The sequence below is a fragment of the Pseudomonas syringae pv. cilantro genome (assembly GCF_001293775.1).
In the GTDB taxonomy this organism is placed as follows: domain Bacteria; phylum Pseudomonadota; class Gammaproteobacteria; order Pseudomonadales; family Pseudomonadaceae; genus Aquipseudomonas; species Aquipseudomonas syringae_P.
Window position 1 is genome coordinate 7471 of sequence record NZ_LGLN01000014.1, and the last position, 44533, is coordinate 52003.

Consider the following 44533-nt stretch of genomic DNA (forward strand, 5'->3'; position numbering starts at 1 on the left):
GTTCCTTCGCCCTGACACTGACGTCGCAATCGGCGGCGTCAGTGCCATCGTGGTTGAAAAGCACATCAAAAGCGGTTTGGTTGCATTGAGTGTCGCGTGGGTATGCAGGGCGTGACGCTCTGCGTCACACGGTGGTTCTGCGATGTCAGTGATGTTTGTTTACGGCTCAGGGCACCTTTTCGCCCCTCGGCGACGTTCTTTTTTTGGGGCACAAGAACACAAAACCCCCCCCTCCCATTNTCCCCCGGATCAGCGCCAGAGCTCAGCCGTCACTTACGTCGCAATCTGCGTTGTCAGTGCCATCGTGGTTGAAAAACGCTCTATGGCAGTGGTTGAAAGCCAGGCATGACATCGTGCCGCAGCGGCCATTTGATGTAGCATGTCATGCGCTGCATCCAAACGCGTAGGTCCGAGCACCAGAAGCCAAAAATTCAGCAAAGACCTCTTATCGCACCGTCCCTCTCAGCGCTTTTACCTCTTCGCGCACGTCAACAGGCGTCGCCACATCGGCGGGAATGGGCGCACCCGCTACCAGCACCACGCGTGACCACAGGCGACGGAGCAGGTTTTTGCTCGGGTCGCGACTGAAGAAGCTGCCCCACAGCCCCTGTAAAGCCATCGGGATCACTGGCACCGGGGTTTCCTGGATGATGCGGCTCATGCCGCTCTTGAAACCGCTGATTTCGCCGTCGGTGGTCAGTTTGCCTTCCGGGAAGATACACACCAGTTCGCCTTCTGCGAGGTGCTGGGCGATGCGCTTGAACGATTGCTCATAGATGTCCATGTCTTCGTTACGCCCGGCAATCGGGATGGTCCCGGCAGTGCGGAAGATGAAGTTGAGCACCGGCAACTGGTAGATCTTGTAATACATGACAAACCGGATCGGTCGCCGCACTGCCCCGGCAATGAGCAGCGCATCGACAAAAGAAACGTGATTACAGACCAGCAGCGCTGCGCCTTCATCAGGGATCTGACTCAGATTGCGGTGCTCGACCCGGTACATGGAATGGCCGAGCAGCCAGATCATGAAGCGCATGGTGAATTCGGGGACGATTTTGAAGATATAGATGTTCACCGCGCTATTCATCAGCGAGACCACGAGGAATAACTGTGGAATCGACAGTTTGGCAACGCTCAGCAGCAAGATCGAAACAATCGCCGAGACCACCATGAACAGCGCATTGAGAATGTTGTTGGCGGCAATCACGCGTGAGCGCTCTTTGACGGGCGTGCGTGACTGGATCAGCGCGTACAGCGGCACAATATAAAAGCCGCCGAACACGCCGATGCCCAGAATATCGAACAGCACCCGCCAGCCCTGCCCCGAGGAAAGCACGGCCAGCCAGTCGTTGGCCTGCACGTTCTGCGGGAAACCGCCCGAATGCCACCACAGCAACAGACCAAAAATCGTCAGCCCCATCGAGCCGAACGGCACCAGCCCGATCTCGACCTTGTGCCCGGACAATCGCTCGCAGAGCAGCGAGCCCAGGGCGATGCCGATGGAGAAAACAGTGAGGATCAGCGTGACGACGGTTTCGTCCCCATACATCCACTCCTTGGCGTAAGCCGGGATCTGCGTCAGGTAAATCGCGCCGACAAACCAGAACCATGAATTGCCGACAATCGAGCGCGAAACCGCAGGGGTCTGCCCCAGGCCCATACGCAAGGTCGCCCAGGACTGAGTGAAGATGTTCCAGTTGAGCTTCATTTCCGGCGCAGCAGCGGCGGCGCGCGGAATGCCGAAGCTGGCCAGGAAACCCAGGCAGGCCACCAGCACGATCGCGGCCGAGACTATCCCGGCATAGTGCGACGAAGACATCATCACCCCGGCGCTGATGGTGCCGGCCAGAATCGCCAGAAAGGTGCCCATCTCGACCAGCGCGTTACCCCCGACCAACTCGGTTTCGCGCAGGTGCTGCGGCAGAATCGAATACTTGACCGGCCCGAACAACGCCGAATGCGTGCCCATCGCGAACAGCGCCGCCAGCATCAATGCCAGGTGATTGAACAGAAAGCCCGTCGCACCGACCGCCATAATGACGATCTCGCAAAACTTGATGATCCGGATCAGCGTGTCCTTGGGGTATTTCTCACCGAACTGCCCGGCCAGCGCCGAGAACAGAAAGAACGGCAGGATGAACAGCAAGGCACACAGATTGACGTAGACCGAGCGATCGCCATCGATGCTCAGTTTGTAAAGAATGGCGAGGATCAATGACTGCTTGAAGATGTTGTCATTGAACGCGCCAAGGGACTGGGTGACGAAAAACGGCAGGAAACGGCGTTTCCCGAGCAGGCTGAATTGTGACTGTTGGCTCATCGTCAGTGGTCCTGAGAGGCTGGGGAGAACTGACGCAGCGGCCAATCCGAAGCATATTGAAGACGTAAGTCCGACGAATGTCGATAGGACATTTCCGTTTAGACGGTAGCTGCCACGATTCTTGGTCTCGCCTGCTGCGCGACAAGGCTGCGACACCCCGCCACGCTCGACCTTGGTCGACAAAGACGAACCGTGTGCATCGTGCGAGACTGCGCGCTATTGATACGGTGTGGAATCTGATATGTCGCTGTCCAGCGGGCTGATCGCGGCCGTTGCTCTGTCCTATATGGCCATCATGTTTGCCATCGCCTTTTATGGCGACCGCTACAGCGCGTCGCTGCGCCCGACCATGCGCGCCTGGGTTTACAGTCTGTCGCTGGCGGTCTATTGCACGAGCTGGACATTTTTCGGCGCAGTGGGTCAGGCCGCCGAGCAGCTCTGGTCGTTCCTGCCGATTTATCTGGGCCCGATCGTGCTGATGGTACTGGCGCCCTGGGTGCTGCAGAAGATGGTGCTGATCAGCAAACAGGAAAACATCACCTCCATTGCCGACTTCATCGCGGCGCGCTATGGCAAGTCTCAATCCCTCGCGGTGATGGTGGCGCTGATCTGTCTGATCGGCATGCTGCCGTACATCGCGCTGCAACTGAAAGGCATTGTGCTGGGCGTGAACATCCTGATTGGTGCGGTGGCGGACTCGACCGGTACTCGCGCTCAGGACACCGCGCTGGTGGTCTCGCTGATCCTCGCGCTGTTCACCATCGTTTTCGGCGCACGTAATCTGGACGTCACCGAACACCATCGCGGCATGGTGCTGGCCATCGCCTTCGAGGCGCTGGTCAAGCTGTTCGCGTTCATGGCAGTCGGTGTGTTCGTCACCTTCGGCCTGTATGACGGCTTCGATGACCTGTTCAATCAGGCAAAACTCGCTCCGCGGCTGGAGGAATACTGGCAAGACACGGTCAACTGGCCGTCGATGTTCGTGCAGACCGGCGTGGCAATGATGGCGATCGTCTGCCTGCCTCGGCAGTTTCACGTCACAGTGGTGGAAAACATCGAGCCGCAGGACCTGAACCTCGCCAAATGGGTGTTTCCGGCCTATCTGGCGCTGGCGGCTTTGTTTGTGGTGCCGATTGCGCTGGCCGGGCAAATGCTGCTACCGGATTCCATCATGCCCGACTCGTTCGTGATCAGCCTGCCGCTGGCCCATGCCCACCCGTCGCTGGCCTTGCTGGCGTTTATCGGCGGCGCGTCGGCGGCGACAGGCATGGTGATCGTTGCCTGCGTGGCGCTGTCGACCATGATTTCCAACGACATGCTGCTGCCCTGGCTGCTGCGTCGCAAGAATACCGAGCGGCCGTTCGAAGCGTTTCGTCACTGGATGCTGACGGTCCGGCGCGTCAGTATCGTGATGATCCTGCTGCTGGCCTATGTCAGCTACCGGATGCTGGGCTCGACGGCCAGCCTGGCCACCATCGGCCAGATCGCTTTCGCCGCAATCACCCAGCTGGCACCGGCGATGTTCGGCGCCCTGTACTGGAAACAGGCCAATCGCCGGGGCGTATTTGCGGGCCTGGCAGCCGGTATCTTCATCTGGTTCTACACTCTCGTGCTGCCGGTCGCTGCGCACGGCATGGGCTGGTCACTGGGTACTTTCCCGCTGCTGGAATGGCTGCACAGCAACCCGCTCGATCTGCCTATATCACCCATGACCCAAGGCGTGGTGTTGTCGATGGCCGGCAATTGCACGCTGTTCGCCTGGGTGTCGATGCTGTCGCGTACACGGGTGACAGAGCACTGGCAGGCCGGGCGCTTCATCGGTCAGATCACTCAGGAGCGTGATTACACACGTCCACTGTTGGCGGTACAGATCGAAGACCTGCTGAGTCTTTCAGCGCGCTTCGTCGGCGAAGACCGTGCCCGGCAGAGCTTCGTGCGCTTCGCCGAACGACAGGGCAAGAGCTTCAACCCCAGCCAGAACGCCGACAGCGAATGGATCGCCCACACCGAACGACTGCTGGCAGGCGTTCTGGGCACGTCGTCGACGCGGGCGGTGGTCAAGGCCGCCATCGAAGGCCGTGACATGCAACTTGAAGACGTGGTGCGTATCGCCGATGAAGCGTCCGAGGTCCTGCAATTCAACCGCGCACTGCTGCAAGGCGCCATCGAAAACATCACCCAGGGCATCAGCGTGGTCGATCAGTCATTGCGGCTGGTGGCCTGGAATCGGCGCTACCTTGAGCTATTCAATTATCCCGAAGGCTTGATCGGCGTCGGTCGGCCGATTGCCGACATCATTCGTTACAACGCCGAGCGCGGGCTGTGCGGGCCGGGCGAAGCGGAAGTTCACGTTGCACGACGCCTGCACTGGATGCGCCAGGGCCGCGCTCACACGTCGGAACGGCTGTTTCCCAACGGCCAGGTGATCGAACTGATCGGCAACCCGATGCCGGGCGGCGGGTTTGTCATGAGTTTCACCGACATTACCGAGTTTCGTGCGGCAGAGCAGGCCCTCAAGGGCGTCAATGAAAGCCTGGAACAACGCGTAACCACACGCACCCACGAGCTGTCGCAACTCAATCAGGCGCTGACCGAAGCCAAGGGTATTGCCGAAACCGCCAACGAGTCGAAAACCCGCTTTCTTGCCGCTGTCAGTCACGACCTGATGCAGCCGCTGAACGCTGCCCGGCTGTTTTCCGCAGCCCTCTCTCATCAGCAAGACAGCCTTTCCGATGAGGCTCAGCAACTGGTCCGGCACCTGGACAGCTCGTTGCGATCGGCGGAAGACCTGATCAGCGACCTGCTGGACATTTCCCGTCTCGAAAACGGCAAGATTACCCCGGACTGCCAGCCGTTTCCGCTCAACGCGCTGTTTGACACCCTCGGCGCCGAGTTCAAGGCACTGGCTCAGGAGCAAGGTCTGAGCTTTCGCGTCAGAGGCAGCTCGTTGCGTGTCGACAGTGATATCAAACTGCTGCGCCGCGTGCTGCAAAATTTTCTGACCAATGCTTTCCGTTACGCCAAAGGCCCGATTTTGCTGGGCGTCAGGCGTTGTGGCGACAGCCTGAGCCTTGAGGTCTGGGACCGGGGGCCGGGTATTCCGGAAGACAAACGCCAAGTGATATTCGAGGAATTCAAACGCCTCGACAGCCACAAGACCCACGCAGCGAAGGGCCTGGGTCTGGGACTGGCGATTGCCGATGGCTTGTGCCGGATTCTCGAGCATCCGTTGCAGGTGCGTTCATGGACCGGCAAAGGCAGCGTGTTCAGCGTACGGGTGCCGCTGGCAACCGCTCAGGCGCCGATGCCTGCCATACAGGCTGACATCGCCCGCCCGGCGCTGAATGGCACGCAGGTGCTGTGCATCGACAATGAGGACAGCATCCTGATCGGCATGACCAGCCTGTTGTCCCGCTGGGGTTGTCAGGTCTGGACCGCGCGCAACCGTCAGGAATGCGAAACACTGCTGAACAACGGCTTGCGTCCGCAGATTGCCCTGGTGGACTACCACCTGGATGAGGGTGAAACCGGTACTGAACTGATGGCCTGGCTACGCACTCGTCTGGGCCAGCCCGTACCGGGCGTACTGATCAGCGCCGATGGCCGTCCCGAGCTGATTGCCCAGGTGCATGCCGCAGGCCTCGACTACCTGCCCAAGCCGGTCAAACCTGCAGCACTGCGAGCCCTGTTGAGTCGGCATGTCAGTCTGGAGTAACGGAAATGAACGAGAAAGGGACAACGGTTGTTCGCCGTAGTGGCAAACAACCGGATACAACAGGGAATCAGCCGAACAGCCAGTAACCCAGCAATGTCAGCACGATAACGGCCAGCACCGGCCGCAGCACACGGTAAGCCTTGGGATTGGCACGTTTGAACTGCTTGACCTTGCCACTGAAGGTGTCGCTGAAACGCTTGCTGAATGCATAAGCCTGATTGATCCCGCCGACTCGCTCGTCGTCCAGGTTCTGCGGTGCCGTCGCGCGCCCCAGAAACGCACTGACGCTGCGGTTCACCCGTGTCATGAAACGATTGCTCAACGGCCGCTCGACATCACAGAACAGAATCACCCGGGTCTGGGTGGTTTCATTCTTGACCCAATGCACGTAGGTCTCGTCGAACATGACGTCCTGCCCGTCGCGCCAGGCGTACTCCTTGCCGTCGACGAAGATGCGGCAGGCATCGGAATTGGGTGTCGACAGGCCCAGGTGATAACGCAATGAACCGGCAAACGGGTCGCGGTGTGGATTGAGGTGACTGTCACCCGGCAACAGGGCAAACATCGCACCTTTGACGTTGGGAATGCTGTTGACCAGTTCAACGGTCTTCGGGCACAGCGCTTCGGCGGAAGGCAGGGCCTTGTCGTACCATTTCAGGTAAAAACGCTTCCAGCCCTTCTTGAAGAACGAACCGAAACCGGCGTCGTTGTTCTTCTCCGCCGCGCGAATGTAGCCCTCGTCGAACAGGTGCATGGCTTCATCGCGAATGGTTTCCCAGTTGTCCTTGAGGATATCCAGTTCGGGAAACTTGCTGCGGTCCAGATACGGTTCGGACGGCACGCGGGAAAACAGGTACATCAATACGTTGTAGGGTGCGAACAATGCCGAATGGTTGACGAACTGCCGTAACAGGGGCAGTCGAGCCCGACCGCGCAAGTGAACGTACAGCGTGCTGCCGAGGAACAGCATCAGGATCGATGCCTTGGCAACAAATGAAAGGGTCATGAAGCTCTCCTTGAAGCGGGCGTATAACGCCGAACGTCACGCGGGCAGTGGCAATGCATGATCTGAATGACGGGCCACAGTCGCTGGCAATAAGGATAATCGCCGTGCGCCGGAGCAAGCTGGTCATCATAAACCCTTGCGCTGCCCGCATGAAGTACACACATGCGAAGATGTGTTACTGCGCCAGTTCCTGCTCGGTGAACAGATCGCTGAACAGCATGCTCGACAGGTAGCGCTCGCCGGAGTCCGGCAGGATCACGACGATGGTCTTGCCCTGCATCTCGGGCTTCTCAGCCAGACGGACGGCCGCCGCCATTGCCGCGCCGCAGGAGATCCCGCAGAGTATGCCCTCCTCCTGCATCAGACGCCGGGCCATGGCTTTGGCCTCGTCATCGGTGACGCGCTCGACACGGTCGACCATCGACAGATCAAGGTTTTTCGGAATGAAGCCTGCGCCGATCCCTTGAATCTTGTGCGGGTTCGGCGTGATCTCCTGACCAGCCAGCGCCTGAGTGATGATCGGCGAACCGTCGGGCTCGACCGCAACTGACAGAATCGGCTTGCCAGCGGTGTTCTTGATATAACGGGAGATACCGGTGATAGTGCCGCCGGTGCCGACACCAGCGACCAGCACATCGATCGTGCCGTCGGTGTCGGACCATATTTCCGGACCGGTGGTTTTCTCATGAATGGCCGGGTTGGCCGGGTTCTCGAACTGCGCAGGCATGAAATATTTTTCCGGGTCGCCGGCCAGCAGCTCTTCGGCTTTGGCAATCGCACCTTTCATCCCTTTGCCAGGCTCGGTGAGCACCAATTCCGCTCCCAGCGCCTTGAGTACCTTGCGACGTTCTATGCTCATGGAAGCAGGCATGGTCAGCACCAGTTTATAGCCACGGGCGGCGGCCACAAATGCCAGGCCGATCCCGGTGTTGCCGGAGGTAGGTTCGACAATGGTCATGCCCGGCTTGAGCCTGCCGCTGCTTTCGGCATCCCAGATCATGCTGGCGCCGATACGGCACTTGACGGAATAGCCCGGATTACGCCCTTCGATCTTGGCCAGAATGGTGACACCACGCGGCGCGAGACGGTTGATCTGCACCAATGGCGTGTTGCCGATGGAATGGGCGTTATCAGCGTAAATACGGCTCATGATGGTGTCCTTGCACATCGGTTAAAAAACAAAGCCTATGCCGCCAGCCCATGGGCGTCCAGTCTGAGCGAACGGATCAGCGCGCGCGCAGTCAATCCTTCCATTGAAACAGGAGACTCATGTCATGAAACGTCGCTACAGCTGGCCGCTATGGACGCTGGCCGCTCTGGTCGTACTGCTGATCGCCCTCAATATTGCCCTGCCTTATCTGGTACGCGACTACCTTAACGACAAGCTCGCCGACATGGGCGACTACCGAGGTCAGATCACTGACGTCGACCTGGCGCTGTGGCGCGGGGCCTATCGGATCAAGGGGCTGAAGATCGTCAAGACCGACGGCAAAGTCCCGGTGCCCTTTGTCGACGCACCGATGATCGAACTGGCAGTCAGCTGGAAATCGCTGTGGAACGACCACGCCGTGGTGGCAGAGGCACTGTTCACCGATCCGCAGATCAACTTCGTTGACGGCGGCAATAACAAGCAAGCGTCACAGACCGGTCAGGGCACCGACTGGCGTACGCAAATGAACAAGCTGTTGCCGATCACCCTCAACGAATTGCGGATCAGCAACGGAAAAATCACCTTCAATAACTTCAGCTCGACGCCCAAAGTGACCATCGATGCGGACCAGGTCAATGCCAGCTTCTATAACCTGACCAACGTGGTGGACGTCGAGGGCAACCGCGACGCCGAGTTCAAAGGCAAGGCGCGCCTGCTGGGCCACGCCAGCCTGGAAAGCACGGCCAAATTCGATCCGTTCAGCAACTTTGAAGATTTCGACTTCCGCCTGCGTGCCACCGGTATCCAGCTCAAGAAGCTCAATGACTTCTCGTCAGCCTATGGCAAGTTCGACTTCAACGCCGGTAATGGCGATATCGTGATCGAGGCGCAGGCCAACAAGGGTCAGCTCAGCGGCTACATCAAACCGTTGCTGCGTAATGTCGATGTCTTCAACTGGCAACAGGACGTCGAAAGCAAGGACAAAGGCCTGTTCCGCTCGGTCTGGGAAGCGCTGGTGGGCACCAGCGAAACCGTGCTGAAAAACCAGCGCGAAAACCAGTTCGCTACCCGTGTCGACCTCAGCGGCAATGTCCACCAACAGGACATCAGCGGCTTCCAGGCCTTTTGGCAGATTCTGCGTAATGCGTTCGTTCAGGCGTTCAATGCGCGGTATGAGAGCAGCAAGGGGTGAACAGGCTGAGCACCAAAGCTCAGGCAAATGAAATGGCTAAGGCCCTGTACTGACGTTACCCGTGCGGGTTCAAACCTTGCGGCCCTGCTCATCGACGATGACTTGCCCGTCTTCTTTTACGAAACTGCCGCGCTGCTTGTGCGGCAGCAGGTCAAGAACCGCCTCTGACGGACGACACAAGCGTGTGCCCAAAGGCGTTACAACGATGGGGCGGTTGATCAGGATGGGATGAGCCATCATCGCATCGATAAGCTGCTCATCGGCGAGTGACTCATCGCCCAATCCCAGCGCCTCGTAGGGAGTGCCCTTGATACGAAGCAGCGCTCGCGCACCGGTCCCCATCTCGGCAAGCAGCCTGACAAGCGTGGCGCGATCAGGCGGCGTCTTCAGGTACTCGATGACTGTCGGCTCGTCTCCGCTGTTGCGGATCAGTTCCAGCGTGTTGCGAGAGGTGCCACATTGCGGGTTGTGGTAGATCGTGATCTGACTCATCTGCTGTACCCTTAGGGTCTCCAGAATTATTTTTTGTCGGCCTTGTAAACGCCACGACTTTCGGCGACCTGCAACTCATGCTGCAACGCGTCCCAGCCCAGACACGCCAGCGCCAGGGTACGCGGTGTGGCTTCGCGGGCGTTGCTGTAGCGAGTGATGCTGCGCGGGCTGACACCCAGGGCCTGCGCGGCCTGGACCAGCGGCAGCCCGGTACGGGCACGCCAGCCGATGAAAATACGCGTATTTTCATCGGTGGCAGCCTGGGCTTGAGCATCGAGATATAGCGTATCGGCGCCGATCTGGATATCCAGCTCCGGCCACTCGACAGTCCAGCCATCGTCACCCACGTGCGCCTGAGCGAACGCTTCGTCCGCCTTTAAAGGTTGTAGCCCTGGAAAAGCCTGCACATCGGCGCTCATATCGAGGACATAGCGCTGATCATTGATGAACATCAGCGCCAGCCGGTGACCAGCCAAGGCTTGAACGTCCTTGAGGCGGGGGCGTTTCATGGATGCCATCGTTTCCATTCCTGCATCTGTTCGTCACGGCGAATGCGTATCCCTTCAAGAGCTTCCTTCAACACAACAGCCGGGGCGTGTCCACGCATGGGCTCCACGAGCTCAAGACAAATCAGAACATCCAGACCGCCACCGGTCAGGTGCACATGCGGCGGCAGGTGGTCTTTCTCCCTCAGCTGAATCCTGTATTTATCCCTGAATCTGTATTTAGTCGACATGACGCAGAGGGTATCGCCAAATTAGCCATACTGAAAGCAACGTTACAATTTTGACCCGGTCACGGCGTGACGCCCCATTCAAGAACTGAATGAGGCGTCTGCGTTCACAGCTGTCCGGCAGCCGCGCTATAGTCCGGGCATTGCTTGTCACATCAAAGCGTGCGTGCCCATGGGCTGCGCATGCCCACGCGAAAAGGATTGATCCATGAAGTTCGAAGGCACCCCGGCATACGTCGCCACTGACGATCTGAAGCTGGCAGTCAACGCGGCGATCACGCTGGAGCGTCCACTACTGGTCAAGGGTGAGCCCGGCACCGGCAAGACCATGCTGGCCGAACAGCTGGCTGAATCGTTCGGCGCGCGGCTGATCACTTGGCATATCAAGTCCACCACCAAGGCGCATCAGGGTCTCTACGAATACGATGCGGTCAGTCGCCTGCGCGACTCGCAGCTGGGCGTCGACAAGGTTCACGACGTGCGCAACTACCTGAAAAAGGGCAAGCTCTGGGAAGCGTTCGAGTCCGAAGAGCGCGTGATTCTGCTGATCGACGAGATCGACAAGGCCGATATCGAGTTCCCCAACGACCTGTTGCAGGAACTCGACAAGATGGAGTTCTACGTTTACGAGACCGATGAGACGATCAAGGCCAAACAGCGGCCGATCATCATCATTACTTCCAATAACGAAAAAGAGCTGCCGGACGCTTTCCTGCGCCGCTGCTTCTTTCACTACATTGCCTTCCCGGACCGCGCGACCCTGCAGCGCATCGTCGACGTGCACTATCCGAACATCAAGAAAGACCTGGTGAGCGAGGCGCTGGACGTGTTCTTCGACGTGCGCAAAGTGCCCGGCCTGAAGAAGAAGCCCTCCACTTCCGAATTGGTGGACTGGCTGAAACTGCTGATGGCCGACAACATCGGCGAAGCGGTGTTGCGTGAGCGTGATCCGACCAAGGCCATCCCGCCGCTGGCCGGTGCGCTGGTCAAGAATGAGCAGGACGTGCATCTGCTGGAACGGCTGGCCTTCATGAGCCGTCGCGGCAATCGTTGATCGCCTTTATCCACCCTGCTACGTAAAAGGGCGACGGCCATGCTGCTCAACCTGTTCAACGAAATGCGTGCGGCCAAGGTGCCAGTGTCCTTGCGTGAACTGCTGGACCTTATCAACGCCCTGAAACAGCGGGTTATCTTTGCCGACATCGATGAGTTCTACTTTCTGGCGCGGACCATTCTGGTCAAGGACGAGCGCCATTTCGACAAGTTCGACCGGGCTTTCGGTGCGTATTTCAACGGCCTGGAAAAGCTCGACGATCACTTGCAGGCGCTGATTCCGGAAGACTGGTTGCGCAAGGAGTTCGAGCGCTCGCTGAGCGACGAGGAACGCGCGCAAATCCAGTCGCTGGGCGGCCTGGACAAGCTTATCGAAGCGTTCAAGAAGCGTCTGGAGGAACAGAAAGAACGCCATGCCGGTGGCAACAAATGGATCGGCACCGGTGGCACCAGCCCGTTCGGCTCGGGCGGCTATAACCCGGAAGGTATTCGGGTCAGCGATGCGGGCGAACGCAAGGGCAAAGCGGTCAAGGTCTGGGATCAGCGCGAGTACAAGAACCTGGACGATCAGGTTGAACTGGGCACACGCAACATCAAGGTGGCCCTGCGTCGCCTGCGCAAGTTCGCCCGCCAGGGCGCAGCCGACGAACTGGATATCGACGGCACCATCGACCACACCGCACGCGACGCCGGCTTACTGAACATTCAGATGCGCCCGGAGCGACGCAATACCATCAAACTGTTGCTGTTGTTCGACATCGGCGGTTCGATGGACGCGCACGTCAAGGTGTGCGAAGAGTTGTTCTCGGCATGCAAGACCGAGTTCAAGCATATGGAGTATTTCTACTTTCATAACTTCATCTATGAGTCGGTGTGGAAGAACAACCTGCGCCGCGGCTCAGAACGAATATCCACGCAGGACCTGCTGCACAAATACGGCGCTGACTACAAAGTCATTTTCATTGGCGACGCGTCAATGGCGCCTTACGAGATTACCCAACCCGGCGGCAGCGTCGAGCACTGGAATGAAGAAGCAGGTTACCTGTGGATGCAGCGCTTCATGACCAAGTTCAAGAAAATCATCTGGATCAATCCTTACCCCAAGGACGCCTGGGACTACACCACGTCCACGCATATCGTGCGCGACCTGATCGAAAACCAGATGTACCCGCTGACCTTGCGCGGGCTGGAAGAAGGCATGCGTTACCTGGCGAAATAAAAAGTGCTTTGACTGTTGTACAAGCCTGTCAGCAACAGGCTTGTAGATTCCGACCATCCGTACTGCATGTTCAGCGTCCTGAGCTACGCTCAAATCCCGGACACCCATCAGACGGACATGTGCTGATCGAGTAGACCTTTTGCAGTGACTCCATCGTTTTGCCTGAGCAGCCGTCGCACCCTGGCAGGCAACTTATGAATGAAACGCTCGGCATCATGCAGCCCTACTTTTTCCCCTACATCGGCTATTTCCAGCTGATTGCCGCCGTCCAGCGCGGCTTAGTCTTTGATATCGTCAAATACAAGCGCAAGAGCTGGATGAATCGCAATCGGATACTGGACGGCAAAGGCGGCTGGCAATACATCAATGTTCCGGTGTGTGCCAGCGAGGGAACCCTGATCAAGGACGCGACCCTTATCGATCCTGCCGCCGCCCACCAGAAAATCAGGCAGCAGCTCGAACACTACCGCAGCAACGCGCCCTACTTTCGGGAAACCCTGGCCCTGGTTGACCTGACCTTCGGCACACCCGTCACACACCTGTCTGAACTCAACACTCGGGCCCTGAAAGGGGTCTGCGACTATCTGGGCATGAGTTTCAACTGGGAGAACTGCTCGGCACTGAAGCTGGAGTTGCCGCCGATAGAGCACGCCGGCCAATGGGCGCTGGAGATCAGTACGCGAATGGAAGCGCGTCAGTACATCAACGCGGCCGGTGGACGCGAAATATTCGTCCCCGACGAATGGCAGGAGCGCGGTGTGGAACTGAGGTTTCTGGAGCCCGCTTCATTCAGCTATTCGACCGCACCCTACCCGTTCATCGATAACCTTTCGATACTCGATGTATTGATGTGGAACGCTCCGGAAACGGTACTTGCCTATCTGGACAACGAAACACGGGCAGTCATATGAGCTGCCCGTGCCGAAAATGATACCTGCCAGCAGTCAGTGCCGGTCCCGTGACAGTTGCGGCTTGCGCCGTCCACCATTGATCACCCAGCCGAGCAGCAACATGAAACTCTCGATCACCAGCGCCAGCAACAGCGCAGTGATAATGCCCCAGGCGATGACTTCAGGGGCCAGCAGCACTTGCCAGGTGTAGCCGTTGAAGGTTTCGCGGCGAATGTCCGGATCGGCGGACGTGGCCACGAAAAGGGCTTTGGAATACCACGGCCCCTGCAGCCCGAGCCATTGGCGCTCGAGAATGTGCGTACGGTTCATCAAGGTGTCGATGTTGTCTGCATCGGTTTGAAAAACAGGGTCTTCACTGTCGCGATAATGCTGAATCAGCGCCTGTATATCGCCTTTGAAGAACTGCTGCGCAGTTGCGGTATGCCCCTTGACGGCCTGTTGCGCCTCGATCAGGTGCGCCTCGACCCGCTTGCTGTAATCACTGATAAAGCCGGGAATCTGTACCCCGAACAGCAGGCCCAGCGTGAACAGGACCAGTCGCAGATAACTTCGCAGCATCGATATCCCTCTTTTCCATTTATCCGGTGTGTCCGGGTAGACACCACTACTGTGGCGTTGTCTCGACCGTTCCCTGCAACACGCACTCACCCTTGCGCCAGAGGCTCCACTGGCCCGGCTCGTAGCGGTTCCAGTTTTCGTTCTCGGTCAACGGCTCGGTCGCGATGACCGTCACCACATCGTGCGGCGTGGTCTCGGCCTGGAAATCGACGATCACATCGACATCCTTGAGCCTGGCCGGGCCAAAGGGTGCGCGACGGGTGATGTGAGCCAGCTTGGTACTGCAAAAGCAGAACAGCCAGTCGCCGTCACTCAGCAGGCAATTGAACACGCCCTTGTTACGGTATTCGGTACAGGCCTGGATCAGCGAAGGCAGCAATTCTTCGATCTCGACCGGCTCCGGGAAGGCTTCGCGGACACGATTGAGCAAATCACAGAAAGCCGCCTCGCTGTCAGTGTCGCCCACCGGACGGTAGAACGTGACGCCCGGGCTGAAGTCAGCCAACTGGCCGTTGTGCGCAAAGCACCAGTTACGGCCCCAGAGTTCACGCACGAAAGGATGGGTGTTAGACAGGCAGACCTTGCCCACATTAGCCTGACGAATATGGCCAATCACAACTTCGCTTTTGATGGGATAACGCTGCACCAGTTGCGCGACTTCCGACTCGCTGCTGGCAGCCGGGTCCTGAAACAGGCGCAGGCCACGACCTTCGTAAAACGCAATGCCCCAGCCATCGCGATGCGGGCCGGTACGCCCGCCGCGCTGCATCAGCCCGGTGAAGCTGAAAACGATATCGGTCGGGACATTGGCACTCATGCCCAGTAGTTCACACATGCTCGGGTTCTCGCTTCAAGACGTTTGCGGCGGGTCATGCGCCACGTACAACGGCGCTGCCAGCGAAGCGGAATCTACAATCGCGGCTCTACCCGCGTGCCTCTGGCCGGGGGAATGGGTGCAGCGGACCTGCGGGCATAAGTGTCATCCTCGGCAAACGGCTCGTCAGCAGGGTCTGTCTCGACAGGCTGAGCAACCGGCTGCGGCTCACGTGCCTTGCGGCTGCGTTCGATCGGCCAGCGGATCAGCACGAACAGCAGGTACGCACAGAAGGCGAACATGCCGTACATGACCAGATCCGACACTGCAGCCCAGACATTGCTGCCGACCTTGAACATCAGGTCCAGCGCAGTAATGGCAATGGCCGGGGCCATCGCGTCCTTGGCCGGATCGACCATGGTCGGCGTAAACAGCAGCACCGCAACCGCCACCAGCAAGGGTTCCTTGAGGTAACGCCACATCCAGCGGGTTGCCAGGAACCAAACCAGCAGGCAACCCAGCGCGGCGAAGGCGTAGACGCTCCAGGCGATCAGATAGTCGTTTTCGGTCATGACGTCCGTGGTAAGGCAGGTAAAGAGGCGCTTATGATAACGGCTTTTGCCTGACGCGGCTTGCCTCGCTTCAGTAATCGGTTCAGCGTGTACCGATATTTCCCTGATTGACGCCTTTATAGAGAGCCCAGCATGTCCTTTTCGAATGCAACCTCCAGCGCCCCGATGGCTCGCAAGGCCGACGGTGCCGATCCCTACGCCTGGCTGCAGAATCGCGACACCGACGAGGTGCTCGACTACCTCAAGGCCGAAAACGCCTGGCAAGAGCAGCAGCTGGTGGATCAGACCGAACTGCGCGAACGCCTGTTTCAGGAGATCAAGGGTCGCATTCTGGAAACCGACCTGTCACTGCCCTCCCCTTGGGGTCCGTACCTGTATTACACCCGCACCACCGAAGGCGACGAGTACGCCCGGCACTATCGCTGCCCGCGTCCGGCCGACGATTCCAACACCGTGGACGAAAGCCGCGAAGAACTGCTGCTGGACCCCAACGCAATGGCCAACGGCGGCTTCTTCTCGTTGGGCGCGTTCAGCATCAGCCCGGACCACCAGCGTCTGGCCTACAGCCTGGACACCAGTGGCGATGAGGTTTATCAGCTTTTCGTCAAGGAACTGAGCAGCGGCCAGATCGTCAGCCTGCCATTTGAAGACTGCGACGGCAGCATGACCTGGGCCAACGACAGCCAGACGCTGTTTTTCGGTGAGCTGGACGACACTCACCGTCCGGGCAAGCTGCATCGCTATAAACTGGGCAACGCCTCTGCAGACCTTGTGTTCGACGAGCCGGACGGCCGTTTCTTTCTGCATTGCTTCCGTACCAGCTCCGAGCGCCAACTGGTCATCCTGCTCAACAGCAAGACCACCAGCGAAGCCTGGGTGCTGGATGCTGATCATCCCGAGCAGGACTTCACCTGCCTGGCGCCGCGCGTTGAAGGGCATGAATACTATCCTGATCATGGTCTGCTCGATGGCGTCTGGAGCTGGTTCATCCGCAGCAATCAGAGCGGCATCAACTTCGCGCTGTATCACGCGGCAGAAAAAGCCGACGGCGTGCCGCTGCGTGACGACTGGCAGACACTGGTTGCACACGACGAGCAGGTGATGCTCGAAGGTGTCAGCCTGAACGCCAAAGGCATCAGCCTGAGCTTGCGCGAAGGCGGCCTGCCTGTGATCGAAGTACGCCCACAAGATCTGCCGACTTATCGCGTGCAATTGCCGGACGCGGCCTACAGCCTGTATGTGCAGGACACGCTTGAATTCGACAGTGACAGGATTCGTCTGCGCTACCAGTCTCTGAACCGCCCGGCGCAGGTGCGCCAACTGACGCTGGCGACCGGCGAGCAAGTGGTGCTCAAGGAAACTCCGGTGCTGGGCACCTTCGACGCCGATGCCTATGTCAGCCAGCGCCTGTGGGCCACCGCCAGTGATGGCACGCAGGTGCCGATCAGCCTGGTGGTCAAACGCGAACTGGCCGGCAAGGCGACCCCGTTGTACCTGTACGGCTACGGCGCCTACGGCGAAAGCCTCGACCCATGGTTTTCCCATGCACGTCTGAGCCTGCTGGACCGTGGTGTGGCATTCGCCATCGCCCACGTGCGTGGCGGCGGCGAACTGGGCGAGGCCTGGTATCGCGACGGCAAGCAGGAACACAAGCAGAACACCTTCGGCGATTTCATTGCCTGTGCCGAACACCTGATCGCTGAAGGGCTGACTCGTGCCGACCAACTGGTGATCAGCGGCGGCAGCGCCGGTGGCTTGCTGATCGGTGCAGTGCTCAATCAGCGTCCCGAACTGTTCAAGGCGGCGATCGCCGAAGTGCCGTTCGTCGATGTGTTGAACACCATGCTCGACCCGGACCTGCCATTGACCGTCACCGAATATGACGAATGGGGCAACCCACAGGAACCGGACGTTCACCAGCGCATCAAGGCCTATGCGCCGTACGAGAATGTCAGCGCTCAGGCCTATCCGGCGATGCTGGTCATCGCTGGCTACAACGACAGCCGCGTGCAGTACTGGGAAGCTGCCAAATGGGTCGCCCGCCTGCGCGACCGCAAGACCGACGACAACCTGTTGCTGCTCAAGACCGAACTGGGCGCGGGTCATGGCGGCATGAGCGGTCGTTATCAGGGCCTGCGGGACGTGGCACTGGAGTACGCGTTTATCTTCAAGGTATTGCAGATTCCCGAATGAACTTGGTGTAAATCACCTGTCTTACTAGGATCGGGGGCAGCGGAGTTGCCCCTTCGTCAGGATTACAAGAGCAAACATGTCAGAACCACTGTCCAACCTGAACAACGCCATTCGCGACATGCTGCTGGATTGCGGCCTGTTCGACACGCTGCTGCCGGGTGATTTTTTCACCGTGGCCGGGTATTTCAGCATTACCGATATCGAAAAAGGCGAAACGATTTTTGCCGAAGGCGATGCCGGGACGTTCATGTGCATCATCCATCAAGGTACCGTGTCTGTGCAGAAGCTTGCGGGCGACGGTCAACAGGTGGAAATCGCAGTCTTGCGTCGCGGCCGGGCATTTGGCGAAATGGCCGTGCTGGATGGCGAACGCCGCTCGGCCAGTTGCATCGCCTCGACCAGTTGCCAGTTATTGAACCTGGGGCGCGACTCGCTGGACAAGATGCTCGACGATGCTCCGAAGATCGCTGCCAAGATCATTCGGGCTCTGGCCATTTCGTTGTCAAAGCGCTTGCGCATGGTCGACGGCCAATTACTCTCCCAGCAGGTGTGAGTTTGCCCATCAGGCGCTAAACTTGCCGACATTCCGCTTTCAATGCGCACACGCACAGGTGACACCATGAGCACGGCCAACCCTCCTTCCCATACTGCCAAGCTGGACCGCATTCTGGCCGACGCCCAGCGCGACCGCGAAATGGGTTACCGCGACAAGGCGCTGCGCATGTACCCGCACGTCTGCGGTCGTTGCGCGCGCGAGTTCGCCGGCAAGCGCCTCAGCGAACTGACCGTGCATCACCGCGACCACAATCACGACAACAACCCGCAGGATGGCTCCAACTGGGAGCTGCTGTGCCTGTACTGCCACGATAACGAGCATTCGCGTTACACCGACCAGCAATACTTCGCTGACGGCTCGCTGAACACCCCGAAAATCGCCAAGGCCACCCACAACCCGTTCGCCGCACTGGCGGGATTGATGAAGAAAGACGAATGACGCAAGGCTGAATACGCCTTGTGATGAAGAATGACTGAGGCAAGGCTGAACGCACTCTGGATGAAGAAGAGTGACTGAAGGGAGCCTGAGGCTGAACGCGCTTCGAAGTGGGAGCTGACTTGTCAGCGAAAGCAATGGCTCAGACGCCGATAGTGTGCGACTGCCCCGGCCCAGCCTCTCCCACGCAAAACACCCAGCCTGACCCGACAAGCCGCTGCGCCCTCCCTTAACGGGATCTCCCCGCCCAAGCAGCCCGCTTGCGGGCCTGCAATGAACAGCCTGACCGGATACCTCGCCATGCCCACCCGAACATCAAGACGAACCTTTGTGAAAGGGCTTGCCGCCAGCGGCGTTCTCGGCGGGCTGGGGCTTTGGCGCAGTCCGGCCTGGGCGATCCCGAATCCGGGTCAGCCTGACGCACTGGCCGGTACGGAATTCGACCTGACCATCGGCGAAACCCAGGTCAATATCACCGGCAGCGCCCGAACCGCGAAGACCATCAATGGCGGCGTCCCCGGCCCGCTGTTGCGCTGGCGCGAGGGCGATACCGTCACCCTGCGGGTAAAAAACCGTCTCGACGAAACCACGTCCATCCACTGGCACGGCATCATCCTGCCGGCCAACATGGACGGCGTTCCAGGGCTGAGCTTTGACGGCATCGCGCCCGACGGCTTTTACGTTTACCGCTTCAAGGTCAAACAGAACGGCACGTACTGGTATCACAGCCACTCGGGCTTTCAGGAGCAAAGCGGCGTCTACGGGCCGCTGGTGATCGACGCCAGAGAGCCGGAGCCGTTCAGCTACGAGCGCGAACACGTGGTCATGCTCAGCGACTGGACCGACGAAGACCCTGCGCAAGTGATGAAAAAGCTCAAAAAGCAGTCGGACTACTACAACAATAACCAGCGCACCGTCGGCGACTTCATCAACGACGTCAGCGAGAAAGGCTGGAGCGCGACCACCACCGAACGCACGATGTGGGCCCGAATGGGCATGGACCCGACCGACCTCGCAGACGTCAGCGGCGCGACCTACACCTACCTGATGAACGGCCAGGCGCCGAACATGAACTGGACCGGGCTGTTCAAGCCCGGCGAACGCATCCGCCTGCGCCTCATCAATGGCTCGTCGATGACCTATTTCGATGTGCGCATCCCCGGCCTGAAAATGACCGTGGTCGCCAGTGACGGCTTGCACGTCAAGCCCGTCGTCGTCGATGAGCTGCGCATCGCAGTTGCAGAGACCTACGACGTCATCGTTGAACCGGCCGACGGCGCGTACACGCTGTTCGCCCAGGCAATGGACCGTACCGGCTACGCCCGTGGCACGCTGACCAGCAAACCCGGCTTGCAGGCCGTCGTCCCGCCTCTCGATCCGCGCCCGCTGTTGAGTATGGAGGACATGGGCATGGCGGGAATGGATCATGGCAGCATGAACCACAGCGCCAAACCGGCCATGGACGATATGGCAGGTATGGACCACAGCAAGATGGGCCATGACTCGATGCCCGGCATGGACCACGGCACGATGCCGACTATAGAAGCACCGGCCATGCAGTCGCATCCGGACAGCGAAAAGAACAACCCGCTGGTCGACATGCAGGCCATGAGCACGTCAGCAAAACTCAATGATCCGGGCATCGGCCTTCGGAACAACGGTCGTAAAGTCCTGACCTACGCCGACTTGCGCAGCACCTTCGAGGACCCGGACGGCCGTGAGCCGAGCCGGACCATCGAACTGCACCTGACCGGGCACATGGAAAAATTCGCCTGGTCGTTCGATGGCGTTAAGTTTTCCGACGCCAAACCACTGATGCTCAAGTACGGCGAACGGGTGCGGATCGTGCTGGTCAACGACACGATGATGACTCACCCCATTCACCTGCACGGCATGTGGAGCGATCTCGAAGATGAGCATGGCCAGTTCATGGTGCGCAAACACACCATCGACATGCCGCCGGGATCACGCCGCAGCTACCGCGTGACGGCAGATGCGCTCGGCCGTTGGGCGTATCACTGTCATATGCTGTATCACATGGAAATGGGCATGTTTCGCGAAGTGCGGGTGGAAGAATGAGGACTGTAGCGTTGAATGGATCAAGCAATTCGTTGCGCCTGCCAAGCCTGCTGTTGACCGCAGGCCTGGTCATGGCGCCTTGGGCAGTTGCGCAAGCTGCCGGCATGGAAGGCATGGACCACGGCAGCCACTCGATGCCGATGGACGCGACTGACAGTAACGACGCCCCGACGCAGAGCCGAACGCCGATCCCGCCTGTCACCGATGCAGACCGGGCGGCGCTGTACACCCGCCATACCGGGCATCAGGTTCACGACAGCGCCATCAACAGCTACTTCCTGGCCGACAAGCTGGAATGGCAAGACGCCAACGATGGTAGCGCGTTGTCCTGGGACCTTTCCGGCTGGATTGGCGGCGATATCGACCGCCTGTTGCTGCGCTCCGAAGGCGAGCGGACCAACGGCAAGACTGAAGAGGCAGAAATCCAGGCGTTGTGGGGTCACGCTATCAGCTCGTCGTGGGATGTGGTCGCTGGCGCACGCCAGGATTTCAAACCTGGCGCGCCGCAAACCTGGGCGGCCTTCGGCCTGCAGGGGCAGGCGATTTCGGATCTGGATATCGAAGCAACCGCATTCATCGGCGAAGCCGGGCAAACCTCCGCGCGCCTGGAAGCCGATTACGATATGTTGCTGACCAACAATCTGGTTTTACAGCCCACCGCTGAACTGAATTTCTACGGTAGGAACGATCCGCAACGCGGCAACGGCTCGGGCCTGTCGACCAGCGAGTTCGGCCTGCGGCTGCGCTATGAAGTCACCCCGCAATTTGCTCCCTATGTGGGCGTGACCTGGGACCGGTCCTACGGCAAAACCGCCGACTACGCACGCGAAGAAGGCGACGATGTGGCCGAAGCCCGGCTGGTGGTTGGCGTACGGATGTGGTTCTAGCCAATGGAAATGGCATTGGCGTGACGCTCCCGTATAATCCCCGGTTTTCTCCAGAGCACCCTCCCCGTGGCCAATAAACGGTATGCCTGTATCGGTCTTTACAACCCCAAGTCCCCGGAAAACGTCGGCTCCGTCATGCGCGCGGCCGGCTGTTACGGCGTGGCGTCGGTGTTCTATACCGGTAAACGCTATGAACGCGCCCGGGACTTCATCACCGACACCAAGAAAATCCATCAGGACATTCCGCTGATCGGCATCGAAGACCTTAAGAGCATTCTGCCGCTGGGCTGTATCCCGGTTGCCGTCGAACTGGTGGAAGGTGCCCGCGCCCTGCCCGAGTACACCCACCCCGACCGGGCCTTGTATATCTTCGGCCCGGAAGACGGTTCGCTGGATCAGGAGATTCGTGACTGGTGTGAAGACGTGGTCTACATCCCCACCGAAGGCTGCATGAATCTGGCTGCCACCGTTAACGTCGTGCTTTACGACCGGATGGCAAAAGGGATCAATACCCGGTCAGGCCCGCAGTTCGGTCGCGAAAAAATCGATCCGTTGAACGACCGCTGACAGAAAAGCATTGAACCTGTGTTGGCGGCGGGGAGTCAGTTTCTCTGAACCGAAACGACTACCTTCGACCTGCTACCTCATGGAGAGCCATCATGCGCGACACACCCATCATCGAACGCATCGACACACCTGAACTGCTCAAGCAAGATCCTCGTCAGAACGTTCAAGGCTGGGAGCGTATCGGCTCGCTGGCGGGCGGCGTACTGCTGATGGGCAAAGGCGTCCGTCGTGGCGGCTTTCTGGGGCTGATCCAGCTGGCCATTGGCGGCGCAGCGCTGGCTCGCGGCATCAGCGGCCATTGCTCAGCGAAAAGCCTGATGGAAAAAGGCCGTAGCGACCTGCAAAGCGCCCGTTCGAGCATCGAACGTGCCGGCGCCGGGTTGAGCAACCTCAAGGACGATGCCGAACACGCCGTCAAGGATGCTGCCGCCAAAGGCGTAGAAGCACTGACCGAGCCAAAACCGGTCGTCTAAGCGTTCAACCTGCGCGAAATATCAGGTAATCCTCCCAGTCGTCTTCGGCCACATTCTTCTCGCTGAGCATGCGGCCGGACTGGGAGATACGTTCGTGATGCACCGCCGTGCGATCACCACACACCAGATGATGCCAGAGCGGTAAGTCCTTGCCCTCGCTGACCAGCCGATAGCCGCAGGTCGGTGGCAGCCATTTGAATTCCTCCGCCTGCCCCGGCGTCAACTGAATACAGTCCGGTACCGACGCCCGACGGTTCGGATAATCGGAACACTGACAGGTCTTCAGATCCAGCAGTTTGCAGGCAATCCGCGTGTAATAGACGCTATTGTCTTCTTCGTCCTCAAGCTTTTGCAGGCAACACAAACCACAGCCATCGCACAACGACTCCCACTCTTCGGTGCTGAGCTGGTCGAGGGTCTTGCGAATCCAGAAGGGTTCAACGTTAGCGGCCATGGTTCGGACAACGGTATCGATAATGAAAAGGCCGCCAGTCTAGAGGCACAAAGAGTGTGGGCCAAGTACTTGCGACTGTCGGTAGCCGGGACTTGTCAGCCAGAAGGCAAAACAGTAGCGTTAACGCGTTTTCCAATGCGTTCAGTCGATGCCTGCCGACCACGGCCCATCCAGCCACGCTCGTTTTCCACCTTCGCTATAGGGATTCTCATGAGCACAAACCCTCGCATCGCCGATCATCCTATCGACCCGCAATTCACCGAACGCTGGTCGCCACGCGCCTTCAGCGGCGAGAGCATTGATCAGGAAACGCTGCTGAGTTTCTTCGAAGCCGCACGCTGGGCACCATCGGCCTACAACTCGCAACCCTGGCGGTTTCTGTATGCGCGTCGCGACACTCCGAACTGGGAACGCTATCTGGGCCTGCTGAACGAGTTCAACCGTAGTTGGGCGCAACAGGCGGCGGCGCTGGTGATCGTCATATCCAAGACCACCTTCACCGCGCCCGGCGCAACTGAAGAAGGCCCGGCCCTGTGGCACACGTTTGACACCGGTTCGGCGTGGGGTTATCTGGCGTTGCAAGCCAGCCTGAGCGGCTGGCACACCCACGGCATGGCCGGTTTCGATCAGGACCTGACGCGCAAGGAGCTGAATATCCCCGAGGGCTATGCACTGCATGCCGCTGTGGCCATCGGCAAGCTGGGCGACAAGTCGACGCTGCCAGACTACCTGCAAGGTCGCGAAGTCCCTAGCCCGCGCAAACCGCTGGCAGAGCTGGTGGCAGAGGGGAATTTTTCGCTGTAACTGATTTTTTCTGCGATGGAAAACGGCGAGCCGACGCTTGATGCGTCGCCTCGTTCACAACCGGCTCAATAGCCCCGCGAGAAATCCACTTCCCCACGTAATGCTTCGCCGGTCTGAAACGCTTTCAGGTTATGCACGAACAACTCGGTCATGGCGACCGGCGACGTTGGTGCCGAACTGTGACCGGTCAGCAGCAGACCGTATGCGGTCCAGAACGGGTGACGCTGCGGCAACGGCTCCTGGCGACAGACGTCAATCACAGCGCCCGCCAGATGCCCCACTCGCAAGGCTTCGACCAGATCCGCATCGACCACTGCCACCCCGCGCCCGACGTTGATGAACAGCGCTGTGGGCTTGAAGCTGGCGAACAGCTTCGCGTCGTACAGGTCGTGAGTGTCCGGAGTATTGGGCAGCAGGTTAATGACGTAATCCATCTCGCCGAGCAGACGCTCCATGTCCGACAGCGCCGCCACTTCGATGAACGGCTGCTGGGTACGCGCCGTAGACGCCACTCCGTAGACCTGAACGCCGAACGGCACCAGAAACTCGGCAACGCGCTGACCGATATCACCGGCCCCCACGATCAACGCCTTGCGCCCCGCCAGGCTCTGGCCGGTGCGGTTGTCCCACTTGCGTTCGACCTGGCTCATCAGCCGCGCCAACACTTCACGCTCGTGACCGAGCATGTAAGTCAACACGAATTCGGCCATCACCTGACCGAAAATACCCACGGCACGGGTCAGGCGATAATCCCGCGTCAGGCCGCCCATCAATAGCGGGTTGATGCCTGCCCAAGTGGACTGCAACCACTGCGGCTTGTGTCCCTGGCGCAACAGATTGGCCATCAGATCCGGCTGTCCCAGCCACACCGGGCAGTCGCTGGCCATCCGCGACAACTCGGCAGAATCACCGCTGCTGAACACTTCCAGCTCGGGCGCAGCCTTGCGCAACAATTGGGTATAAACGGGGTAATCGTGCTCGACAATCAGAACGCGCATGTTTCAAAAACCTTAAAAACGGGACAGGCAACCCACAACCGATGCGGGCCGCTTTACAACTCGATTTACAGCTCGATTTACAAGAGCAACCACAATCACATGGGATCATTGCGGCGCAGCAATTCTTCGGGCAAATGCTCGATGTACTCGTCTTCGGCCGGAGGCATCTGCAAGTGATAGCCCTGGCTGTCGAGGTTCTCCAGCACCAGATTGATGTCTTCGCGCGCCAGCGCCCGTTCCGGGCTCAGCACCAGATCGAAGGCATGCACCGGCTTGCCGAACGCCACCAGCAATTCTGGCGGCACGCGCTTGAGGATGTCGCTCTTCAACACGTAAAGGTACATTTCGCTTTTTTTCGGGCTGCGATAAATCGAGCAGATACGCTTCACGACTGTTCTCCGGGGGTGGCCAGGCTGTCGAGCAGCGCCTGACCCATCAATTCGCGACGCCAGCCACGCAACGAATCGGGTAATTGGTAAGGACCGTCGGGGTAGCCGCTCTTGAGCAGGGCTTCGAGGGTCTTCTTGCGCAGCATCAGCTCTGGCGCCATGTCCATTTTTTCGGCGTACTGCTGGCCGATTGCACGCAGGCGCTTGATCGAACCCGCAGCGTCGACCGGCAGCGGCTCGGGCAGCGCAGGCGGCCATTCTTCCGGCGGCAGGCTGCTGGCGGTCTTGATCAGCTCCAACAGGAACTCGCCGTCATGACGCACGGTGCGCGGGTGCATGTCTTCGATGCGGGCCAGCGCGCCGAGGTTGTCCGGTTGCGTCCTGGCCAACGGCCAGAGCGAATGTTCACGCACGATGCGGTTACGCGGCAGATTGCGGGCACGGGCCTCGCGCTCACGCCAGGCGCACAGCTCGCGCAGCACCGCCAACTGGGCGCGGGACAGCTTCCAGGCCAGTTTGGCATCGCGATAGACCTCATACGGATCGACTTCGCGGCGCAGGTTGGCGACCAGTTCAGCGCCGTCGTCCAGCAACCAGGCGTATTTGTCATCGGACAGGCGCGGACGCAGGATGGCAAACAGCTCGGCAAGGTGCACAGCGTCTTCGGCGGCGTAGCTGATCTGCGTCTCCGAAAGCGGGCGTTGCAGCCAGTCGGAACGGGTTTCGCCCTTGGGCAGGTCGATATTGAGGACCTCCTGCACCAGACGCGAATAGCCCATGGAAAAACCGAGATTCAGGTAAGCGGCTGCCAATTGCGTGTCAAACAGCGGGACCGGCAAGCTGCCGGTCAGGCGCAGCAGGACTTCGAGGTCTTCGCTGCACGCATGCACCACTTTGATGACGTCGGGGTTTTCAAGCAACGCAGACAGGGGCCGCCAGTCGTTGATCAGCAATGGATCAATCAGCCAGGCGCTTTTACCGTCGCCAATCTGCAGTAACGCGGCTATCGGGTAGAAGGTGTCGACCCGCATGAACTCGGTGTCGAGCGCCACAAAAGGCAGTGACTGCCATTGTGCGCAATGCAGGGCGAGGCTGTCGTCGTCGCGAATCCAGTGTATATCGATGGCCACACGGCTCTCCCTTGAACAATGGCGCGCAGTATATATCGTCATTGAAGGTTATCGCGCGTCTGTCGTCCACGTCTGGCGGATCTTCATGCAAATGACAGGCAGGAAGGGTGTGATGCCTTCGCTTTGTATCGGGCGCCGCGAGCGCCACCTGCCCCTGAACGCGGCGCGCACCTCATTGTCCGGCAGGCGACGCAACCGGGCTACGGCACTTCGCAAACATGTCCAGACTCGGGTCGTATACACTGGTGTCGACTTTCAACAAACCCAGCATCGAGTGAAACAGGTTGTCCTGGCTCAACGGGTCATTGCGCTGTCTGGCCAGACACTCCGGGCTGACCGCAGAGGACTTCTGATACGTATCTGACAGCCAGATCAGCATGGGCACATGTTTTTGCTGATCAGGGGCCAGAACATATGGCGTGCCGTGCAGGAACAGGTTGTACTCGCCCAGTGACTCGCCGTGGTCCGACAGATACACCATTGCGGTATCGACCTTGCTCTGGTTCTTGCGCAACAGATCAATCAAGCTGGACAGTACATGATCGGTATACAGCAGCGTGTTGTCATACGCGTTGACGATAGTGTCGCGGCTGCAGTTATTCAGCGCATTGCTTTCACACACCGGGGTAAACTTTTCAAACTCCTTGGGATAGCGCTTGAAGTATTCCGGCCCATGGCTGCCCATCTGGTGTAATACCAGAACGGTATCTTTGTCCAGGTGGTCGATGAAGCTCTGCAAACCCTGCAACAGAATCTCGTCCCGGCACTCGTGACTGTTGCACAACAGCGGGTCTTTTAGATCGCTGACATCCTGAAACGTTACCCGGTCACAGGTCCCCTTGCAGCCCGACTGATTATCGCGCCAGATAACATCTATGCCTGCGCGTTTCAATACATCCAGCAAACCTTCCTGATTATGCGCGACGGTCCCGTTGTAATCCTTGCGGCCCATATTGGAAAACATGCAGGGCACCGACACTGCGGTTTCGGTGCCGCAGGAATAAACATCGGTAAACGCCACCAGGCCGCTTTCCTTGTTCAGGTTGGGCGTGGTATCACGGCCATAGCCGAGTATTCCGAAGTTCTCGGCACGGGCACTCTCACCGACCACCAGCACGGTCAACGATTTGCGAGCTTGCGTGGCCCGGTCCGGCGAGCGCTTGGCGTCCTCGCCGATCTTGACGAAGGGACGCTGGGCGGAGACCACCTGCTCGCGCAGGTAAGCCACTGATGCACCGATGTAATTGCTCGGAACGACCATCAGGCGCAATTCGTGATGATTGCGAAACAACGAGGACAGGCCCTGATAGTTGGCCATCGCCGCAGCACCGATCGCGAGGCAACAGACCGCGCCAACCACCAGTTTGCTGAACAGCTCGCGGGGCCAGGGACGATAAGCGATCGGCGTCTTCCACAGGATCAGCGATGGCAGCACGCCCAACAGCACAATGTACAACACCAGTTTCAGGGACAGCAGCCCCTGAACTTCAGTTACATTGGTTTCGGCAAAGTTGCGGAACATGCCCGCGTCAATCATGACACCGTATTCGGCCATGAAATAAACGACCCCGGCGCTGACCATAAACAGAAAGATCATCACTGGTTTAAACACACGCCGAAACGCCAACAGCGTCAGGACGATATTAAATACACAAAACACCATCAACCCGAAGGCCACGCGCATGGAAACGCCTTTGGCATCAAAGCTGGTAATCGCAAAAAGGTGCTGCCACATGTTGATATTGAACCCCAGTAACAGAAAGCCACTGGTAAACAGGGTTACAACTTCTGGACGTACTGTTCTGGGTGTCGGCATTGTGATCTGCTTGTCGAGTTGGTATTCATCGGGCGTAACAGGAGCCAGGCAACTCCCCAATGGCGCGCACTCTAAGCAGCGCGCCATCAATTTTATGTGAAAAACAGATGACCATAGGGTTGAATGAAGCTTATTTCACAGTGATGAAAAAGCAATTGCAAAAACCGGGAGCCTTGCGGCAAGCAATGCCTTCGCCGCAGCGTGCGAAGGCATGGTTATCACGGACGTAATCGATCAGACCGAACGACGACGGTAGGCACGATAGTGCGGCAACCAGAAATTACGCTCGATGGCCGCCAGTAACGCCTCCTCCGAGGTTTCCAGCGCCAACCCTTCCAGTTGGGCTTCCTTGGCCACCGCCAGAGCAATCTTGCGGCTCACTTGCTGGATCTCCTTGAGCGGCGGCAATACCGCATCGCCCTGCCCCGTGACCATCGGCGAACAATCGGCCAGCGCGTTGGACGCCGCCATCAGCATGCGGTCCGTGATGCGCGATGCCTTGCAGGCCACCACACCCAGGCCGATACCGGGGAAAATATAAGAGTTGTTGCACTGGGCAATGTGCACGGTCCGGCCGTTTATCTCGACCGGCGCAAACGGGCTTCCGGTAGCAACCAGAGCATTGCCGTCAGTCCAGCGCAGGATTTCTTCCGGCGTGGCCTCGACCTTGGAAGTCGGGTTCGACAACGGCATTACCAGCGGTTTGGCGCAATGCTTGTGCATCTCGCGGATGACCTGCTCGGTGAACAGGCCGCGCTGGCCGGACACGCCGATCAATACGGTCGCACCGGCATGAGTCACCACATCGAGCAGTTGCGGATATGCCTCGTCACCCGCGATCCAGCCGGCTATATCATCCGGCTTCTGCGCCAGTCGTTGCTGGAAGTCGAGCAAGTTGTCCATGCCTTCGGTCAACAAACCAAAACGATCAACCATGAAGATACGCTGGCGTGCCTCGCTTTCGCTGAGCCCTTCGATGCGCATCGCCGCAATGATGTGCTCGGCAATCCCGCAACCTGCCGAACCCGCGCCGACAAACACCACTTTCTGCTGGCCGAGGGTTTCGTTCTTGGCCTTGCAAGCCGCCAGCAATGTGCCCACGGCAACCGACGCGGTGCCCTGAATGTCGTCGTTGAAGCAGCACAGCTCGTCCCGATACTTTTCAAGCAACGGCATGGCGTTGGACTGGGCGAAATCTTCGAACTGCAACAGCACATCCGGCCAGCGACGCTGTACCGCATCGATGAACAGCGCGATGAAGTCTTCGTATTCCTTGCCGGTTACCCGCTCATGGCGCCAGCCCATGTACATCGGGTCATCAAGCAGTTCGCGGTTATTGGTGCCCACGTCGAGCACGATTGGCAAGGTGTAGGCCGGGCTGATCCCGCCGCATGCGGTGTACAACGACAGCTTGCCGATCGGGATGCCCATGCCGCCGATGCCCTGATCACCCAGACCGAGAATTCGCTCGCTGTCGGTCACGACAATGATCTTGATCCGGTCTTTGGTGGCGCTGCGCAGGATGTCATCGATGCGGTCACGCTCAGGGTAAGAAATGAACAGGCCGCGATGGGTGCGGTAGATCTTGGAGAATTCCTGACACGCTTGCCCCACAGTCGGGGTGTAGATGATCGGCAACATCTCGTCCAGATGCGAATCCAGCAGACGGAAAAACAGCGTCTCGTTGTTGTCCTGAATCGAACGCAGGTAAATATGCTTGTCCAGGTCGCTCGCGCACTGCTTGTACTGGCTGTAGACCCGGGTGACTTGCTCTTCGATGGTTTCGACGTTCTGCGGCAACAGCCCGATCAGATTGAACTCGACCCGCTCTTGCGGGGTAAAGGCACTGCCCTTGTTCAGCAGGGGCATTTCCAGCAGCGAGGGTCCTGCGTAGGAAATGTATAAAGGTCGCGAAGTCTTGGTCATTTTCTCTAATCGCCTTTTTCGTCTACTCATTAATTCTGTACGTCGACCGAGGCGGGCAGCCTGGCTCATTTCTTATTGTTTTTTCTTGTCGCCAGCTCTCAATCAGGCCACGCCGAACACTGTTCGGCGGGTCAGGTCAGGGAGCACATATTACGCGCCTGAGGAGCGGTTGCGACAATTTGTCACGCAACGGGAGACTCATAACGCTTTTGCAGACACACACCTCCGCCACCAGCGACCAGTAATCGCCGGAGGGAAGGCCCGCAATATTGAGTGAGAAAGCCCCGACAGTCGCCAAGGGCCGTTGGCCGTCAGGAGGCGCCTGGTTTTTCGGCAATGAGGCCAATGGTGAAACCATCGACCGCAGCAATCCTGCCACGCCACAGCACACGCGAATCACAGATCGGGTGACCATCTGTGGAATAGGTCCGGCAGTCCTTCAAATGAATGAAGTGGAAAGCGGGTGTGTCTTGCGACGATTCACCTGGCTTGAAAGAAAGGATCATCTCCTTCATGGACGCTTCGGTACCGTTGTCGAACTGGCTGAAGGGTGCAGAAATGTCCTCGGCCATCTGGTCGAAATAATCGTCATGGGAAATCAGGTGCCCGGAAACCAGATTCCCGCCAACAGACAGCGTAACGCCCATCTCGACCTTGGTGTTGGCGACAAACTTGACCAGCCATTGAAGCAGCCAGTCAATCTGCTTGCCCTGCCACTTGAGCTGGGCAATCACGTCATCATGGCTCTGACTTGGAGAAGGTTGCGCCTTTTGCTCTTGATCTACGTCCGACATCAGAAAGCTCCTCGCCTCAAAAAACGTTGAACCCAAGGTATAGATCAGATCGGGTGAAAGCGAAACCGGGAGGGGTGAATAGTTTGCGATTGGTGATGAGGGCTTGATCATTCTGACTTTTTTCAGTCGTTCGAGGTGGCGATCCGGCGACTCCGTCGCGTTGACAGGACAGAATTATGGCCTCATTCTGTCCTTCCAATGACGGACAAAGAAGAGAATCCCACAATGTCTCTGGCGACCCACATCAGGCCTATTACCTACCTAAAAACGAGTGCGGCCGAGATAGTCAAAGAATTCTCTGTCAACCCGGAGCCTATAATCATTACCCAGAATGGCGAACCCAAAATGGTCGTCATGGATATTCACGACTACGAAAAGCAGCAAGAGACACTCGCGTTACTAAAGCTATTGGCGTTGGGCACCAAGGAAATCAAAGAAGGGAAATTTAGCGATGCGAACGCTTTCCTCGATGAAATGGATGATTAAAAATGACAAGAAACATTGTCATCCTTGAAAGTGCCAAGGACGATTTCAAAGAAATAAAGATTTATGTGCACAGCGAGTTCGGAGAGCCCATCTGGAAGGCGGTAAATGCTGAATACAAAGCGGCCTTCAAGGAAATCCAAAGGAATCCCGAATACGGCACTGACATTGAAGAGCTAAGGACCCTCTGAAAAAGCCCTTTTTTTGGAGAGAAACCGGGCTGGAGCGCCTGTATTTACTGGCTTCTATTTTTGAAGAAGAGGCTTTTTCAGACCTTCCCTAAAGCAACTTGGTTTTTCCAACATAAAATCCAGACTCGTCAGGCAGACCAGGGTTATTTATGAGTTTGACGACGCCACGGTCTACGTCCGAATGCTTATTAGCACCAAAAGAGATTTTGGCAGGCATTTGATGAAAAGGGTGTTGTCTCAAAAGATCTAGGGAAGGTCTGAAGCAGGCATCGATTTTTGATGCCCTCGTGGGCTGAGTTTCAAAAAAACTCTCCCGATTAGATAAGTTAGAGGTTTTCCCGCTTTTAACTCATCGCACTTCCTTCAAACAACGCCTTTCCAAGGCGTTTTTCCGCATTACAGGCGCACCTCTCCCATCGCCAGCAGCCGTTTTCGCACCATCCAGAGGTTCGACAAGGCAAACAGAGTGGCCTGTTGCGCGGTGTTTTTAGCCAGCCCGCGAAACCGGACTTTCGTATAACCAAACTGGCGCTTGATCACGCGAAACGGATGTTCAACCTTCGCCCGCAACTGGGCTTTCGTGAACTCGATTTTGCGATGGACCCGTGCGATCAAACTTTTCTCGCCATGCTTTTTATAACTGCTTGGTCGGGCCGCAATTGACCAAATTATCTGGCGATCCTGATGCTCCGCACGCTTGTCCACGCCGGTGTAGCCCGCATCACCACTGACATAGGTTCCTCACAGTGTAGCAATTGATCGACCTGAGTCACGTCCGCCACATTCGCCGCAGTACCTACCAGGCTATGGTCTAAACCCAACTCGGCATTCGCCCTCTCCTATGAGCAACAAGGGCAACCCCCCTGCTCCGCATCATAGGTCGTCGCAGAGATGACGGTTAATGGGACTAGACAGAATGGAACACCGAAGAAAAAAGACAGACGAAAAAAAACCCTTCTTGAGCAATCTCGCAAAAATTCTTTTAGAAATATTGCTACAAAAGACTGCTACAAAATGGGTTTCTCAAAGCCTATAACGTGTTGATTTTAAAGGCTTTTTTGTAATGGCGGAGAGATAGGGATTCGAACCCTAGGTACCGGTGAAGGTACAACGGATTTCGAATCCGTCCCATTCGGCCACTCTGGCATCTCTCCAACGGCGCGAATCATACCAGCATTGGTGCGGAAGGCGAAGCCCTTCCGCTGATTTTTTTCGTGCTATCAAGCGCTTGCGTGTTTTTTCCGCTTACAGCGGTACGCCCAGACGGTTTGCGACTTCTTCGTAAGCTTCGATAACGTCGCCCAGGCCCTGACGGAAGCGGTCTTTGTCCATTTTCTTGCGGGTATCCTTGTCCCAGAGGCGGCAGCCGTCCGGGCTGAATTCGTCGCCGAGGACGATTTCACCGTGGAATACACCGAACTCGAGTTTGAAGTCGACCAGCAACAGGCCAGCGTCGTCGAACAGCTTGGTCAGCACTTCGTTGACTTTGATCGACAGTTCTTTCATGCGAACCAGTTGCTCGGCGGTGCCCCAGCCGAATGCCACTACGTGGGATTCGTTGATGAACGGGTCGCCCTTGGCGTCATCCTTGAGGAACAGCTCGAAGGTGTACGGGTTGAGCCTGGTGCCTTCTTCAATGCCCAGGCGCTTGACCAGGCTGCCCGCGGCGTAGTTACGCACGACGCATTCGACCGGGATCATGTCCAGTTTCTTGACCAGGCACTCGTTGTCGCCCAGCAGCTTGTCGAATTGAGTCGGAATACCCGCTTCTTCGAGCTTCTGCATGATGAAGGCGTTGAATTTGTTATTCACCATGCCTTTGCGGTCGAGCTGTTCGATGCGCTTGCCGTCGAACGCCGAGGTGTCGTTGCGGAACAGCAGGATCAAGCGGTCAGCGTCGTCGGTCTTGTAAACCGATTTGGCTTTGCCGCGGTAGAGTTCTTCACGTTTTTCCATGATGGGCTCCGCTTGCTAAGTAGTTGGGCTAGGCGATGTGTCGCCAGTCGAGCCCTGAATCTTGATCGGCCAGTTGCAGCCAGTCCGGATCGCACCCGAGGGTGTCGACAAAACATTGCCGGGCCAGATGCGGCAGGTTGTTCTTGCTGCTGAGATGCGCCAGCACCAGGTGCTGAAGGTCCTGCCATCCCAGTTCGCTCACCAGGCTGGCGGCCTGATGATTATTCAAATGCCCTGTTTCACAACCGACACGCTGCTTGAGGAAGACCGGGTACTGGCCTCGGGCAAGCATGTCGCGACAGTGGTTGGCCTCGATCATCAAGGCATCCAGGCCGTGATACCGCTGCAGCACGTTGGAACAGTAGGAGCCAAGGTCGGTCAGCAGGCCGAAGCGGCGTTCGCCATTATTGAAGACAAACTGCGTCGGTTCGAGAGCATCATGAGCAACGGACACCACTTCGATGTCCAGTGATCCGATCTGCACGCTCTCCCCTCCCGCGAAAAATCCGGCAACCTCCACCGGCTTGCGCATCCCGCGCAAGGTGCCGCTGCTGAGATAAACCGGCACATCGTAACGCCGCGACAGCAAACCCACGCCATGCACATGATCGGCATGTTCGTGGGTCACCAGAATCGCACTCAGCTGGCTGGCCGCGACGCCCAGACGAGCCAGTCGGCGCTCGGTTTCCCGCAGGGAGAAGCCGCAATCGACCAGAACGTACGTATCGTTGCTTGCGACCAGCGTGCCGTTGCCACGACTGCCGCTGCCGAGAACTGCGAAACGCACTTAACCCAGGTTGTCTTGAATGACACTCAACACCCGGCGAGCGACATCCGCCGGCGCCACAGTGTTGATGTTCTTCTCGACGGTCACTTGAACGTTGTCACCCACCTTGCTCAGGCGAACCTGATAACGCTCGGCGCGGGCATCGACTTCTTCCTTGCTGGACTTGCTGCCGAACATGCGACCGAAGAAACCGGGCTCGTTGTCAGGTGTTTTCGCTTTCTCGGCCAGGTTGATGTAGTACAGGCCCAGGCTGCGGTTGATATCTTCTACACGCCAGTCGCCCTGATCCAGCGCACGGCCGACACTCGACCACGCACGGTCCAGATCGGCACCCAGGTTCAATATCGGGTTGCCGCTGCCATCTTCGCTGAGTGCAACCCGGCTCGGGGTGTCGTAGTCACGCGCAGCCAGCAGGGAGATCGACCCGCCCTTTTCAGCGTTGCGGCCCATGCTGGCGAGCAGGTCGTCAGTCAGTGCAGCGTCAAGGCCCAGGTTGGTGGTGCGGTTCGGGAACGGCACGTCAGCGGTGCTGCCGGCAGGACGCTCGACGCTGACCACGTAGACTTCACTGGTGTTGCGCTGCACGCCCGGCTCGATACGAACCCGCACGCGGGTTTCTGCATCGGCAGCCACACCGGCCGCACTCAGGCGCTTGGCCACTGACGCGGACAGCTCGTCCAGACGCTGCCACGAGGAGCTGAATTCACCAGTCTGCGGACGCTCTTCAGCGATACGGAAACCGTTGTCTTCGAAATACTGGTGAGCCACAGGCCAGACTTCGGCAGGTTGGCGCTGCGCCAGAATCCAGTGTGCATCGCCACTCTTCTGCAGGCTGAAATCGCTCGACTCGGAAGTCGCGGCCAGCGGCTGCGGACGAGGAACGGTGTATTCCCCCTCTTTCTGAGTGCTGTCAGCCACGTTGCGCGGGATCGGCAGCAACGGGTCGAGACGCTTGACGCCGGTGACGTCGGCAGGCAACTGCATCGGTGCAGTCTGAGTAGCTTGAAGGTAATCGCTCCCGCGATCACGGAAGTAACCATCTTCGCCCCAGAGCCAACCGCAACCGCTGGTGCTGGAAATGATAAGAGCAAGTGCGGAAAGTCCGGCCAATCGCTTCATTGCGTGATACTTCCTCAATTAAACCAGGACGCCGGACTGGCGCATGGCCTGACGCAGCGGTTCGTGACAGGCTTCGCTGAGCCAGGTCAGTGGCAGACGGATACCGTCCGGCATCAGACCCATTTCATGCAAAGCCCATTTCACGGGGATAGGGTTGGATTCGATGAACAAGGTGTTGTTAAGCGGGCTGAGCGTCTCGTGAATCGCCCGTGCAGCCTCGGCATCGCCACGCATGGCGGCCGCACACAGCTCGCTCATGGCGCGCGGCGCAATGTTGGCGGTCACGGAGATATTGCCCTTGCCACCCAGCAGCATCAGCTCGACAGCCGTGGCGTCGTCACCGGAGTACACCAGAAAATCGCTGCTGACGCTGGCCAGGATGTCCTTGGCGCGCTGCAGGTTACCAGTGGCTTCCTTGATACCGATGATGTTTTTTACAGCCGACAGGCGCGCAACGGTTTCCGGCAGCATGTCGCAGGCCGTACGGCCCGGCACGTTGTAGAGGATCTGCGGGATGTCTACGGCATTGGCGATGTGGCTGAAATGCTGGAACAGGCCTTCCTGCGTCGGCTTGTTGTAATAAGGCGTTACCAGCAGGCACGCATCAGCGCCAGCAGTCTTGGCGTTGGTGGTCAGCTCGACCGCTTCGCGCGTCGAATTGGCGCCCGTACCGGCGATGACCGGAATACGACCTGCAACCTGAGCGACCACACGGCGGATGACTTCGATGTGTTCGTTCACATCCAGCGTCGCCGATTCACCGGTGGTGCCGACGGCAACAATGGCGTTGGTGCCCTCTTGCAAGTGGAAGTCAACCAGTTTGCTCAGGCTGTCCCAGTCCAGACGACCTTGTGCATCCATTGGTGTGACCAGTGCCACCATACTGCCCGCAATCATGCAACCGCTCCTGCCGGAAAAAGAGAGCGGTAATGGTACTGGCGCTATCAGCCTTGTACAAGCGAAGTACCACGCTCTGAGCATTCCCCTGAGCGATGGTTTTCGCTACCCTTCGTCCTTTGATCGGTACTGGTCATCTGCGCACCTCGCTCAATCGGTCGAATTTGTCGCCAGAAGCCCCGTCCCAGTGCATTCCAGCCTGGTCATGGCATGTCCATGCAGGTCAGGCGCTCCGGGACCCGGATCGACATCTCGCGACACCGATTGTCGAAACAGCCCCGCAGGTCCGAAAAAGTACCGACCGCTCATCGTCTAGGAATGCTGCATGTCGTCCACCCCCACAGTTCGCGAACAATTCCTTGTCATCAGTGCCCTTGGCGCAAACCCCATGGAGCTGACCAACGTCCTGTGCCGTGCCAGCCATGAAAACCGTTGCTCGGTCGTGACCTCGCGCCTGACCCGCCATGGCGAGTGCAGCGCACTGATTCTTCAGGTCTCCGGCAGCTGGGACGCTCTGGCGCGCCTTGAAACCGGTTTGCCGGGGCTTTCCAAGAAGCACGCGTTCACGACCAGCGTCGTGCGCAGCGCCACTCTGGAAAACCGCCCGGAAGCCCTGCCCTACGTGGCTTACGTGAGCTCGGCCTACCGCCCGGACATCATCAATGAGCTGTGCCAGTTCTTCATCGACCATAACGTCGAGCTGGAAAACCTGATCTGCGATACGTACCAGGCGCCACAGACAGGCGGCACGATGCTTAACGCCACGTTCACCGTTACGCTGCCGGCCGGCACGCAAATCAGCTGGCTGCGCGATCAGTTTCTCGATTTCGCCGACGCGCTCAATCTGGACGCACTGATCGAACCCTGGCGCCCACAAGCCCCAATGTAAGGAGTTCCCATGACCGTTGCAGTAGATCAACCGGTTCCCGATTTTCAGGCACCCGCTACCAGTGGGCAGACAGTCGATCTGTCTGCACTCAAGGGTCAGCAGGTGGTGATTTATTTTTATCCGAAAGACAACACGCCCGGCTGCACCACGCAGGGCCAGGACTTTCGCGATCACGTCGCCAGTTTTCAGGCAGCCAACACGGTTGTGCTGGGCGTGTCCCGCGACAGCCTGAAGACCCACGAGAATTTCAAGGCCAAGCAGTCCTTCCCGTTCGAGCTGATCTCGGACAAGGACGAAGCCCTCTGCCAGCTGTTCGACGTCATCAAACTCAAGAAGCTGTACGGCAAGGAATACCTCGGCGTTGATCGCAGCACCTTTCTGATCGACAAGGAAGGCGTGCTGCGTCAGGAATGGCGCGGCGTGAAGGTGCCAGGCCATGTTGCCGAAGTGCTGGCTCAGGCTGAAGCGCTGAACGCTAAGTCAAGCTGATCGGCCGATAACCGCTGCGGCGCGCAGGGCGCCGCAGCGTTGTCAAAGCAAAGGCGCTACCGGCGGCTCATTGCGCGGCCAGGCGTCGAGCACGGCCTTGAACAACGTGGCCAGCGGAATCGCAAAGAAAATCCCCCAGAAGCCCCACAGGCCGCCGAACAACAGAACGGCGCAGATGATCGCGACCGGGTGCAGATTGACCGCCTCGGAAAACAGCAGCGGCACCAGAACATTGCCGTCCAGCGCCTGGATGATCCCGTGGGCGATCATCAGATAGATGAATTGATCACCCCACCCCCACTGAAACAATCCGATCAGCGCCACCGGCACGGTCACCACCACCGCACCGACATACGGCACGACCACCGATATGCCCACCAGCATTGCCAGCAACGCAGCGTAATTAAGCCCGAGCGCGACGAAGGCGATGTAGGTCACGCCACCGCAGATAAAGATTTCAATGACTTTGCCACGGATGTAATTGGCGATCTGGCGTTTCATCTCGTCAGCCACACGATTGAGCAACGCACGCTCACGTGGCAAGTAGCCCCGCGCCCAGCGACCAATCATGTGCCGATCCTTGAGAAAGAAGAACACCAGGATCGGCACCAGCACCAGATAGATCATCAGGTTGACCAGCACCGGCAGGCTGGACAGCGAAAACGTCAGCGCCAGCTGGCCGACTTTTCCGACTTCGCCCCGCGCTACCTCGATCGCCAACAGAACCTGCTCATCGGAAACCAGATGCGGGTAGCGTTCCGGCAGCAACAGCAGCACCGACTGCCATTTGGCAAACATGCCAGGCAATTCGTTGAACAGCGTGATCATCTGATGCCAGAGCAGCGGCACCAGCACCAGCAGAAACACCAGCAATACGCCGACAAATAACGTAAACACCAGACCGACAGCGGCCATCTCCGGCATTCTCAGCCGCTCCAGCAGGCTGACCAGGCCGTGCATCAGAAAGGCCAGGACCAACCCGGCCAAGACCGGGGCCAGCATCCCGCCCAGGGTCAGGACCAGGGTGAACGCCAGGACCAGCAAGACCGCCAGCACCACCGCCTCTTCGTCAGAGAAATAGCGTTGCATCCAGTTGCGAAGCACGTTGAACATCAAACTTCCTTTTCGGAAAAATAGCGGCGGCGAATCAGGCCTTGCGAAGCCAATAGCGATAAACGCCCGCATCGGCTTCTTCGTGTAAAAGCTCATGCCCGGCGAGCCTGGCAAACGTTCGAAAGTCACGCTGTGAGCCTGCATCGGTTGCGATCACTTTCAGCACCGCACCGCTGGCCAGACGATTGAGCTCCATCTTGGCTTTCAGCAGTGGCAGCGGACAATTAAGCCCACTGGCATCCAGCTCGGCATCACAAGCCGCAGGGCGTGCTACAGCGTCAGACATTGATTCTCTCCCGGCAGACACATCAAATTACAAAGCAGCCTCGGCGATCAGGTCCGAAAAGGCATGCCGAACAGGCTGGCAAGAATACCTCACTCTGGTCAGCACGCCATTGAGCCAGCTACAGTACAGGTTCTTCTGACCAGAGCTTCGTGCATGAATTTTTTGCGTCCCACACTGCTCACCCTCGCCTGCCTGTTCGCAACGCATGGCATGGCGGATGACCTGCCATCACTTGGCGACGCCAGCTCCTCGATTGTCTCCCCCGAACAGGAGCATCGTCTCGGCCGCGCGTGGCTGGGCCTGCTACGCGGCCAGGTGGGCCAATTGTCGGACCCGCAACTCAAGGACTATGTAGAGACGACTGTCTATCGGCTGGCCGAAACCAGTCAGGTGCAGGACCGCCGACTTGAATTCATTCTGATCAACAGCCCGCAACTCAATGCCTTTGCCGCGCCCGGCGGCATCATCGGCGTCAACGGCGGCCTGTTTCTCAACGCCCAGACCGAAGGTGAATACGCCTCGGTGCTGGCCCACGAACTGGCGCACTTGTCACAACGACACTTCGCCAGGGGCATAGAAGCTCAACAACGCATGCAGGTGCCGGTAATGGCCGCAATGCTGGCAGGCATCGTCATGGCCGCAGCAGGCGCCGGTGACGCCGGGATCGCTGCCATCGCCGGCTCGCAGGCTGCCGCCATTCAGGAACAGCGCCGCTTTTCGCGCCAGAACGAGCAGGAAGCCGACCGTATCGGCATCCTCAATCTGGAAAAGGCAGGCTATGACCCACGCAACATGCCGACCATGTTCGAGCGTCTCATGCGCCAGTACCGCTTTGACGCCAGGCCGCCGGAGTTTCTGCTGACTCACCCGGTCAGCGAATCGCGTATCGCCGACACCCGCAACCGCGCCGAGCAAGCCAAACCCGGCGGCAAGGAAGACAGCCTGCTGTATCAGTTGATGCGCGCCCGCGTCGCACTGATTTATGAGGAAACACCGGGCATCGCCGCCAAACGCTTCCGCGCTCAACTGGTTGAAAACCCGAACTCCGACGCTGCGCGCTACGGGCTGGCCATTGCACAGATAAAGAGCGGACAGCTCAACGAAGCAAGGGAAGGCCTCAAGCCGCTGCTCGAAAAAGCGCCCAATGACATCACCTACAACCTGACGCAGATCGATCTGGACATCACCAACAACCGGCTGGCAGACGCGCAGCAGCGGGTCGATCGCATGCTGACGCTGTATCCGGGCAATTATCCGCTCAACAATGTGCGCATCGACGTACTGCTCAAGCAAAACCGCACTGCCGAAGCCGAAAAAAGCCTGGAAGCATTACTGAAGACGCGCCCGGACGATCCGGACATCTGGTATGTCGTGGCGGAAACCCGTGGCTTGAATGGCAACACCGTAGGCCTGCATCAGGCACGCGCCGAGTATTTCGCACTGGTTGGCGATTTTCGTCAGGCGATCCAGCAACTTGACTTCGCCAAACGTCGCGCCGCCAACAATTTTCAGTTGGCGTCGCGCATCGATGCCCGGCAAAAGGACTTGATGGAGCAAGAACGCATGGTCAAGGAGATGATGAACTGATCATCCACCTTCAAGCATTGCCAGCCTGACGCAAGCGTGCTGCCTGAGTGAAATCGAGCATGCGTTGCAACGGGCGCACTGCGTTGGGAATAAGCGCAGGATCAACGAAGATCTCGTTACTGCCCTCGCGCAGGCATTGCAGGGTGCGCTCGAGCGTGTTCATCGCCATCCACGGGCAATGCGCGCAACTGCGGCAGGCAGCACCGTTGCCCGCAGTAGGCGCTTCGATGAAGATCTTGTCCGGGCACAGCTGCTGCATCTTGTAGAAGATGCCCCGATCCGTCGCGACGATAAACGTCTTGTTGGGCAAGCGCTGGGTAGCGGCAATCATCTGACTGGTAGAACCGACCACATCAGCCAGTTCAATGACCGCTTCGGGCGACTCCGGATGAACCAGAATCGCCGCCTCGGGATACAGCGCTTTCATGTCCGCCAACTGCTTGGATTTGAATTCCTCGTGGACGATGCAGGCACCGTCCCAGAGCAACATGTCCGCGCCGGTTTCACGCTGGATGTAACGCCCCAGATGCTTGTCCGGTGCCCAGATGATTTTCTCGCCGTTGTCCATCAGGCTTTCGACGATCTCCAGCGCACAACCCGAGGTCACTACCCAGTCTGCACGCGCTTTGACCGCCGCCGATGTATTGGCGTAGACCACAACGGTACGCTCCGGATGCTGATCGCAAAACGCGGAAAACTCATCGACCGGGCAGCCGACATCGAGCGAGCATGTAGCTTCCAGGGTTGGCATGAACACGCGCTTTTCCGGGTTGAGAATCTTGGCGGTCTCACCCATGAAGCGCACACCGGCTACCAGTACGGTGCTGGCCGAGTGACTGTTGCTGAAGCGTGCCATTTCCAGAGAATCTGCTACGCAGCCGCCGGTTTCCTCGGCCAGCGCCTGAATCTCGGGGTCGCAGTAGTAGTGAGCGACCATGACAGCGTCCTGCTTCTTCAGCTCGGTCGCAATCTCGGCACGAAAATGCGCCTGCTCTTCGGCGCTCAACACTTTGGGCTGCTTGGCATCGAGGTGCGCCTGCACCAGAAAGCGTTCGGAAATCTGTGTCATATTTTCACGGGACCTGAAGGCGCCTGAGCGCGAGGAACAAGTTTACACCCGAAAGACAGGCAATAAAAAAGCTGAAAAAAGGAAGCTTTAATCCGCCAGGATGACTTAAACCACTTTCGCCAACCGCCCTGAAGAAGAGATCGACAGCCTACTTCTGCAAACGCCCCAATTGACTTTCGTCATAGGGAACCGACTCACTGACACGTCGGTTATAGAAGACCGTATTGGAAGGGATGCTTTTATTGACGAAGCTGCACGCCCCGACCACCACGTTATCGCCCAACTGGATATCGTCGGAGATGATGCAGGCATGGGCTTGAACCCTTACCCCGTCACCGATGATCAGGCGCACTGTATCAGCATTGCCCTTTACCCCGATGGTGCACCCTTGCCAGATCCTGAAGTCCTTGCCGATGACCGCATAACAGGTGATGACGATGCCGCTCAGGTGAGCGATCCACAGCCCTTCACCGATTTCGGCACCCAGCATGATCTCGACGTTGTACTTGCGGCTGATCTTTTCATTCAACAGCTTGGCTCGTCGCCGCCAGAATTTACTTTTGGACGTGTTGAACACATAAGCCAGTCGAAACCAGAACAGGTAACTGGATCGATTACTGCGCCGGCACTTCAAGTACAGGCGTTTCCAGCTGAAAGACTTGTCCAGCCCGCCCAGGATCTCGATATGCCAAAAGCGCATGGCCTGCTTGAGGAGCCCGATCATGCGCTGGTCGCCTGCTGGTTTTTTGCATGCGCACGCGAGCCGTTCGACAGTATCAGGCCGATCGGGAGCCAGAACACCAGCCAGTAGACCCCGGGGCGGTTCATCACGGTGTGGTAGTCAAACAGGGCAGTCAGCAGCGCAAACAGGAATAACGGGAAGCCCACAGTGCCGAGAGGCGACGCGCGTAAACCCCGATTGAGCGAACGGACGAATACCGCACCGATCATTCCCAGCAGAAGAATTGCACCGACGATCCCGTACTCGTAAAAGAACTGCAGATACAGATTGTGCGCCTGCTTGAAGCACTGCACGTTTGCAATACAGATATCGAAGCTTTTGCCGGCACCCGCACCGACCAGCCAGAAATCGCCCAGACGCGCCAGCCACTCGCTCCAGATAACGTCTCGAAGGCTTAACCCGCGGACTTTTTGCTCGAGCAGTACCGGCGAAAGCAACATGACAGCAAGAAGCAAAACACCCGCACTGACCGCGAGCCACTTTCTGGAGCGCGAATCATTGTGCAGCAACACCGACGCTCCGATCGCTGCACCGTACCCAAGCCATACGCCTCGCGACAGCGTGCAATACATGTAGAGCGAGAGCGACAACACGCCCAGGCAAAAGACCAGCGTCACTGCGCAGCTATAGCGCCTGATGAGCAGTTGATGAACACCATAGACACCGAAGACCCCGTAAAACAGGGCAGCGACGATGGGGTTCTGAAAGTCGGCGTAATTCTCGTAACCCAGCTTGAACAGACGATCGCCGCTGAGCAAGTAATGTGAATCAACCATTATCAGGTGATAAGCGATGCTCGCGAAGGCCGCGACCGCTGCGATCACAAACAGCAGATTCAAGACTTTTTCCATGACGTCGCGACTCACCATCCAATGAATCGCGCCCAGGTACAACATGATGTAAAGCGCAGTCTTGAACTGCTCGGAGCCTTTGATGATCGAGCCTTTGTTCAGCAGCGCAACCAACACGGTAAATACAAGCAGCGCCAGCAAAGGGATGTATTGTCGACTGAGCAGCGGGGCTCGCCATTCATGACCGATCAGCAGCAGGATCAGCGCCGGGAGAAACAGCGTCAGGTTCGAGATGGTCGTACCTCGACTGCCGTCTGTGATGAAAAGCATCCCGCTTACATGAATCGTGAATCCTGCCACCAGCAAACAGAACAAATAACGCGATACCGTGGTTGTCATAGAGGCCCTTTGAAAACTTTCGCTCAACTGGCCCAAGCCAGCAGTCGGTGGTGCAATTCGTCAAAACCTGCGGTATCGCGCTCGTGAGCACAGCGCCTTTTGATGCCTGCGTGTCACATGCTTCGTCGCTTCATTCAGGTCGGCGATTCTACACTACGGCCGCAGCCAGCACCTTAACCAACCCCAAACTGAAAACAGACAGTGGCTGTAGGAAATGGCAATGGATTTGCTGCCGGGGAGCAGTCAGATGCTCAAGAAATCGGACGCAAAAAAAAACCTGGAAATCCGCATTTTCATGGGCCTTCCAGATTTTAGAAATGGTGGGTCGTGTGGGATTCGAACCTACGACCAATTGGTTAAAAGCCAATTGGCTTTTGCTGACATAAAAAAGCGGCACACTCGGATGGTGTGTTGATCGGTTCACGCAGCCTCTAATGTCCCCATTAGAGGCTTTATACCATGTTCGTAACCTCGCTTTTGTCCACCAAAGGTGGTGTCG

43 protein-coding genes, 1 tRNA gene and 3 pseudogenes are annotated in these 44533 nt (G+C 58.2%); 20 read left to right on the forward strand and 27 right to left on the reverse strand.

What is annotated here, in order from left to right; all coding sequences use genetic code 11:
• Window positions 1–445 precede the first annotated feature (445 nt).
• On the reverse strand, window positions 446–2320 hold the full coding sequence (locus ABJ99_RS03800) for an MFS transporter (RefSeq protein ID WP_054084691.1): 1875 nt from the start codon (window positions 2318–2320) through the stop codon (window positions 446–448).
• 241 nt (window positions 2321–2561) lie between these two features.
• On the opposite strand from ABJ99_RS03800, the gene ABJ99_RS03805 reads away from it, so the two are divergent.
• Window positions 2562–6035 (forward strand): hybrid sensor histidine kinase/response regulator, encoded by a 3474-nt coding sequence (locus ABJ99_RS03805; protein WP_054084692.1) that lies wholly within the window; start codon window positions 2562–2564, stop codon window positions 6033–6035.
• A gap of 67 nt (window positions 6036–6102) precedes the next feature.
• Here ABJ99_RS03805 and ABJ99_RS03810 read toward each other — a convergent pair whose 3' ends face one another.
• Together ABJ99_RS03810 and cysK are read right to left on the reverse strand one after the other, a co-directional pair.
• Window positions 6103–7041 carry an aspartyl/asparaginyl beta-hydroxylase domain-containing protein gene (locus tag ABJ99_RS03810; RefSeq protein WP_054084693.1) on the reverse strand — a complete coding sequence of 313 codons (939 nt, stop codon included), beginning with the start codon at window positions 7039–7041 and terminating at the stop codon, window positions 6103–6105.
• Between the two features lie 175 nt (window positions 7042–7216).
• The gene (gene cysK / locus ABJ99_RS03815) at window positions 7217–8191 is read right to left on the reverse strand and encodes a cysteine synthase A (protein WP_054084694.1); all 975 of its coding nucleotides are present in this window, start codon (window positions 8189–8191) and stop codon (window positions 7217–7219) included.
• A gap of 124 nt (window positions 8192–8315) precedes the next feature.
• Between cysK and ABJ99_RS03820 the strand changes: the two genes are divergently transcribed.
• Entirely contained in the window at window positions 8316–9383 is a 1068-nt protein-coding gene (locus ABJ99_RS03820) for a DUF748 domain-containing protein (RefSeq protein ID WP_054084695.1), read from the forward strand.
• Window positions 9384–9452: 69 nt separating this feature from the next.
• On the opposite strand, the gene arsC is transcribed toward ABJ99_RS03820, so the two are convergent.
• Genes arsC through ABJ99_RS26555 form a run of 3 tightly spaced genes read right to left on the reverse strand, consistent with a single transcriptional unit; the run spans window position 9453 to window position 10611 of the window.
• Window positions 9453–9875, reverse strand: a complete 423-nt coding sequence (gene arsC, locus ABJ99_RS03825) for an arsenate reductase (glutaredoxin) (protein ID WP_054084696.1) — start codon at window positions 9873–9875, stop codon at window positions 9453–9455.
• A gap of 26 nt (window positions 9876–9901) precedes the next feature.
• Window positions 9902–10384, reverse strand: coding sequence for a DUF2442 domain-containing protein (locus tag ABJ99_RS03830; protein ID WP_054084697.1), 483 nt, complete (start codon window positions 10382–10384; stop codon window positions 9902–9904).
• Window positions 10381–10611, reverse strand: a complete 231-nt coding sequence (locus ABJ99_RS26555; protein WP_080378001.1) for a DUF4160 domain-containing protein — start codon at window positions 10609–10611, stop codon at window positions 10381–10383. The genes ABJ99_RS03830 and ABJ99_RS26555 overlap by 4 nt, the downstream gene beginning before the upstream one ends.
• A gap of 205 nt (window positions 10612–10816) precedes the next feature.
• On the opposite strand from ABJ99_RS26555, the gene ABJ99_RS03840 reads away from it, so the two are divergent.
• The 3 genes from ABJ99_RS03840 (at window position 10817) to ABJ99_RS03850 (ending at window position 13791) form a co-directional block, all read left to right on the forward strand.
• Window positions 10817–11662: an AAA family ATPase gene (locus ABJ99_RS03840; RefSeq protein ID WP_054084699.1), complete on the forward strand. Its 846-nt coding sequence runs from the start codon at window positions 10817–10819 to the stop codon at window positions 11660–11662.
• Window positions 11663–11701: 39 nt separating this feature from the next.
• Entirely contained in the window at window positions 11702–12880 is a 1179-nt protein-coding gene (locus ABJ99_RS03845; protein WP_054084700.1) for a vWA domain-containing protein, read from the forward strand.
• Between the two features lie 194 nt (window positions 12881–13074).
• A complete protein-coding gene (locus ABJ99_RS03850) occupies window positions 13075–13791 on the forward strand; it encodes a WbqC family protein (RefSeq protein WP_054084701.1) in 717 nt (238 codons plus the stop codon).
• A gap of 33 nt (window positions 13792–13824) precedes the next feature.
• Here ABJ99_RS03850 and ABJ99_RS03855 read toward each other — a convergent pair whose 3' ends face one another.
• The 3 genes from ABJ99_RS03855 to ABJ99_RS03865 all read right to left on the reverse strand — a co-directional run bounded on the left by ABJ99_RS03855 (window position 13825) and on the right by ABJ99_RS03865 (window position 15735).
• Window positions 13825–14349, reverse strand: coding sequence for a DUF2937 family protein (locus ABJ99_RS03855; RefSeq protein WP_054084702.1), 525 nt, complete (start codon window positions 14347–14349; stop codon window positions 13825–13827).
• 46 nt (window positions 14350–14395) lie between these two features.
• Window positions 14396–15184 carry a class II glutamine amidotransferase gene (locus tag ABJ99_RS03860; RefSeq protein WP_054084703.1) on the reverse strand — a complete coding sequence of 263 codons (789 nt, stop codon included), beginning with the start codon at window positions 15182–15184 and terminating at the stop codon, window positions 14396–14398.
• Between the two features lie 74 nt (window positions 15185–15258).
• Window positions 15259–15735 carry a hypothetical protein gene (locus tag ABJ99_RS03865; protein WP_054084704.1) on the reverse strand — a complete coding sequence of 159 codons (477 nt, stop codon included), beginning with the start codon at window positions 15733–15735 and terminating at the stop codon, window positions 15259–15261.
• A gap of 132 nt (window positions 15736–15867) precedes the next feature.
• Here ABJ99_RS03865 and ABJ99_RS03870 point away from each other — a divergent pair, with 132 nt between their 5' ends.
• From ABJ99_RS03870 to ABJ99_RS03900, 7 genes are all read left to right on the forward strand, one after another.
• On the forward strand, window positions 15868–17928 hold the full coding sequence (locus tag ABJ99_RS03870; RefSeq protein WP_054084705.1) for a S9 family peptidase: 2061 nt from the start codon (window positions 15868–15870) through the stop codon (window positions 17926–17928).
• Window positions 17929–18004: 76 nt separating this feature from the next.
• Window positions 18005–18481 (forward strand): cyclic nucleotide-binding domain-containing protein, encoded by a 477-nt coding sequence (locus ABJ99_RS03875; RefSeq protein WP_007250243.1) that lies wholly within the window; start codon window positions 18005–18007, stop codon window positions 18479–18481.
• A gap of 66 nt (window positions 18482–18547) precedes the next feature.
• Entirely contained in the window at window positions 18548–18922 is a 375-nt protein-coding gene (locus ABJ99_RS03880) for a YajD family HNH nuclease (protein ID WP_003383285.1), read from the forward strand.
• A gap of 297 nt (window positions 18923–19219) precedes the next feature.
• The gene (locus ABJ99_RS03885) at window positions 19220–20998 is read left to right on the forward strand and encodes a copper resistance system multicopper oxidase (RefSeq protein WP_054084728.1); all 1779 of its coding nucleotides are present in this window, start codon (window positions 19220–19222) and stop codon (window positions 20996–20998) included.
• 11 nt (window positions 20999–21009) lie between these two features.
• On the forward strand, window positions 21010–21885 hold the full coding sequence (locus tag ABJ99_RS03890; protein WP_054084706.1) for a copper resistance protein B: 876 nt from the start codon (window positions 21010–21012) through the stop codon (window positions 21883–21885).
• Between the two features lie 66 nt (window positions 21886–21951).
• Window positions 21952–22452 (forward strand): RNA methyltransferase, encoded by a 501-nt coding sequence (locus tag ABJ99_RS03895; RefSeq protein ID WP_007250240.1) that lies wholly within the window; start codon window positions 21952–21954, stop codon window positions 22450–22452.
• A gap of 92 nt (window positions 22453–22544) precedes the next feature.
• Window positions 22545–22925 carry a YgaP family membrane protein gene (locus ABJ99_RS03900; protein ID WP_054084707.1) on the forward strand — a complete coding sequence of 127 codons (381 nt, stop codon included), beginning with the start codon at window positions 22545–22547 and terminating at the stop codon, window positions 22923–22925.
• Between the two features lie 4 nt (window positions 22926–22929).
• Here ABJ99_RS03900 and ABJ99_RS03905 read toward each other — a convergent pair whose 3' ends face one another.
• Window positions 22930–23379, reverse strand: coding sequence for a YcgN family cysteine cluster protein (locus ABJ99_RS03905; protein ID WP_054084708.1), 450 nt, complete (start codon window positions 23377–23379; stop codon window positions 22930–22932).
• A gap of 210 nt (window positions 23380–23589) precedes the next feature.
• Here ABJ99_RS03905 and ABJ99_RS03910 point away from each other — a divergent pair, with 210 nt between their 5' ends.
• Window positions 23590–24183: a nitroreductase family protein gene (locus ABJ99_RS03910; protein ID WP_054084709.1), complete on the forward strand. Its 594-nt coding sequence runs from the start codon at window positions 23590–23592 to the stop codon at window positions 24181–24183.
• A gap of 65 nt (window positions 24184–24248) precedes the next feature.
• Here ABJ99_RS03910 and ABJ99_RS03915 read toward each other — a convergent pair whose 3' ends face one another.
• The 4 genes from ABJ99_RS03915 to ABJ99_RS03930 all read right to left on the reverse strand — a co-directional run bounded on the left by ABJ99_RS03915 (window position 24249) and on the right by ABJ99_RS03930 (window position 28516).
• Window positions 24249–25181, reverse strand: a complete 933-nt coding sequence (locus ABJ99_RS03915; RefSeq protein WP_054084710.1) for a D-2-hydroxyacid dehydrogenase — start codon at window positions 25179–25181, stop codon at window positions 24249–24251.
• A 95-nt stretch (window positions 25182–25276) separates the two neighbouring features.
• On the reverse strand, window positions 25277–25570 hold the full coding sequence (locus ABJ99_RS03920) for a YcgL domain-containing protein (protein WP_054084711.1): 294 nt from the start codon (window positions 25568–25570) through the stop codon (window positions 25277–25279).
• Window positions 25567–26700, reverse strand: a complete 1134-nt coding sequence (rnd, locus tag ABJ99_RS03925; protein WP_054084712.1) for a ribonuclease D — start codon at window positions 26698–26700, stop codon at window positions 25567–25569. The genes ABJ99_RS03920 and rnd overlap by 4 nt, the downstream gene beginning before the upstream one ends.
• A gap of 172 nt (window positions 26701–26872) precedes the next feature.
• On the reverse strand, window positions 26873–28516 hold the full coding sequence (locus ABJ99_RS03930) for a phosphoethanolamine transferase (RefSeq protein ID WP_054084713.1): 1644 nt from the start codon (window positions 28514–28516) through the stop codon (window positions 26873–26875).
• Between the two features lie 59 nt (window positions 28517–28575).
• On the opposite strand from ABJ99_RS03930, the gene ABJ99_RS28960 reads away from it, so the two are divergent.
• Window positions 28576–28746 (forward strand): hypothetical protein, encoded by a 171-nt coding sequence (locus ABJ99_RS28960; RefSeq protein ID WP_154864381.1) that lies wholly within the window; start codon window positions 28576–28578, stop codon window positions 28744–28746.
• A 4-nt stretch (window positions 28747–28750) separates the two neighbouring features.
• Here ABJ99_RS28960 and ABJ99_RS03935 read toward each other — a convergent pair whose 3' ends face one another.
• Window positions 28751–30442, reverse strand: a complete 1692-nt coding sequence (locus ABJ99_RS03935) for an NAD-dependent malic enzyme (protein ID WP_054084714.1) — start codon at window positions 30440–30442, stop codon at window positions 28751–28753.
• A 311-nt stretch (window positions 30443–30753) separates the two neighbouring features.
• Window positions 30754–31236: a gas vesicle accessory protein GvpU gene (gvpU, locus tag ABJ99_RS03940; protein ID WP_054084715.1), complete on the reverse strand. Its 483-nt coding sequence runs from the start codon at window positions 31234–31236 to the stop codon at window positions 30754–30756.
• Between the two features lie 225 nt (window positions 31237–31461).
• Between gvpU and ABJ99_RS03945 the strand changes: the two genes are divergently transcribed.
• From ABJ99_RS03945 to ABJ99_RS30025, 3 genes and pseudogenes are all read left to right on the forward strand, one after another.
• Entirely contained in the window at window positions 31462–31722 is a 261-nt protein-coding gene (locus ABJ99_RS03945) for a type II toxin-antitoxin system Phd/YefM family antitoxin (protein ID WP_005770391.1), read from the forward strand.
• 2 nt (window positions 31723–31724) lie between these two features.
• Window positions 31725–31895: pseudogene (locus ABJ99_RS03950) on the forward strand (type II toxin-antitoxin system RelE/ParE family toxin); the annotation flags it as partial.
• 103 nt (window positions 31896–31998) lie between these two features.
• Window positions 31999–32160: pseudogene (locus ABJ99_RS30025) on the forward strand (type II toxin-antitoxin system RelE/ParE family toxin); the annotation flags it as partial.
• 146 nt (window positions 32161–32306) lie between these two features.
• On the opposite strand, the pseudogene ABJ99_RS03955 reads toward ABJ99_RS30025, so the two are convergent.
• The 6 genes and pseudogenes from ABJ99_RS03955 to dapA form a co-directional block, all read right to left on the reverse strand.
• A pseudogene (locus ABJ99_RS03955) lies at window positions 32307–32740 on the reverse strand (transposase); the annotation flags it as partial.
• A gap of 234 nt (window positions 32741–32974) precedes the next feature.
• Window positions 32975–33064: transfer RNA gene (locus ABJ99_RS03960), tRNA-Ser, on the reverse strand.
• A gap of 91 nt (window positions 33065–33155) precedes the next feature.
• Window positions 33156–33866: a phosphoribosylaminoimidazolesuccinocarboxamide synthase gene (gene purC / locus ABJ99_RS03965; protein WP_005760457.1), complete on the reverse strand. Its 711-nt coding sequence runs from the start codon at window positions 33864–33866 to the stop codon at window positions 33156–33158.
• 28 nt (window positions 33867–33894) lie between these two features.
• Window positions 33895–34653, reverse strand: coding sequence for an MBL fold metallo-hydrolase (locus ABJ99_RS03970; protein WP_054084717.1), 759 nt, complete (start codon window positions 34651–34653; stop codon window positions 33895–33897).
• Entirely contained in the window at window positions 34654–35772 is a 1119-nt protein-coding gene (gene bamC / locus ABJ99_RS03975) for an outer membrane protein assembly factor BamC (protein ID WP_054084718.1), read from the reverse strand.
• Window positions 35773–35790: 18 nt separating this feature from the next.
• A complete protein-coding gene (gene dapA / locus ABJ99_RS03980; RefSeq protein WP_054084719.1) occupies window positions 35791–36669 on the reverse strand; it encodes a 4-hydroxy-tetrahydrodipicolinate synthase in 879 nt (292 codons plus the stop codon).
• A gap of 325 nt (window positions 36670–36994) precedes the next feature.
• Between dapA and ABJ99_RS03985 the strand changes: the two genes are divergently transcribed.
• Both ABJ99_RS03985 and ABJ99_RS03990 read left to right on the forward strand, forming a co-directional pair.
• Window positions 36995–37558, forward strand: a complete 564-nt coding sequence (locus tag ABJ99_RS03985) for a glycine cleavage system transcriptional repressor (RefSeq protein WP_054084720.1) — start codon at window positions 36995–36997, stop codon at window positions 37556–37558.
• A 9-nt stretch (window positions 37559–37567) separates the two neighbouring features.
• Complete coding sequence (locus tag ABJ99_RS03990) at window positions 37568–38047, forward strand: peroxiredoxin (protein WP_054084721.1); 480 nt, start codon at window positions 37568–37570, stop codon at window positions 38045–38047.
• 42 nt (window positions 38048–38089) lie between these two features.
• Here ABJ99_RS03990 and ABJ99_RS03995 read toward each other — a convergent pair whose 3' ends face one another.
• A complete protein-coding gene (locus tag ABJ99_RS03995) occupies window positions 38090–39160 on the reverse strand; it encodes an AI-2E family transporter (protein WP_054084722.1) in 1071 nt (356 codons plus the stop codon).
• Between the two features lie 34 nt (window positions 39161–39194).
• Window positions 39195–39446: a sulfurtransferase TusA family protein gene (locus tag ABJ99_RS04000; RefSeq protein WP_007250221.1), complete on the reverse strand. Its 252-nt coding sequence runs from the start codon at window positions 39444–39446 to the stop codon at window positions 39195–39197.
• A 153-nt stretch (window positions 39447–39599) separates the two neighbouring features.
• On the opposite strand from ABJ99_RS04000, the gene ABJ99_RS04005 reads away from it, so the two are divergent.
• Window positions 39600–41033: a M48 family metalloprotease gene (locus ABJ99_RS04005; protein WP_054084723.1), complete on the forward strand. Its 1434-nt coding sequence runs from the start codon at window positions 39600–39602 to the stop codon at window positions 41031–41033.
• Window positions 41034–41043: 10 nt separating this feature from the next.
• Here the strand turns inward: ABJ99_RS04005 and nadA are convergent, their stop codons facing one another.
• The 3 genes from nadA to ABJ99_RS04020 form a co-directional block, all read right to left on the reverse strand.
• Window positions 41044–42102, reverse strand: coding sequence for a quinolinate synthase NadA (gene nadA / locus ABJ99_RS04010; protein ID WP_054084724.1), 1059 nt, complete (start codon window positions 42100–42102; stop codon window positions 41044–41046).
• Window positions 42103–42250: 148 nt separating this feature from the next.
• Window positions 42251–42826, reverse strand: a complete 576-nt coding sequence (locus ABJ99_RS04015) for a serine acetyltransferase (protein WP_054084725.1) — start codon at window positions 42824–42826, stop codon at window positions 42251–42253.
• A complete protein-coding gene (locus tag ABJ99_RS04020) occupies window positions 42823–43965 on the reverse strand; it encodes an O-antigen ligase family protein (protein WP_054084726.1) in 1143 nt (380 codons plus the stop codon). Before ABJ99_RS04020 ends, ABJ99_RS04015 begins: the two co-directional genes overlap by 4 nt.
• Window positions 43966–44533: the final 568 nt, after the last annotated feature.

Coding starts and splice junctions, on each gene's coding strand:
- nadA (WP_054084724.1), bottom strand. CDS start 42,102: ATGACACAGATTTCCGAACGCTTTCTGGTGCAGGCGCACCTCGATGCC.
- ABJ99_RS03885 (WP_054084728.1), top strand. CDS start 19,220: ATGCCCACCCGAACATCAAGACGAACCTTTGTGAAAGGGCTTGCCGCC.
- ABJ99_RS03850 (WP_054084701.1), top strand. CDS start 13,075: ATGAATGAAACGCTCGGCATCATGCAGCCCTACTTTTTCCCCTACATC.
- ABJ99_RS03870 (WP_054084705.1), top strand. CDS start 15,868: ATGTCCTTTTCGAATGCAACCTCCAGCGCCCCGATGGCTCGCAAGGCC.
- ABJ99_RS03930 (WP_054084713.1), bottom strand. CDS start 28,516: ATGCCGACACCCAGAACAGTACGTCCAGAAGTTGTAACCCTGTTTACC.
- ABJ99_RS03905 (WP_054084708.1), bottom strand. CDS start 23,379: ATGGCCGCTAACGTTGAACCCTTCTGGATTCGCAAGACCCTCGACCAG.
- ABJ99_RS03810 (WP_054084693.1), bottom strand. CDS start 7,041: ATGACCCTTTCATTTGTTGCCAAGGCATCGATCCTGATGCTGTTCCTC.
- bamC (WP_054084718.1), bottom strand. CDS start 35,772: ATGAAGCGATTGGCCGGACTTTCCGCACTTGCTCTTATCATTTCCAGC.
- ABJ99_RS03875 (WP_007250243.1), top strand. CDS start 18,005: ATGTCAGAACCACTGTCCAACCTGAACAACGCCATTCGCGACATGCTG.
- ABJ99_RS03840 (WP_054084699.1), top strand. CDS start 10,817: ATGAAGTTCGAAGGCACCCCGGCATACGTCGCCACTGACGATCTGAAG.
- ABJ99_RS03805 (WP_054084692.1), top strand. CDS start 2,562: ATGTCGCTGTCCAGCGGGCTGATCGCGGCCGTTGCTCTGTCCTATATG.
- ABJ99_RS03865 (WP_054084704.1), bottom strand. CDS start 15,735: ATGACCGAAAACGACTATCTGATCGCCTGGAGCGTCTACGCCTTCGCC.
- ABJ99_RS03915 (WP_054084710.1), bottom strand. CDS start 25,181: ATGCGCGTTCTGATTGTCGAGCACGATTACCCCGTTTATACCCAATTG.
- purC (WP_005760457.1), bottom strand. CDS start 33,866: ATGGAAAAACGTGAAGAACTCTACCGCGGCAAAGCCAAATCGGTTTAC.
- ABJ99_RS03910 (WP_054084709.1), top strand. CDS start 23,590: ATGAGCACAAACCCTCGCATCGCCGATCATCCTATCGACCCGCAATTC.
- ABJ99_RS04020 (WP_054084726.1), bottom strand. CDS start 43,965: ATGCTTTTCATCACAGACGGCAGTCGAGGTACGACCATCTCGAACCTG.
- ABJ99_RS03985 (WP_054084720.1), top strand. CDS start 36,995: ATGTCGTCCACCCCCACAGTTCGCGAACAATTCCTTGTCATCAGTGCC.
- ABJ99_RS03945 (WP_005770391.1), top strand. CDS start 31,462: ATGTCTCTGGCGACCCACATCAGGCCTATTACCTACCTAAAAACGAGT.
- ABJ99_RS03830 (WP_054084697.1), bottom strand. CDS start 10,384: ATGAAACGCCCCCGCCTCAAGGACGTTCAAGCCTTGGCTGGTCACCGG.
- ABJ99_RS03990 (WP_054084721.1), top strand. CDS start 37,568: ATGACCGTTGCAGTAGATCAACCGGTTCCCGATTTTCAGGCACCCGCT.
- ABJ99_RS26555 (WP_080378001.1), bottom strand. CDS start 10,611: ATGTCGACTAAATACAGATTCAGGGATAAATACAGGATTCAGCTGAGG.
- ABJ99_RS03845 (WP_054084700.1), top strand. CDS start 11,702: ATGCTGCTCAACCTGTTCAACGAAATGCGTGCGGCCAAGGTGCCAGTG.
- ABJ99_RS03900 (WP_054084707.1), top strand. CDS start 22,545: ATGCGCGACACACCCATCATCGAACGCATCGACACACCTGAACTGCTC.
- ABJ99_RS04000 (WP_007250221.1), bottom strand. CDS start 39,446: ATGTCTGACGCTGTAGCACGCCCTGCGGCTTGTGATGCCGAGCTGGAT.
- ABJ99_RS03880 (WP_003383285.1), top strand. CDS start 18,548: ATGAGCACGGCCAACCCTCCTTCCCATACTGCCAAGCTGGACCGCATT.
- ABJ99_RS04005 (WP_054084723.1), top strand. CDS start 39,600: ATGAATTTTTTGCGTCCCACACTGCTCACCCTCGCCTGCCTGTTCGCA.
- dapA (WP_054084719.1), bottom strand. CDS start 36,669: ATGATTGCGGGCAGTATGGTGGCACTGGTCACACCAATGGATGCACAA.
- ABJ99_RS03995 (WP_054084722.1), bottom strand. CDS start 39,160: ATGTTCAACGTGCTTCGCAACTGGATGCAACGCTATTTCTCTGACGAA.
- ABJ99_RS04015 (WP_054084725.1), bottom strand. CDS start 42,826: ATGATCGGGCTCCTCAAGCAGGCCATGCGCTTTTGGCATATCGAGATC.
- ABJ99_RS28960 (WP_154864381.1), top strand. CDS start 28,576: ATGGCGCGCACTCTAAGCAGCGCGCCATCAATTTTATGTGAAAAACAG.
- ABJ99_RS03800 (WP_054084691.1), bottom strand. CDS start 2,320: ATGAGCCAACAGTCACAATTCAGCCTGCTCGGGAAACGCCGTTTCCTG.
- cysK (WP_054084694.1), bottom strand. CDS start 8,191: ATGAGCCGTATTTACGCTGATAACGCCCATTCCATCGGCAACACGCCA.
- ABJ99_RS03820 (WP_054084695.1), top strand. CDS start 8,316: ATGAAACGTCGCTACAGCTGGCCGCTATGGACGCTGGCCGCTCTGGTC.
- ABJ99_RS03855 (WP_054084702.1), bottom strand. CDS start 14,349: ATGCTGCGAAGTTATCTGCGACTGGTCCTGTTCACGCTGGGCCTGCTG.
- ABJ99_RS03935 (WP_054084714.1), bottom strand. CDS start 30,442: ATGACCAAGACTTCGCGACCTTTATACATTTCCTACGCAGGACCCTCG.
- gvpU (WP_054084715.1), bottom strand. CDS start 31,236: ATGTCGGACGTAGATCAAGAGCAAAAGGCGCAACCTTCTCCAAGTCAG.
- ABJ99_RS03860 (WP_054084703.1), bottom strand. CDS start 15,184: ATGTGTGAACTACTGGGCATGAGTGCCAATGTCCCGACCGATATCGTT.
- arsC (WP_054084696.1), bottom strand. CDS start 9,875: ATGAGTCAGATCACGATCTACCACAACCCGCAATGTGGCACCTCTCGC.